Raw genomic sequence first — 50,632 nt, 5'->3', positions numbered from 1 at the left:
AATCTCGGCATGTTCGGCATCAAGGACTTTGCCGCCGTCATCAACCCGCCGCATGCGACGATCCTGGCGGTCGGCGCGGGCGAGGAGCGGGCGGTGGTCAAGAATGATGAGATCAGAATAGCGACCGTGATGTCGGTGACGCTGTCGACCGACCATCGTGCGGTTGACGGCGCGCTGGGGGCCGAACTGCTGGTCGCCTTCAAGAAGCTGATCGAGAATCCGATGGGCATGCTGGTCTAGGCTCCTGCAGTAAGCCGGCGCCAATGATGCGCCGGCTTATGATGAAACGACTTGTCAGGCTCCGAACCTTGACCCATGTTCTCTGGTGATCGCGACCAAGGGAGGCCAACATGCCTGCATTCGACCCGTCTGACGTCAAAACCTTGTTCGGCAGGGTCATGGGCGCGTCGCCTTCCGACATCAAGCTGGTGGCGCAGCGCCTGCACGATCATGCTTTCGAGCCACGCATGTCGGCGGAAGAGACAAGGCAGCTTGTCGTCAGCCTCGGTTATGACAGCCTCGATGCGTTCTGCAGTGATATCGGCCTGCCCGCGCATATCGCCGAGCGCTGGAGCCGTTTTGGCGTTTCGGGCGAGATGAAGCAGGTGTTCACCCTGCTGGCGGGGCAGCGCAGACGCGTGGCCGAAGCGATCGCCGAATTCGAATCCATGACCCATGTCGGCGTCGAGGATTTTTTGCGCGAGCGCGGGTTGATTTAAACCCAGGCATCTCAGCCGGCCTTGGCTAGCAGCGCCATAGCGGTGTCGCTGTCGGTGATCAGCACATTGGTGTTGACAGCCTTGAGCGCGGCGAGGATTGCCGCCACCTTGCGCTTTCCGCCGGCGGCCAGCACGACATTCGGCACATGGGCGACAACATCGAGGTCGATCGCCATGACGCGCCGGTTGACTTCGTGATCGACGAGCCTGCCGGCGGCATCGACGAAATAGCATAGCATGTTGGCGACCGCGCCTTTTGCCTTCAAGGGTGTAATCAGCGATGACGGCACGATGCCATGCCGGAAGATGGTGGCATCGGGCGACATGTCGCCGACGGTGAGCAATGCGATGTCGGCCGCCGCGGCGCGCCGGCGCACATCCTGCAGCGTCGGCTGCGCCCACAGGAGATCGCGCAGCGAGGGGTCGTCCACCATCACCGGCGCCGTGATCTGATAGCTGTCCACCTCGAACACATCGGCGACCTTGGCGGCCACGATCGACGGGTTGATCCATTGCGAATGCGGCAGGCTGCCGACAAGCGCCACCACCGAGGCGCGCTTCAAGTGCCGGCGGGCGAGGAAACCCAGGCTGGCGTGCAGCGTGGCGCCACCGCCGATCGCCAGCGTCATGCTATCCTGCATCTGCTCGCCGAGATAGGCCGCCACGGCGTGGCCGATGGCCTTCTCCAGATGGTCGTGAACCGAAGGTGTCGGGATGACGACGGCGGCGTTGAGGCCCCAGCGTTTTTCCAGTTCCCGCTCAAGCGCCACCTGTTCGGCTGTCGGCGCGTTGATCATGGTAACGACGATGCCCTCGGCGGTACAGGCGGCCAGCGTACGCATGACCTTCACCCTGGAGACATCGAGCTTTTCGGCGATCTGCTCCTGCGTGAAGCCCTCGACATAATAGAGCCATGCCGTCTTGACGCTGAGGTCCGACGAGACCATCGGCAGGCGAGCCGGTGCGGGCTTTTGCGTGGGCATGGATGTCGTCCCTCATGTGTCATGGCCGACGGTTGTCCTCATCCGGGCAAGGCCGCTCTTACGTCAATCGGATGCCGGGTTCGCGGCAGGCCGATTATCGCACAGCTGTGATCATTTGTAATTGACATCGTACATATGAACATATTTTGTTGGTTTCACGCGCTGTGTCATCCACCAGTCATATGCGCCGTGCAGGGAGGAAGAGACGGGGTGCTGGCCAGGGGCCAGACCGGTCATGCACAGACAAGACAGGAGGTCTCATGAAGACGCTATTCATCCAGCTGCTGGCCAGCCAGCTGGCGCTCGCGGCAACTTTGTTTGCCGGCGTGGCAAATGCCGAAACACTGACGCTCTACACATCCCAGCCCGAGGCAGACGCAGCCAAGACCGTGGATGCCTTCAAGAAGGCACAGCCCGGCATCGACGTCACCATCTATCGCTCCGGAACCAGCGACATCCTGACCAAGATGGCGGCCGAGTTCGCCGCAGGCAGCCCGCAGCCCGACGTGCTGCTGATCGCCGACGCGGTGTCGATGGAACTGCTGAAGAAGGACGACCGGCTGCTGGCCTATCCCGAGGCCAAGCTCGACGGCATCGAGGCGGATGCCTATGACGCCGACAAGACTTATTTCGGCAGCAAGCTGATCACTACCGGCATCGTCTACAACACCGCTGCCGCCGAAAAGCCGCAGCATTGGGCGGACCTCGCCAAGCCGGCCTATGCCGATGGCCTGGTCATGCCGAGCCCGCTCTATTCCGGTGCCGCCGCCTACCTGCTTTCGGGCTTCGCCGGCGACAGCAATTATGGCTGGGATTTCTTCCAGAAGCTGAAGACCAACAACACCGTCAGCGTCCGCGGCAATGGCGCGGTGCTGAAGTCGGTGGCGTCGGGCGAGAAGCCCTATGGCATCCTCGTCGATTTCATGGCGATGAACGCCAAGAAGAAGGGTTCGCCTGTCGAATTCGTGTTCCCCTCGGAGGGCGTGCCCGCCGTGACCGAACCGGTGGCCATCATGAAGACCGCCAAGAACGTCGACGGTGCGAAAAAATTCGTCGACTTCATTCTGTCCGATGAAGGCCAGAAGCTGGCGCTGTCGATGGGTTACCTGCCGGCACGCGCCTCGGTCGGTCGTCCCGACTGGCTGCCGGAAGGCGTCAAGGTCAAGGTGATGCCGTTCGACACCAAGGCGATCGTCGCCGAGACCGACGCCGACAAGGCGAAGTTCCAGGACCTGTTCGGCGGCTGAGCCGTCGATCCCCGCGAGATGCCGTCTCGACGGCATCTCGTCAGTTCCGGTGAGCCCGGCCGCCCCGCTGACCGATCCCAGGAAACGCAATCATGCCGACACGTATCAGGGAGAGCCGGGGCCAGGAAATGGTCCTGACGGCGGTGGTGGCCGTCGTCATCGTCCTGCTTTCGCTGCTGCCCATGCTGCGCCTCGTCAAGGAGATCGTGGCACCCGGCGGTGTCTTGTCGACGGTGGCCGTGGAGGCCGGGCTGAGAAGCCCGGCAACCTGGATCGCGACATGGCATACACTGGTCGTCGGCATCGGCGGCACTCTTCTGGCGGTGCTGTCGGGAACGCTGGTGGCCGTGCTTGTCTCGCTGACCGACATACGCGGCCGAAGCGCCCTGGTGCTCTGCTACGTCATGCCGCTGATGATCGCGCCGCAGGTGACGGCGCTGGCCTGGCTGCAACTGTTCGGCCCTGCCAGCCCATTCCTCAAGCTTTTCGGAGCGGCGCCGCCGCTCGGCACGAAAAACCCGCTCTACTCGACCTCGGGCATCATCCTGCTGCTTGGCGTCCAATACGGGCCGCTGGTCTTCCTGCTGGTGCGTGCAGGCCTGCGCAAGCTGCCGCGCGAACTGGTCGAGGCGGCGCGCGCCGGCGGTGCGAATTGGTTCACCGTGCTGATCACCATCGTGCTGCCCTTGATGACGCCGTCGATCATGGCGGCGGCCGCGCTTGCCTTCGTCTCCTGCGTCGGCAATTTCGGCATTCCGGCCTTTCTCGGCATCCCCGCCAACTACCTGGTGCTGCCGACGCTCATCTATCAGAAGCTGGCCGGCGGGGGGCCGGCGGTACTCGGCGAGACCGCGTTCCTGTCGGTGCTGATTGGCATCATCGCCATGGCCGGCATTCTTGCCCAGGAGGTGATGAGCCGCCGCCGCGACTACCGCATCTCCTTGACGTCGCTGCCGGCCCAACCTTATGAACTGGGCCGCTGGCGGCCGGTCGTCCAGGCCGGCATGTGGCTGCTCATCGTGCTGGTGCTGGTCCTGCCGCTGTTCGGGCTGGTGCTGACCTCGCTGGTGCCGGGCTACGGCATCGCGCTCACCGCCAAGACGGCGACGCTCGACAATTACCGTTTCGTGCTGTTCGAGCATGATGCCGCCAGCCGCGCCTTCTTCAACAGTTTCTGGCTGTCGATCGCTGCCGCTTTCTTCGCGGTCCTCGTCGCCGTGCCGATCGGCTATCTCATCGCTTGGGGCAAGCAGCGCTGGGTGCGGCTGCTCAATCTTTCAGTCGAACTGCCCTACGCCTTGCCTGGCGTGGTGCTGGCGATCGCCTCGCTGCTCTTGTTCCTGCGCCCCATCCCGCTGACCGGCGTCCAGCTCTACAACACCGTCTGGATCATCCTCTATGCCTATCTCGCCCGTTTCCTGGTGCTGGCCTTGCGGCCGACCATCAGCGGCTATCACCAGATCGACCGGGCACTCGAAGAAGCCGCACAGGTGGCGGGCGCCGGCCTGTTCACGCGCATGCGCACCATCGTCTTTCCGCTGGTCGCGCCGGCGGCGATCGCCGGCGGCCTGCTGATCTTCATGACGGCGCTCAGCGAACTCACCGTCTCGGCGCTGCTGTGGTCGTCGGGTTCCGAGACCATCGGCGTTGTCATGTTTTCCTTCGAGCAGGGCGGCGATTCCAACTATGCGGCGGCGATGTCGGTCATCACGGTCGCGGTCACCTTCGTGCTGATGCTGGTGACCAACCTGCTTGCCCCTCATCTTCCGAGCGGAGTTCTGCCATGGCGCGACTGACCCTGGACCATGTGACCAAAAGCTTCGCCGATTTCGACGCCGTGAAGGATGTCTCGATCGACGTCGCCGACGGCGAGTTTCTGGCGGTGCTCGGCCCTTCCGGCTGTGGCAAGACGACATTGCTGCGGCTGGTCGCCGGTTTCGAAAAGGTGACCTCGGGCGAAATCCGCATCGGCAGCGATGTCGTGTCGAACAGCGGCGGCAGCGTCGCGCCGGAAAAGCGGCGCGTCGGCATCGTCTTCCAGAATTATGCGCTGTGGCCGCATATGAGCGTCGCCGAGAATATCGGCTATGCGCTGAAGGTGGCCAAGCTCGACAAGGCGGTTGCGCGCCAAAAAGTGGAAGACGCGCTTGCCCTTGTCAATCTGCAGGGCCTGGGCGAGCGCCGGCCCGCCAATCTTTCCGGCGGCCAGCGCCAGCGGGTGGCCTTGGCGCGTTGCCTGGTGGCGACACCTTCGCTGGTGCTGTTCGACGAGCCACTCGCCAATCTCGACGTCCATCTCAGGGCCTCGATGGAGGACGAGTTCGCCGCCTTCCACAAGCGCACCGGCACGACCGTCGTCTACATAACCCATGACCAGGCCGAGGCGATGGCGCTGGCCGACCGCATCGCGGTGATGGACCATGGACGCTTGGCGCAGCTCGCCACCCCGCGTGAACTCTATCATAAGCCGGCAAATGAAATGGTGGCCTCCTTCATTTCGCAAGGCATTCTGCTTCCGGCGGACGTGTTGGCCAGCGAGGACAACGGCCATTGCAAGGTCCGGGTTCTCGGAACCGAGCTGGTGGTCCGTTGCCGGCCTGGCGAGCGGCCGCGCGCCGGCGCCAAGATCTGCTGCCGCTCCGCCGATATCGAGCTTTCGGCCGATGCCTCGGGCTTCGATGGTCTCGTCAAGCGGGCGATCTACCAGGGCGGCGCGGCGCGGATTGAATTCGCGCCGACCGCTGGTCCCGACCTCACCTTGCATTTCGAGCAACCCGATCCGGTTGTGCTGGAGAACGGGGCGCAAGCGCGCCTGCGCATAAAATCCGGCTGGCTGATCCCGGCGGCGGGGACAGCCTCGTGATGATACTGGACCTTGCCGGCGGCTTCGGAGAAAAGGGCCGCACCAGCCTCGCCGTCAACAGCGGCGACGATCGCATCCTGCTCGATGTCGGCATCAAGGTCGGCGCTTCCGGCGCGGAATACTATCCAGCGCTCAACGGGTCGAGCGACGACATCGATGCTGTTTTTGTTTCGCATGCCCATGAGGATCATGTCGGCGCGCTGAGCTGGCTGTTGTCGCGGGGCTATAGCGGCCCGATCTTCATGACGGCGGAGACCCGTGCCGAGGCGCCGGCCACGCTTGCCGCCTATGCCGAGCCGGAGGATTTCAGGCGATTTCCCTTGCCTGAAAACCGCATCGAACTCTTCGAACCAGGCGACACACTGACAAGCGGCAATTTCACGGTCAGGACCGGGCGGTCCGGTCATGTCGTCGGCGGTGTCTGGTTCACCGTCGACGACGGGACAAGCCGCATCGCCTATTCAGCCGATGTGGTGCCTGACAGCAATGTGTTTGTCATGGACACGATCCCGCACTGCGATCTCCTGGTCTTCGATGCCTCCTACGGGGCGGATCCCGTGCCGGGGGCTGCCCGGGCGCAAGAAATTTCCGAATGGGTGGCGCGGCATCCGCAGGGATGCCTGTTGCCGACGCCGCTGTCTGGCCGATCGCTGGAACTGATCGCGGCCTTGCCGGGGTCGTTCGCCGTCCATGCCGGCATGCGTTCGTCGCTGGAAGCGCAGATCGGCGCGACCGCGTCCCTGTTGCCGGGCATTTCCGAGCTTTTGCTTGCCCGCCTGCGAAGCGCGGCCGACTGGAGCGATGCCGACCCGCTGCCTTCGCTGCCCCTGCTGGCCAATGACGGCATGGGCGAGGCTGGCCCGTCGTCGCACCTTTTGCCTCGCGCCGACGATGCCGGGTTTCCGGTGTTGCTCACCGGGCATCTGCCTTTGGGCTCTCCGGCCGATCTCATGCACAAGGCCGGCCGGGCGGACTGGATACGCATGCCCACCCACCCGACACTGTCGGGCAATGTCGGCATCTGGGAGAAGGCGGGACGCCCCAGGGCGCTGGGCCATTCCTGCGCGCCCGATCTTCTGGGCGAGTTGAAAAGCCATATTCCGTCCTTGCTCACGCAATGCCGTACGGGTCAACGCATCACGGTGGGGCAAGGAAGCGCATCATGAGAATCCTGATCTGCAACGATGACGGCATCGAAGCGCCGGGTCTTGCCCGTCTGGTCAATGCCGCCCTCGGGTTGAGCGACGATGTCTGGGTGGTCGCGCCGGACGGCAAGCGCACCGCCGCCGGCTCGTCGCTGACCATCGCCAGGCCGCTGACGATGCGGCGCGTCAAGCCGAACTGGTATTCGTGCTCGGGCACGCCAGCCGATTGCGTGGTGAGCGCCATGACGTGGCTATTCGCTGATGAACCGAAGCCTGACCTCGTATTGTCGGGCATCAATGACGGCCGCAACGTCGCCGAGGATATCGCCTATTCCGGCACACTGGGTATTGCCCGCGAAGCGAGTTTCTGGGGCATACCCGCGATCGGCTTTTCGCGCGTGAAAAATCCTGACTTCGGCGCTGCCGACGACGAATGGCTTGGCAAGCTGATCGCCTCGCTCTGGCAAGCGCGTGCCGATTGGGCGACAGAGGGCCATTGGCTGAGCGTCAACTTGCCGACCGCGCTGCCGGCCGAAATTCGCCAGCCGCGCATCGGCCGCGACAAGATCGGCCGCACGGCCGAGGTGGTGGAAAGCGCCGGGGATCGCACGATCATCACGGTGCCGCGTGGCCGAGCCATGCAAGCGAACCGGGGGATGAAAACGCCGCGATCGATGCGGGTTTCGTCAGCATCAACCGGCTGAACTGGTTTGGGGAAACGCGGCTGGACGAGGGATTTCTGGACGGAATCCCACGCTGGCGGCAAAGCTAGCCGATCTCCCTGCGCGGCATCCCCCAGATCACCAAGCTGTCAGCGGCTAAATGGCGTCAATCCGGTGCTTATGCTTGAAGCCGCCGCTATTTCATTCCACATCGGAAGAGATGAAGGATGAGACACGCGAATGGCGCCGGAATCTGCTGTGGGCCTTGGCCGCATCGCTGGTCCTGCATGCGCTTGTCGCATCGTTCTTCATCTACGGCCTGTCAAAAGCCTCACAAGAGCCCCAGCAGGAGCAACCGATAAGCGTCGCGCTCGTGCCTCCGCCCGACAAGCCAAAACCGCAGCCGCTCAAAGCCGAGAAGCCGCCGGAACCTAAGGCTGATAAACCCCCCGAGCATAAGGTTGAAAAGCCACCCGAACAGCCGCGCAAACAACCTGACGACACCGCTTTGAAGCGCGTTTTTCAGTATGGCGACAAAGATACCGGACCGAAGAAATCCCTGGATGGGGGGGCGGCCAAGGACAATGCGCCGTCGCCTGCAAAGGATGAGGCCTCGAAGCCTCCGGTCGTGCCCAAGTCCGCCGAGAACAAGCCTGCAGCGACGGCAAACGCGGAGCAGCGGCCGGATGCGAGCAAAGCCGATGAGAATCCGCCAACCGAGCCGACCGTCACCAAGCCCACGCCGAGCGAGGAAAAGCAGGTCACGGAAGACGCTGATAAACAGCAGGCTGCGCCAAAAGCTTCCGATCAGCAAGCAGCCGTAGAGCCAAAGCCGTCGCCAGCCGAGAGCGACGCCAAGACCGGGGCCGCGACCGAAAAGCCCAAGGCCAAAGTCGTCAAGACGATGAAGTTCAAGTCTGAAAAAGCCCTGAAGTCCCGGGCCGGAAAAGCCACCGCCTCAAATTCCACGAACGACGCAGGTGCTGGATCACCAATGTATTCCGGTCTTCCGGGGGTTCGGAAACTCTACTCGCAGGGCGCTACCGGCGACGCGTTGGCCACGAGTTCCATGAGCGGCGTACCTCGCAGTCAGCGCGTTGCGACCCTTTGCGCCAACGTGCTGGACCAGGAGCTGCAGGGTGCCGACTATTCTCCCAAATGGCTGCCGACGATTCCGCTGAAAGCCGGCAATGTTCTCGACCGCCCCGAAGCGGCCTTCAGCACGACAACCACATGGTACCAACTGAGCTTCCGATGCGAGGTGGATACCGATGCGACCAGGGTCCTGTCGTTCGGCTTCCGTGTCGGCTCCGAGATTCCACGCAGCGAATGGCCGCCAAACCATCCTCTTTAGTCTCTGCCACTTAGGCTGGCACACCAAGTCCAGCCAATTGCCGGCTAACTTCATGCCAGTCGGCGCAGACGAGATCGGCACCGGCCGCCGTCAGCCGTGCGGCATGCTCGGCATAAGTATGACCGCCGCCGGTATAGCCGATCGCCGTCATGCCGGCGGCGACCGCGCCCTGGATGCCGAAAGGCGAATCCTCGATGACGATGCAGTCGGCTGGTTTGGCGCCCATCCTGGCAGCCGCGAAAAGGAAGATGTCCGGCGCCGGCTTGCCGTTCTTGACCATCGAGGAACTGTAGATCGCATCGCCGAAGAAGCGTGCCAATCCGGTCACCGCCAGGCTGTGGTTTATACGCTCGATGGAGGACGAGGAGGCAACGCAGCGGTCGCCGGCAAGCGTTTCCAGAAACGAGCCTATTCCAGGCGTTGGCTTCAACTCTTCGGTGAAAAGCACCTTGGTCTCGGCCCAGATATCGCCGTCGGCCGACGCGGGAAACTGATGGCCGGTCAACTCCTTGATCCTGACGATGATGTCGGCCTGTTTCATGCCGACGCACTGGGCGATGATGCCGCCGTGAACGCCCGGCATGCCATGCTTATCGTAGACACGTTCATAGGCCTTGGCGGCCAGTGGCTCGCTGTCGACGAGAACGCCGTCGCAATCGAAAATGATCAGTCTTGACGGCGCCACGCGTTTCTCCCGGCCTCTGTCAGAATTCGCACATCGCTATCGACAAAAAGTCAAATGTTCAATAGCGGGCGCGCTCGGCCTCGTGGATAGGGGGTAATAGAGGCCAATTCAAAGCTGGCGCAAGACGTCGCTGGCGCGGGAGGACCCCAGCGCCCGCTGCATGGCCTGCCGCGACTGTGCGCGATCGGGCGTGATCCAGTTCGGTTCCGCCCCCAGGAAGCGGTCGAGGAAAGCCACGGCATAGGCCGGCATTTCGGTGACGTTCTCGCGATAGGACCACCAGGTGCGCAGGTCGTCGGCGCATTTGTCGATACTGGGCGCCGAGCCAAACTCCTGCTCGTAGATCGCCGAAATCACCGAGACACAGTAGTTGGTGTAGAGAAAGCCTTCCGGCCAGAAACGGATGATGTCCAGCGTGCCGGCATTCTGATCCGTTTCGATGAGCTGGGTGAGGCCGGAGATTTCCCTTGCCGGCGCCTGTTTTATCAGTTCGCGCAGCACGAGGCCGGCGGCAAAGACGATGAAATCGGCGCGGTCGATCGCGGCAAAGCGCTTCTGCGCTTCCATGACCTCGACCCAGTCGAGAAAAGCCCGGGTCAGCTTCGCCTCGTCGATTTCGAAGCGTACGCCGAATGTGTCCGAGACCACCTTGGCGCTGCCGCGGAAGGTGGCGCGGAACCAGCGCAACTGCCGCAGCCGGTGGCGCAGGTCGGGCATGAGGGCCAGTTCATCCCTGAAGGGCAGTTCCATTTCCTGTATCCCGTTTCCCCCAGGTTAGCACAATCGTGCCCCCGCCGTAATCGCGCGGCGGCCCTGTGGATGACCGTGGTTGAGGTCAATATCATACATATTGACATTCGCGGAAACAAATGTTCTCACTTTGCTGTTGTCGCGCGCCGGTCCAAGGTGCGCCTCGACTGAGGCTTCGGGAGGAGAACCGAATGGCGATTTGGCAGTGGGGACTGCTTCTGCTGGTTATTGTGTGGGCGCTGCAGTCGCTCGGCGTCTGGCTGCAGATGCGGCACTATTCGGATGTCTTCCGGGGCGTCACCGACCAGTACAAGGACGGCTTCGTCGGAGCCGGCAATTTTCGCGGCCGATTTGCCAAGGGAACGATCGCGCTGGTCGTGGTTACGCCCGACTTGATCGTGCGCCGCATGATGGTGATGAGCGGCCGTTCCGTGTTCACCAAATTCAAGCGACATGAAGAATTCGAGGGCGTTCCCCTCGATCGACTCCGGTCCAACCCTGCGATCATGGGGGAGGGGGAACCCGGTGTGGCCGAGGCCGTGAAGCGGGCGATCGAACAGATCGACAAAGCACGGTCGGAGCCGGGGAAGAAGCCGGGTTTGGCCGGCTTGAATGTAGCAAGGGCATAGAGGAGGCCGTGCGCCGACTGGGATCAACCGGCGGGCCGGCATAAGGAGGAGAAATGTCTGTATTTTCGTTGTTGGCGCAGCATGCCGACATGGCCGTGCACAATTTGCATGTCGCGGGTGCCATGGTCTCGGATGCTGCATTGCATGGCAGGCTCGCCGTCGAGCATGCTTCCGATCATCTCGTGGTCCTGGCGCAGGCGCAGACCCACAGCGGGCCGGTCACCGCCGATCAGCTGAAGGAGCAGCTGAAAAACGTGCAGCAGGAAGAGCAGCTTGGCTGGCTGACTGCCATCGGCAAGTACTTCATCGGCATTTTCCAGAAGGGCGGCGAGGTTTTCGCCGGCTTTGTCACCGGCATCATCCCGACGCTTGTGGTGCTGATGACCGCCTTTTACGCCGTCACCGAACTGGTCGGCGAAGAGCGGGTCCACGGTCTGGCGCGTGGCGCTGGCCGCATCGCGCTGACCCGCTACACCGTGCTGCCGCTGCTGGCGGTGTTCTTCCTCACCAACCCGATGGCTTACACCTTCGGCTCGTTCCTGGAAGAAAAGCACAAGCCGGCCTTCTATGACGCGGCCGTGTCCTACGTGCATCCGCCGCTCGGCCTCTTTCCGCACATCAACCCTGGCGAATATTTCGTCTGGGGAGGCATGCTCGTGGCCTTGCTCGATCTCGAGAAGCGCGGCGTCATCGCCGCCGGCTACCATGTCAAGGTTGCCATCTGGTACGCCATCGTCGGCCTCGTCGTCATCCTGCTCAAGGGCATGCTGACCGAGCGCATCACCGCCATCATGGCACGCCGCCAGGGCGTCGAGCTGTAAGGGCGGGGAGGACATCATGGCCAAGACATACAAAGCCGTACGGATCACCCGCGGCAAAACAGGGTGGGGCGGTCCGCTTGTGATCGAGCCGACCGAACAGCGCAGCAAGGTTGTTTCCGTCACCGGTGGTGGTATTCATCCGGTGGCGCAGCTCATCGCCGATATGACCGGCGCTGAAGCCGTCGACGGCTTCAAGGCGCCGCCGATCGAAAGCGAAATGGCGGTTGTCGTCGTCGACTGCGGCGGCACCGCACGATGCGGCGTCTATCCGCGCAAGCGTATCCCGACCGTCAACCTGACGCCGGTCGGACAGTCCGGGCCGCTCGCCCAGTTCATCACCGAGGATATCTACGTTTCGGGCGTCAAGCCGGCCGACGTCACAATGGCGGACGGGTCCGAGGCGGTCACGACTGCAGGGGGAGCAGCATCGATGGGTTCGACCAACAACACAGCGACGCCGACGGCGCTGCCCAGCGAGGGTGGCCTGATCGGTTTCATCAGCACGATCGGCCGCGTCATGGGTCGTGTCGTCGGCATCTTCTTCAATGCCGGCCGCCGCACCATCGATCAGGTCATCCGCAACGTGCTGCCGTTCATGGCCTTCGTGACCATGCTCATCGGCCTGATCCTGTATACCGGCGTCGGTGACGTGCTGGCGCAGCCGATGGGTCCGCTGGCCAACAATATCGTCGGCCTGCTGATCATCTCGGCCATTTGCGGCCTGCCGTTCCTGTCGCCCATCCTGGGCCCAGGCGCTGTCATCGCGCAGGTTATCGGCGTCGCCATCATCGGCCCGCAGATTGCCAACGGCACGATCTCTCCGGCGATGGCGCTGCCGGCTCTGTTTGCCTACAACACCCAGGTGGGCTGCGACTTCGTTCCCGTCGGCCTCGCACTGGGTGAAGCCAAGCCGAAAACCATCGAAATCGGCGTGCCGGCGGTGCTCATCAGCCGCCAGATCATGGGTCCGGTCTCGGTGCTGATCGCCTGGGTCGTCTCCCTGATCGTTTTCTAAACACCAGAAATAACGAGGTTCGCCATATGTCGGTTCTTCTCAAGACACGGATCACGGCAATAGGACCCGAAGTGGCGGACCTCGCCGAGGGCGGCGTGGTCATCCTGTTCGCGGATGGCTCGCCACCGGAGCTTGCCGAGGTCTCGGTGCTCCACAAGACGGAGATCGGACCCAGCGACGGCGCGCCTGAAAAGGGCGCGTCGATCACCCTTGGCCCGGTTTCGGCTGTCATAACCGCCGTCGGCTCCAGCGCCTGGAGCAAGGTGCTCGAGATGGGCCACGTCGTCATCTCGTTCAACGGCGCCACCGAGGCCGAAAGGCCGGGCGAGATCTGCGCATCGCAGGTCGATACGCAAGCCCTCGTGGCTGCGCTGAAGACAGGCGCGATCATCACCATCGCCGCCTGAAAGCATTCGCGCCCAGCCAGTCTGGCTTTGGCGCCCAAAAAAGCAGAGTATTTGCCATGGAACGCTCGACCATCGTCAGAGTGCATGAAGGTTTGCACGCCCGTCCCGCCACGCGCTTCGTCAAGCTCGCCAAGGCTTTCGAATCCGACGTCGAACTGGTCAAGGACGGCAAGGCGGTCAGTGCCAAGAGCTCGGTCAAGCTGATGCTGCTGGCGGTCAAGGAAAACCAGGAAGTCACTGTGCGGGCGAACGGCGCCGACGCCATTGAGGCGATCGAGGCTCTGATCGGCTATCTCGAGAACCCAAAGGCGGGTCTCGACGACGAAGACTCCCACGCTCCAGCCAATGACCAGGGCAAGGAAGCGGCGCCTGCGCCAGCGCCCCGGTCCGCGCCAGCTGCATCAGGCGAAGCAAGCAGTGGTTTGCGCGGTGTCGCCGCAAGCGAGGGCGTCGCCATCGGGCCGGCTTTTGCACATTTCCCGCCTGACATCGCCGGGCAGGGCCGCATGCTGCAGGCCGATGAGATCGCCGGCGAGATCGACAGGTTTCGCGCCGCCGTCGCCGCCGTCCAGGCCCGCATGGACCGGGCTTTGGCACAGGATGGTCTGTCGGCCGGTGACCGCGGCATCGTCGCGGCGCTGAGAGATATCGCCGCCGACGACAGCCTGACCGGCGAGGCCGAGAAGGCAATCAAGGGCGGCAACGACGCGGTCTCGGCCACGATAACCGCCGCCTCCACCATCGCCGCCGATTTCAGCGCCGTCGACGATCATTATCTCAATGCGCGGGCGGACGATGTCCATGCGGTCGGACGGCAGATCAGCCTGGTGCTGCTTGGCCAGGACGACGTCAGCCTCGAGAACATCCCGCAAGGTGCGATCCTGATCGCCGATGATATCGGGGCCTGGGATCTGGCGCGGGCGCCGCTGAAACGCATCGGCGGCGTGGTGTGCGGCCATGGCGGCGCCACCTCGCACATCGCCATCATCGCCCGCTCGCATGGCATTCCGGCGGTGATCGGCCTTGGCGACCGGATCCACCTCTTGCGCACGGCACAAGAGGTGGCGCTCGACGGCAACAGCGGCCAGGTGATCATCGACCCCGATGCGGCGACGCGCGCCGATTTCGCCGGTCGTGTCCAAGCGGCGGCGAAGGAGCGTGCCGGCCTGGCGGCTTTCAAGACGGTGACGCCGAAGCTGGCGGACGGCAGGGTCATCGAGGTCGCGGCCAATATCGGCTCGCTGGAAGAGATCGAGGCAGCGCAAGAGGCCGGCGCCATGGGTGTCGGCCTGTTCCGCACCGAGCTCCTGTTCATGCGCCATATGCACCTTCCGTCGGAGGACATGCAGGCCGAGACCTATGCGGCGCTGGCCAAGGCCTTCGCACCCTATCCGGTCATCGTGCGCACGCTCGACATCGGCGGCGACAAGCCGATTGCCGGCATCGAGTTCCCCGACGAGGAGAACCCCTTCCTCGGGTGGCGCGGCATCCGCATGTGCCTCGACCGGCCCGATATCTTCAAGCGCCAGCTCAGGGCGCTGCTGAGGGCCGCCGTGCACGGCAACATCAAGGTGATGCTGCCGATGGTCTCCGATCTTGGCGAGGTGCGGCAGACGCGCGTTCTTGTCGCCGAATGCGCCGCCGAACTCAAGGCCGAAGGCGTGCCGCATGCGACGTTCGATCTCGGCGTGATGATCGAAACCCCGGCCGCCGTGCTGATCGCCCCGGCACTGGCCAAGGAAGTAGCTTTCTTCTCGATCGGCACCAACGACCTGACCCAGTACATCATGGCGGCCGATCGGCTCAACCCGACCGTTGCGAAGCTCAACGACGTCACCAATCCGGCGGTCATGTCGGCGATCGGGCTGACGGCCAAGGCCGGCGTCGCCGCCGGCATCATGGTCGGCATGTGCGGCGAAGCGGCGGGCCGGCCGGATCTCATTCCGGCCTTCCTGGAGATGGGCCTGACCGAGCTGTCGATGAGCCCGGCCTCGATCCAGCGCGCCAAGAAGACGATCACGGCGATGGCAGCCGGGGAGTAGTCCCGCAATCGCCGCTGGAGCTTACGGCAGATGCGCAAGCAAGGTGGCGAACACAGGTGCCAATTCATCGACCGGGCTCGCCTTGGCGCAGGCTTGGGCAATGCGCTCATGACGTATGTCGGCCGCCAGAATCGCGATTTCCAGCATGTCGGGCTCCGGCGCGCCGTCACGACCGGTGGTCGCCAGGCCGCAGGCCAGGACGACCGGCGCCAGGCAGCTTATGTCGAGCGCCTGGCCGCCAGCAGCGCTCGCTTCCGGCGCGGCTTCGCCAAAGCGGACCGGACGCTGGTTGCGCAACTCGACCAGCAGTGCCGCGCAGATGGCCGCGATGGCCTGCAGTCCGGCACCCGGCGCCGCCAGCGCAGCCAACAATTCGCCATGGCGCTTGCGCATGGCCGCGTGGACGGCGGCGAAACCGGCTTCATGGATACGGGCGTGGTCGATCTTCAGCCCGGCAAGCACTGCCTTGGTCAGATAGTACATGTCGCGCCGGAACAGGCGCTCGGCGCTCAATTGCTGGTCTTCGTCACCGGCCGGGAAATAGGTGGCGAGGCCTTTTACGGTCGTTCCGTCCACTCTTATCGGGCGCTCGTGCGGAACGAAGGATTCGGCGATCGACAGCGCTTCGTCGACGGCACTCGCGGCATGGCTGAGCAGGCCTTCGATGCCTTTGCCCGGAAATGGCGGCAGATGGCTGGTTGCTTCGCGCAGCAGGCTGGCCTCGCTGGCGCCGTCATGGCGGCTCTGGCGGATGATGTCGCGGACTTCCCGCAGCCGGTCCTTGAGGTTGACGCGGACATCTTCGGAGATTTGTCGGAGCATCGCGGTTAGCCTCGAATGTGCCGTGCGGCGCCACCTGCGACGGGCACCACCGACTCTACATTGTTCCTATCGATTGGTAGATCAATAGGCGATACTAGACCAGCATGCAGAATCGGCGACGGCGCACTCGTCCGCCGCGGGGGAGGGATGATTGGCCAGGGGACGACAAATCGTGGAAAGACGGCCCGAGGAAAGGCGGACCGACGAAAGGCGGGCAGGAGCGGAAGCGACCGAGCAGATCGTCAGCGAGAGCCGCACGGACCGCCTCAGGATCCGCGCCGCCTGGATGTATTTCGTCGAGCAGATGACGCAGAACGAGATCGCCGATGTGCTCGGCGTCGGCCGCGTCACCATCGTGCGCATGCTGGCGGAGGCGCGGTCGCGCAACGAGGTCAAGATCACCATCGAGAGCGAGCTTCTAGAGATCGTGCGGCTGGAGCGCGCGCTGGAAAAGACCTTCGGCCTCCAGCAGGCGCTGGTGGCGCCGCTGACGGCGGCCAGTGCCGATCCGATCCCGGCAATAGCCGCCAAGACCGGCATGTTCCTGTCCGACGCTATGAAATCCGGCATGCAGGTCGGTGTCGGCTGGGGCAATACGCTGTTCCACACCTTGCCGTTCATCAGCGCCAAATCGCTGACCGATTTCAAGGTGATTTCGCTGCTTGGCGGCGTCGGCGTCGCGCGCCGGGTCAACCCGGCCGAGTTCGCCTGGCGCTTCGCCCAGATCTTCCAGGGCGACGGCTATCTGATGCCGACGCCAGCCGTCGTCGACAGCGTCGAGACCAAGATCGCGCTGATCGAACGCTGCGGCCTGCAGGAGGTTTTTGAAATGGCCGACGCGCTCGACGCCGTTCTGCTGAGTGTCGGCGGGATCGCTTCGGCCACCACCTTCTCGCGCGGCGGCTTCCTCAGGGAAGCGGACCGGGAGGCGCTGCTGGCGCGCGGCGCCGTCGGGGACCTCCTGTTCCACTTCTACGACCGCAATGGCGATCTGGTCGACCATCCCGTCAACAACCATGTGATGTCGGTGGATGTCGACCGGCTGCGCAAGGCGCCAATCCGCATTCTGACCTCCGGCGGCGCGGAGAAGACCGACGCCCTGCTCGGCGCAATGAACCTGATTGCGCCCACAATCCTGATCACCGACGAGGAGAGTGCAAGGCGGATTTTGGCGGCGGTCAGCGAAAGCTGAAGGACCCCATCGTATAGTCCGGCCAGGCCTTATGCTCATCGAAGACAGCGGCGAGGTCAGGCGTGTCGGCCAATATCCCACCCATCACCAGTGCCGTCGCGATGCCGACGCCATTGCCGCCTGCAATATCGTGTTCGACGCTGTCGCCGACGCAGACCACGCTGCCGCGCTTTGGTTCGCCGGCGAGCGCGAGCGCCGCTTCGAAGATCGCCGGGCCGGGCTTGCCGATGCGGGTGACGCTGCCGCCCAGGCTCTCGTAAAGATCGGCGATCTCGCCGGCGCCGAAGCGGGGCCCGACCGCCGTCAGCATGATCTTGTCGGGATTGGTGCAGAAGCATGGCACTTTTCGCGCCGCCGCCGGGGCCAGCAAGCGGCGATAATGCTCGAGGTCGTAGCGGTCGCCCTCGCTGGCCGCGATCAGTACCAGGTTGGCGGTATCGCCGGTTCCGGTCAATACAAAAGGCAGGCCCTCGATCGCTGTGCGGTCATTATCGCGGCTGATCAACAGGCAGTTCGTGCCGGGGCGCAACGCTCCGGTCGCCGCCATTTCGTGGAAGGATCGCCACGCCACCTCGCCGGAGGAAACGAAATGATCCCAGCTTCCGGGCTCGAAGCCGAGCCTCAGCAAACGGTCTTCGTTGGGCTTGGCGCGCCTGCCGGAGTTGGAGACCAGCACCACGGTCTTTCCGGCGCGCTTCAGTGCCGCCAAGGCCACCACCGCACCGGGATAGGGGGCCGAGCCGTCATGCAGCACGCCGAACTGGTCGACCAGGAAGACCTGGTAGCGCTCCTCCAGCGGTCCGATGCCGTCGAGGCGTTCAGCCAGTTTCCCGCTCATAGCAGCCCCGCCTCGTTCGCACCCTTCAACGCCAGGCGCGCCGCTCCGGCAGCGGCCTCGTCCGACAAAGCCGGCAAGAACGCAACGCCGAGCTTACGCTGCCGGATCGCGCTCCACGCCGGATTTGCCGCGCCGCCGCCGACGCTGCGCACCGAAGTCAGCGCCGGCGCGCCGAGCTCGCCAAGCCGGCGATAGCCGAGCGCTTCGATCGCGGCCATGCCTTCGAACATCGCCTTGAGATAGTCGGCATCATCCGCCGGGCGCGGGACGAGGCGCGGGGGGAGCGCCGGATCGGCGATCGGGAAGCGTTCGCCCGATGTGGCGAGCGGATAATAGTCGAGGCCGGTCTCGGTCGCGGGGTCGATCATGGTGCTGAGCTCGATGATCCGCGCGAGCGGAAAATGCCGCGCCAGCACCTTGCCACCGGAATTCGATGCGCCGCCGGCCAGCCAGGTGTCGCCAAGACGATGGCTGTAGATGCCGAAGCGCGGCGCCGAGATCGGCCGGTCGGACAGGATCTTGATGGTCAGCGAGGAACCCAATGCGGTGACGCCGTCGCCGGCTGCCGTAGCGCCCGTCGCCAGGAATGAGGCGCAGCCGTCCGTGGTGCCGGCAACCACAACCACATCGCGCGGCAAGCCGAAAAGCGCGGCGGCGGCCGTGGTAAGCGTGCCGCTGACCTCGCCCGGCTCGACGACATCAGGCAGTAAATTCATGCGCATGCCGGTGGCCGCGATCCAATCCGGCCAGCGGCGAGCCTCGACGTCATAGCCGGTCTTGAGCGCATTGTTCTCGTCGCTGACGTCGAAGCGTCCGGACAGGTTGCCGGCGATCCAGTCGGCCTGGTGGAGCACGGCCGCCGCGCCAGGCAGACGCTGGAATCGGAGCGCCTTGGCGAGGCCTGAAGTCGGCCCGTGGGCGGCGCTCGTTTCCGGCGCCTCGCGGGCGACGATGGCCAGGATGTCTCCGTCATCGACCTTGTCGTTGTACATCAGCGGCTCGGCCAGGGGCCGCCCATCAGTGTCGACCGGCAGCAGCGTGCCCGATGTGCCGTCGACGGCGATGGCGCGGACCGTGGCACGGTCTATGCTTGAAAGCAGCCCGGCCAGCGCCGCCTGGACCGCTTGCCACCATGTCCGGGGATCGCGGGGGTTCGGGCCGAACCTGTCGAGAGGCACGGCGGATTGGGCGGCAATGAAAAAATCCCGGCGCATGGCGACCGCGCGGGCGCCGGAGGTGCCGATGTCGATGCCGACGACAAGTGGCGTCATGTCGTCCGTTCCTTGTCAGGCCGTGCCGGCGGCGTTGAGCTTCTGGCGATACTGCTCGGCGTCCCAGTTGACCAGTTCGTCATTCTCGGCGGCCGTGAGATAGTTCAGCCGCGCCTTGCCATCGACGCGCGCGGTCACGTCGGCCAGGCAACGCTGCATGGCGTCGGCACCGGCGCTGGCGTCGCCGCGCATCAGCACGCCGGCGCCGGGAAACAGGATCGCCGGTGGCGCCGCGCCGAGCCGCGCGACGACGCCGGCCACGTCCTCGCCCGGCCTCGCCAGGACCGAGCCCTGGCCAAGGAATATGACATGGTCCGGATAGAGGCTGCCGGCCTCGGCCATGTGCAGGCTTTCCGCATCGATCGCGACAGCATGCGCTTCGATATCCGCCGGTAACCGGTAGTCGCCGGCTAGCGTCGTCAGGGCGGCGATGTCGGGTGCGGCGGTCGCGCGCGCCGGCCGCGCCAGCAGCGACCGGACGCGGTGCAGCAAGGCCTGTGCGTCGGGGACGGTTTCCGCGGCGACCACCAGTCCGTGATTGCCAAGGATCAGTACGTCGACGCCGGGTCGCAATCTCTCGGCAATGCCACGGGCGAGCGGCAGGCCCGGCCGGAAATAGGGCACCCAGGCCCATTCGATGCCGCCCAGCCGCTTGGCGACCTCGGCCTCGCCATCGGCTTGCACGGCCAGCGAAATCGTGTCGACGCAGTGGACGTGCAGAACCACGCGTTGCGGCATCAAGGCATGCACCGTGGTCTCGATCGACGGACGCAGGCCACGCGGATTGAGGTCTTCGATGGCGAAAGCCTGTGGCTTGTCGGCGGCCGGGTCGCGCCGGTCGACGGCCTCCAGCAACGGCGCCATCGCCACCGGCACCATGATGTCGTCGCTGAGCGCGTCCTTCAGCCAGGTGCCCGAAGCCTTGATCCACAGCGTGTCGCCGGCCTTCAGCGAGGTGTTTCCGCCCGCCGCCTGCGTCATATGCGGGTTCAGCCCGATGCTGGCCGAAAGCGCCCGCAAGGCGGCCAGTTCCTGTGCATCAGCTTGGGTTGCCATGGCCCTTTTCTCCAACGCTTGCACAAAATCCCGTCGTCGGGACCGGTGTTGGCGTTGGTATCGCAGATGTGAGTGATCTGCGTCAATAGTGATCTACTATCGTCAAAAGCAGCTTGCAATCCAACTAATGTTGAGTAAGTTGCACCAATTGCCATAGAAATGGCGTCAGGGAGGAAAGGTTGAGCGACCTCGGCCGCCAGCGTCAGATCGTCGAATTGCTGCGGGATCGCCCGTTTGCCTCCGTGCGCGAGTTGCAGGAGCGGCTCGGCGTTTCGGCGGCGACGGTCAGGCGCGATATCGACCGGATCGACGAGGCCGGTGAGGCCCGCAAGGTCTATGGCGGCATTTCGGCGCTCGATGGCGCCTCGCATGCGGGCGTCGCCTATGCCCGGCCCTATGACGAGAACCGCGACCTTGCCGTCGAAGCCAAACGGCAGATCGCGGCGGTCGCCGCGACCATGGTGCGCGATGGCGACGCGGTCATCGTCCATGGCGGCTCGACCTGCTTCCATCTCGGCGTCAAGCTCGCCGACCGCAACATCCGGCTCTACACCAATTCGATGCCGCTCGCGGCCTATCTCAGCGACCATGGCCATTGCAGCCTGACGGTTGCCGGCGGCGACCTGCACCGTGAACCCGGCATCATCCATTCGCCGACCCAGGCGACGTCCTTCTATGCCTCGAAATTCTTTCTCGGCACACAGGGGCTCAACCAGGAAGGGCTGCTGGAATCGCATCCGCTGCTGGTGCGGTCCATCGTCGAGCTCAGCCTGTGCGCCGACCAGATCGTGGTGCTGGCCGACAGCCGCAAGCTGTCGATCCACGCGCGCAACGTCGCGCTGCCGCTGTCGCGCATCGGCACGCTGGTGACCGATGACGGGCTCTCCGATGCCGATGCGCGCATGCTGGAGGATGCCGGCGTCATGGTGCGGATCGCTTCAACCTCGGGAGCCCTCGCGTGAACCTGGCGGTGCTCGACTTCGGCAAGACCAATTCGAAGCTGTTCGTCTTCGGCCAGGACGGACGCATTCTCGACGAGCGCCGGACGCAACCGAAATGGGCGCGCCAAGGCGGCTTCAGCGTGCTCGACGAGGCCGCCCTCCATAACTGGGCGTTCGGTGCCGTCGCCGACGCGGTCGAAAACCATGGTGTCGAAGGGGTGATGGTGTCGGGCCATGGCTGTACCTTCGCTCTTGTCGACGACAAGGCGCTGACCCATCCGATCCTCGACTACGAACAGGAGCCACCGGCCGAAATTGCCGCGCGGATCGACCGCCGCATCCCGGATTTCGGCGAGACGTTCTCTCCCCGCCTGCCGCTCGGCTTCAACTATGGCCGTCACATGCTATGGCTGCAGGAAGTCGATCCCGACGCGTTCGCGGCGGCGAAATGGATCCTCGGCTATCCCCAATACTGGAGCTGGCGCCTTGGCGGCCGGCCGGTCTGCGAGGTTTCCTATCTCGGCTGCCATTCGCATTTGTGGGCCCCGCGCAAACGTGATTTCTCCTCGCTGGTCGACGCCGAGGGCTGGCGTGGCCAGATGCCGGCTTTCGAACGTGCCGGCGCCGTCATCGGCGAGCAGCGCTTCGGTGGTGCCGGGCGCCCGGTCGCCATCCACAACGGCGTTCACGACTCCAATGCGGCGCTGCATGCCTATCGACGCCAGGAGCTCGGCCCGCTGACTGTCGTGTCGACCGGCACCTGGGTCGTCGTGCTCAACCCCGACTGTCCGCTCGAAGCGCTCGACCGTGAGCGCGACATGCTGGTCAATGTCGATGTCGACGGTGGTCCAGTGCCGACCATCCGCTTCATGGGCGGGCGCGAATTCGCCGTCATAAGCTGCGACTGGCAAGGCGCGATCCCGCATCGCTCGATCCAACAGGCGATCGATGCCGGCCTCATGGCGCTTCCGAGCTTCGCGGCGGGCGGGCCGATGCCGGATCGCCCCGGCCGGTTGGCCGGGCGCACGCCCGATGCCGGTGAACGCGCTGCCGTGGCGCTGCTCTATGTGGCGCTGATGATCGATCTCTGCCTCGACCTCATCCATTCCGACAATACCGTCATCGTCGATGGCGGGCTGAACACTGGCGGCTTGCTCGCCGGGCTCCTGGCGCAGCTGCGTCCCGGCCAGGGTTTCCTGCAAGGTGCTTCGCTCGAAGGCAGCGCCACGGGTGCCGCCGCGCTCGCCTTCGAGAGCGTGGGGCGCGACTTCGCCGCCGAGCTGCCGGAGCCGGTGCAGGCGACACGATTCGGCGGGCTTGCCGGCTATCGCGACGCTTGGCGCGATCTCATTGCCCGGCATGGTGCCGCCGCCAAGGCGGCGGGTGGTGAACGATGAGCGCGGCGGTGCGGACGCTAGCGGCGCGCCAGCCGGTGCTGGAGATGCGCCACATCTCGAAGACCTTCGGCGCGATCCGTGCCCTGCAGGACGTCTCGCTCAGCGTCCACGCCGGCGAACTGCATGCGCTGATGGGCGAGAACGGCGCCGGCAAGTCGACGCTGATGAAGGTGCTGTCCGGCGCCTATCGGCCGGATCCCGGCGGCGAGATCCTGATCGATGGCGCGCCCGCCGCGACGGGCGATCCGATCAAGGCGCGTGCTGCCGGCATCGCGGTGATCTATCAGGAACTGTCGTTGGCGCCCAATCTGACCGTGGCGCAGAACATCTTCCTCGGCAACGAGCCGCGCCGTTTCGGCATCGTCGACCGCGACCAGTGCAACCGGCGCGCCGCAGAGATCGTCGATCGGCTCGGTGTCTCCTTCTCGGCGCGCGCTTTGGTCTCCGGCCTGTCGCTCGGCGAGCGCCAGCTGGTCGAGATCGCCCGGGCGCTGTCGACCAATGCGCGCATCATCGTCATGGACGAGCCGACCACATCGCTCACCTCGCGCGAGACCGACCGCCTGTTCGAGGTGATCGCGACGCTGAAGGCGCAAGGCATCGCCATCATCTACATCAGCCACCGCATGGAGGAAGTCTACCAACTTGCCGACCGCGTCAGCGTGCTGCGCGACAGCGGCTATGTCGGTACGCTCGATCGCGCCGACCTCAACGCCTCGCGCCTGGTGTCGATGATGGTCGGCCGCGATCTCTCCGCCTTCTACAAGAAGGATCATCGCCCTCCAGACGGAAAACGCGCCATCGCGCTCTCGGTGCGCGGCATGTCCGACGCGCACCTGCTGAAGAACTGTTCGTTCGATCTTCATCACGGCGAGGTGCTGGCATTGGCGGGCCTCGTCGGCTCGGGCCGCACGGAGCTTGCCCGGCTGATCTTCGGTGCCGACAAACGCAGCGCCGGCACGATGGAGCTCGACGGCAAGCCCATAACCATCGGCTCGCCGCGCGAGGCGCTCGATGCCGGCATCGCCTACCTCACCGAGGACCGCAAGGAACTCGGCCTGTTCCTCGATATGTCCATTTCGGACAACATCAGCATGGGCGTACTTGTCAGGGACGCGCGAGCCGGCGGCCTTCGCGATTTCACGGCCGCCGACAGGCGTGCGGCAAAGGCCATTGCCGACCTGTCGATCCGCACCAACTCGGCGCAGGCCAATGCCGGCTCGCTGTCGGGCGGCAACCAGCAGAAAGTGCTGCTCGCGCGCCTTCTGGAGACCGAGCCGAAGGTCGTCATCCTCGACGAGCCGACCCGCGGCGTCGATGTCGGGGCCAAATCGGAAATCTATCGGCTGATCGACAATCTCGCCAACCGGGGCATCGCCATCCTGATGATATCAAGCGAATTGCCCGAGGTGATCGGCGTCGCCGACCGCGTGCTGGTGATGCGCGACGGCGCCATATCAGGCGAGGTGACGGCATCCGGAGGCGAGCCGCTTCGTCAGGAAGCGATCATGGAACTTGCGACGGGAGCGTCTCAGCGATGACAGACAGGACGACCGCGACGAAGAGTGTGGATCAGGCGGCGGTCAGGAGCCGGCGGCTGCGCACCACATTTGCCGCCCTTGGCATGCTGCCCGTGCTGGTGCTGCTGGCGGCCGGCTTCCAGTTCATCAATCCGCGCTTCCTCACCGGCACCAACCTGCTCATCGTCACGCAGCAATCGTCGATCAACATCGTGCTTGCCGCCGGCATGACATTCGTCATCCTGACCGGCGGCATCGACCTGTCGGTCGGCTCTATCCTCGCAGCGGCCGCGATGGTGGCGGTGCTGGTGTCGCTGGTGCCGGACTGGGGCCTGCTCGGCGTGCCGGCGGCCATCCTGGCGGGGCTCGGCTTCGGGCTCATCAACGGGCTGCTCATCGCCTATATCAGGTTGCCGCCGTTCATCGTCACGCTGGGTTCGCTGACAGCCGTGCGCGGCATTGCCCGCCTGCTCGGGCAGGACACGACGGTGTTCAACTCCGACCTGCCGTTCGACTTCATCGGCAACGGCTCGGTGCTCGGCATTCCCTGGCTCGTCGTCATCGCCCTGTCGGTGGTGGTGCTGTCCTGGCTGGTGCTGAAGCGCACGGTGCTCGGCACCTGGATTTATGCCGTCGGCGGCAATGCCGAGGCAGCTCGACTGACCGGCATCAAGGTGCCGCTGGTGCTGCTCTTCGTCTATGGCGTTTCCGGCCTGCTTGCCGGCCTTGGCGGCGCCATGTCGGCGGCAAGGCTCTACGCCGCCAACGGCCTGCAGCTCGGGCAAAGCTACGAACTCGACGCCATCGCCGCCGTCATTCTCGGCGGCACCAGTTTCGTCGGCGGCGTCGGCTCGATCTGGGGCACGCTGATCGGCGGCCTGATCATCGCGGTGCTCTCCAACGGCCTCATCTTGGCCGGTGTCTCTGACATCTGGCAGTACATCATCAAGGGATTGGTCATCATCGTGGCGGTCGCCCTCGACCGCTACCGGCTCCAGGCAGGAGCAAGAACGTGAGTGACCTAGTCGCCGGCATCAACGACCGGCTTGTGTAACGCACCGTGAGAGGCGCGGGGCATCAGGAGGAAGTAAGCGTAATGAAGACCATCGCCAAACTGCTCTGCGGCGCCGCCCTTGCGGCCGTCGTCATCGCGCCGGCATCGGCCAAGGACCTCAACAAGGTCGGCATCTCGGTCGGCCTGCTCGGCAACCCCTTCTTCGTCGCCACCATCAAGGGCATCGAGGACGCGGCCAGGAAGATCAATCCGAAGGTCGAGGTGACGTCGGTATCGGCCGACTACGACCTCAACAAGCAGGTCTCGCAGGTCGATTCCTTCATCGCCGCCGGCGTTGACGTGATCATGCTGAACGCGGTCGATGCCAAGGCGATCGCTCCGGCGGTGAAGAAGGCGCAGGCAGCCGGCATCATCGTCGCGGCCTTCGACGTTTCGGCGCCCGGTGCCGACGTCACGGTGATGACCAACAACGTCAAGGCCGGCGAGGAAGCCTGCCAATACCTGGTCGACCACACCGGCGGCAAGGGCGACTACGTCATCCTCAACGGGCCGGCGTCGTCGTCGATCCTGGAACGGGTGAAAGGCTGCAAGAACGTGCTTGCCCAGCATCCCGACATCAAGATCCTGTCCGACGACCAGAACGCCGAAGGCTCCCGCGATGGCGGCTTGAAAGTGTTCCAGTCGCTGCTCACCCGTTTCGACAAGATCGACGCGGTGTTCGCCATCAACGATCCGACGGCGATCGGCGCGGAGCTCGCCGCCAAGCAGCTCAACCGTTCGGAGTTCATCTTCACTGCGGTCGACGGGGCGCCGGATATCGAGAAGGAACTTTCTTCCGGCAAATCGATGATCAAGGCCTCGGCCTCGCAGGATCCCTATGTGATGGCCGGCCAGTCGCTCACCATGGCGGCCGACCTGCTCGCCGGCAAGAAGCCGGCCGAGGCCACCGTACTGCTCGACCCGAAGCTGATCACGGCCGAGAACCTGAAGGACTACAAGGGCTGGACCGCGGCCCGCTAAGCCTCCCAAGGCCGGTGCGGCCGGAGCGATCCGGCCGCACCATTCTCCTCGCCGCTTAACTCTTTGTTTTACGCAATTCCGGACGGAGAATTGCTTTAACCGGAGACGATCATGTCGCGCATCGGAATCCATTCCTTCGTCTGGTCGGCAAGCTCGGCGCAGGGCGAACTCGAACGCACGCTGGCCAATACCAGGGAGGCCGGTTTCGACCTGATCGAATTCTCTTATCTCGACCCCGCCAATGTCGATATTGACGGGCTTGCCAAACGCATCGCCGATCTTGGTCTCGGCGTCGCGATCAGCATCGGATTGCCTGGTGACGGCGATATTTCGAGCGCCGACAAGGCGATCGCCGCGCGCGGCGTCGAGATCCTCAGCGACACCGTCGCGCTGACGCGCGACCTTGGCGGCAGCAAGGTCGCCGGCATTCTTTCGACCAGCCATGGCCTGCAGATCGAGGCACCGACACGCGATCAATGGAACCGCAGCGCGGCAACGCTGGCAAAGGTCGCCGAGACGGCGAAGGCAGCCGGCGTCACGCTCAACCTCGAAATCGTCAACCGCTTCGAAAGCAACCTGCTCAACACCGCCGCGCAAGGGTTGGCCTTCATCGAGGACACGGGGTCGGACAACATCTTCCTGCATCTCGACACGTTCCACATGAACATCGAGGAAGCCGATGTCGGGCTCGCCATCCGCCACGCCGCCGCCAAGATCGGCTATGTCCATATCGGCGAGAGCCATCGCGGCTTCCTCGGCACCGGCAACATCGATTTCGCGGGGATTTTCGATGCGCTGACCGCAATCGGCTATGCCGACGATCTCAGCTTCGAATCCTTCTCCTCGGAGATTGTCGACGAGAACCTGTCGAAGAAGACGGCGATCTGGCGCAATCTGTGGACCGACAACATGGCGCTCGCCAAGCACGCGCGTGCCTTCATCGGCCTTGGGCTGGAAACGGCGCAACGCAAGGCAGAGCTGGTCTCGGCACGGCACAAGCCATAACCACTCCAGCTCGCGCCGGTCAGCCCGAATGTGCGGCCGTGCCTGTTTCGCATGGCACGGCATTGCCCCCGTCATGTGCATCGGCTATCCGACCCGCAGCACACATGAAGCAAACGGAGCCCGGCATGACGAACAAGACCATCCTGAAATTCGGCGCGGTCGAGCACGCGGAAGCTGGCGATCTGCCTGGCTGGATCGCGGTCGAGGGCCAACCGACCATGCAGACCGCCGTCCAGCACACGACTTCGGATGGCAAGGTGATATCGGGAACCTGGCGTGCGTCGCCAGGCACCTATCATGCGACCTACACCGATTATGAGTTCGTGCACATGATCGCCGGCCGCATCATCATCACGCCCGACGGCGGCACCCCAGTCGAGGTCGGCCCCGGCGACGCCTTCGTGGTGGAAGCCGATTTCAAGGGCACCTGGAAGATCATCGAGCCGGTGACCAAGCATTTTGTCGTGCGGGTCGGCTGAGCCGGCCCGATCACAGCCGAAGCAAGCCCGCCATGATTCGCCATGGGGGTAAGCACGGATTGCTTTGCGCCTATTGCGGCAAGCTATCCGCCCACGACTTCACTCAACCAGCTCCGCCACCTGACCGGTTTGTTCCCGCGCGCCTTTCCGCTTCGGAGCTCTGCCGCTTTGGGTTGTGGAACATTCAGCTGCAGCCGGCGTTTTACGTCACACTGTCTTTCAGAGATGCACCGCAGTCGCGCGCGACTGCCTTTGGAGGCATTACCTTGGCCCGCAACCCGCAAAGCACGGCAAGCATTGCCGGCCACCCGATCCATCCCATGCTGATCCCTTTCCCGATCGCTTTCTTCGTCGCCACCTTCGTTTGCGACCTGATCTTCTGGCGAACAGGCAATCCGGGATGGGTGAGCGCCAGTCTCTGGCTGCTTGGGGCGGGCCTGATAATGGCCGCCTTGGCAGCTCTTGCCGGGCTGACCGATGTCCTTGGCGATGTTCAAGTCCGCAATTTGCGTGACGCGTGGCTCCACGCCGGCGGCAATGTGCTCGTCGTCCTGATCGAACTCTACAACTGGTACTCTCGCTATGCCCATGGCGAGACGGCGGTGGTACCCACCGGCCTGGTCCTCTCGCTGATCGTGGTTCTCATTCTTCTGTTCACGGGCTGGAAGGGCTGGGAAATGGTCTACCGTCATCGCGTGGGCGTCGCCGATGGTCCAGGCGAAGTGAGCCGACACTGAGCGCGGACGAATAGGGCCCTCTGGCCTATGCGCCATGCCCAGCCTGCCGAGCCGTCCCAGGAAGGGCTATCGGCGACGGGTCGCCATTGCCGGACCGTGCCCGAGACCTATATCCCTAGCGAATTTGTGATCGGCCAACCCCGGAATTGTCCGCCGCACCAGCTGTCTTCCCGGTACCGTCGCGCCTCCGCGGCCAGAGGATACCCGCATGACAAGGTTCAATTCCACCAGGCTGTTGGCCACAACGACTTTGGTGCTGCTCCATCAGGGGCTGGCAATGGCGCAGATGCCGGCGCAGCAGCCGGATGCCAGGTCATTCAAGCTTGGCACACTCGACATCGTCGCCCTGCACGACGCCCAGTTCGTCAAGCCCAACGACGGCAAGACCTTCGGCCTCGATCACAGCCCCGCGGAAGTCGGCGAGCTGCTCAAGGCGGCGGGAGCGCCGACCGATACCATCACGCTGAGCGTCGACGCCGTACTGGTCAAATCGAAGACCAGTGTCGTATTGATCGACACGGGTGTCGGGGGCGCGCTGCAGGACAGCCTGGCCAAGGCCGGCATCAAACCCGCTGACATCGGCGAGATATTGATCACCCATTCTCATCCCGACCACATAGGAGGGCTGGTCAAGGATGGCAAACTGGCTTTTCCCAACGCCACGATAAGGATGTCTGACGTGGAGTGGGATTTTGCCAAGTCCAACAAGGATGCGGCCGACATCGTCAAGGTCATCGCCGACCATGTGAAACCGTTCAAGGCCGGCGCCCAGGTCGCGCCTGGCATCACCTCGGTAACGCTCAAGGGACACACACCCGGCCATGTCGGCTATCAGATAAAGTCCGGAAAAGAACGGCTGTTCGATATTGGCGACACGGTGCACAGCTCAATCATCTCGCTCGCCAAGCCGGACTGGGCCGTGGCCTTCGACGGCGACAAGCCGGAAGGTGAGCAGAACAGGGCCAAGACCTTGGCCACGCTGGCCAAGGACCACGAGATGATCTTCGCACCGCACTTTCCGTTCCCCGGTATTGGGCAGATCGAGAAAGACGGCGACCACTTCAAATGGACGCCGAGCGACAAGCCCAAGTAGGATTGATTCCAGCCATAGAACTACCAGCTGCTTGAGGCTGAGCGCGAATGCGGTTGGCCTCAGACCGATGCTGCAAGCTCAGTCGCGAAGTTGCGATAGGAGTGCAGCGGGCGGCCCAGGATCCCTGTCAAACGCTCGACGTCGCCGGCCCCAGGAAGCATGCCGTCGGCGACATAGCGCTCGGCCATCAGGCGCATTTCATAGGCCATCCACTTGGGCATGATGTTCGCCAGATTCTGCTCGAACCCGGTAGGATCATCGCCGCCATAGGCAATCGGGCGGCCCAGGACATCCGACCAAATCGCCGCTACATCCGAGCCAGTCAGCGTATCGGGGCCGACCAGATTGATGATTTCGATCGGCAGCTTGCCCGGGGCCTGGTCACGACGGACCAGCTCGACGGCTGCGACCTCGGCAATGTCGCGGGCGTCGACCATGGCGATGCCCTTGGCTCCGATCGGCATCGGATAGATCCCATGGTTGAAGATGACATCCTTGATCATGAGTTCATTGTCGATGAAGTAGGCCGGGCGCAGGATAGTGGCGCTGAAGCCCATCTGTTCGATCATCCGCTCCGCGCCGGACTTCACGGCGAAATGCGGCACGTTGACGAAACCATCGCTGTGGATCACCGACAGGTAGACAACCCGCTCGACGCCTGACTCGCGGGCAATGTTCAGGGTGATGAGCGCCTGGGTGAATTCGTCCCCCGACACCGCGTTGAGCAGGAACAGTGTGTTGACGCCAGCAAACGCTTTGCGCAGCGAGTCGATATCGAGCAGTTCGCCTTGCACGACCTCTACAACGGCCGGAAAGTCAGCCTTCGAGATGTCGCGAACGAGGACGCGCACATCGGCGCCGCGCTTGACGAGCTGCTGGACGACTTGGCGGCCGACACGGCCAGTGGCGCCGGTAACGAGGATAGTCATGATTGTTTCTCCGAGTTGGGTTGCTTGACGACCCCAATATGAGTGGTTCACACATGGGCCAATAGGTGTGATATTTGAACGCAGCGTATCACTGGTGGAACACATCGATCTGGTTGCTCTCGCTGATTTCGTCATCGTGGCGCGCCACGGCGGCTTCGGGCGTGCCGCCCGCGCTGCCGCTCGTCCTAAGGCGACGCTGTCGCGTCGGGTCGCGGAGCTTGAGGCCAGCCTTGGTCTGCGCCTGTTCGAACGCGGCGCACGCATGCTCAAGCTGACGGAGGAAGGGCGCGCGCTATACGAACGTGCGGGCCGGCTGCTTACCGAACTCGACGAGACAGCCGCAGCGATCTCCTCGGGAGGTGAAAGGCCGCGAGGCAGGTTGCGGATCAGCGCGCCACTGGTTTTTTCGCAGACCGCGATGGGAAAGATCGCCGCCGGATTCGCGCTGAGGTATCCGGAAGTCAGGCTCGATGTGTCGACGGAAGACCGCTCCGTCGACATGATCGAGGAGGGATTTGATCTGGTGATCAGGGTCAATCCCGATCCGGATGACAGCCTCGTCGGACGAGTCTTCCTGCGCGATCGGCTGGTGGTCGTGGCAAGCCCTGACCTCGCGCGGCCGCCCGGACACCACCCCGCTCCCGCGGTCGTGCGCACGGCCGGCGATCGACCGATCTGGGCCGTGAAGACGCCCACTGGCCGGGCAACTATCGCGATCCAGCCAGTCCTGACCCTGTCATCGCTGATCATGGTCCGGGGTGCGGTGCGAGCGGGGGTCGGTGCGGGCCGCCTCCCCGTGTCGCTTGTCAGCCACGACATAGCCGACGGCTCGCTGATACATTGGGGTGATGTCGAGGGAGGCGACATCACCTTGTGGGCGCTCTACCCGTCCAGGCGGCTGCTAAGCGCTCGGGTGTCCGCGTTTCTCGACTACCTCAAGCAGGCATTCCCGATGGGGACGCCCGATGAATTGGCCGCCTATGTCGGCAAGTGACGTGTAGAAAGCGGGTCGCCAACCGGGCAGCTTACTGCACGCAGCCATCGTAAAATTGAAAGCATGGTGATCCCGACAGGAATCGAACCTGTGACCTACAGATTAGGAATCTGCCGCTCTATCCTACTGAGCTACGGGACCACGCGGCCCGACACATAGCCGCTTCGGATCGTTTCGCCAAGAGGGCCGGCCGAACGCAATTCGGCCGGCGCTTTATAAGACCGGCCTCAGGCGGCTAGCGCCGTCTCCGCCAGTTTCACCCAATAGCTCATGCCGTGCGGGATGGCTTCGTCGTTGAAGTCGTAGGCCGGATTGTGGAGACCGGCGGTCTCGCCATTGCCGATGAAGATGAAGGCTCCAGGCCGGGCTTCCAGCATGTAGGAGAAATCCTCGCCGCCCATCACCGGCTGGATCTCGCGGTGCACCTGGGCATCGCCCGCCACGTCGGCGGCCACATCGCTGGCGAAGACCGTCTCATCCGCATGATTGAACGTCACCGGGTAGTTCGCGTCGTAGTCGACCTCGATCGTCGCGCCGTAGGCGGTGGCAAGTCCCGCGCAGATGGCGCGGATCCGCTCTTCCGATTTCCTGGCCACTTCCTTCTTCAGCGTGCGCACGGTGCCGGCGATCTCGGCCGATTCCGGGATGATGTTGTAGGCGTCGCCGGCGTGGAACTTGGTCACCGACACCACCACCGCCTCGACCGGATCGGTGCTGCGCGAGGCGATCGTCTGCAAGGCGCCGACCAACTGGCTGGTGATGACGATCGGATCAATCGTGCCGTGCGGCATCGCCGCATGGCCGCCCCGGCCTTTCACGGTGATAGTGAATTCGGCCGTCGCCGCCATGATCGGGCCCGGACGGATGGCGAACTGGCCGACCGGCAGGCCGGGCATGTTGTGCATGCCGAACACTTTAGCGATGTCGAAACGCTCCATCATGCCGTCCTTGACCATCTCGTTTCCGCCGCCGCCGCCTTCTTCCGCCGGCTGGAAAATCACCGCCACGCAGCCCGTGAAGTTGCGCGTCTCGGCGAGATATTTCGCCGCGCCGAGCAGCATCGCGGTGTGGCCGTCATGGCCGCAGGCATGCATCTTGCCCGGAACGGTCGAGGCGTAGGGCTTGCCGGTGATCTCCTTGAGCGGCAGTGCATCCATGTCGGCGCGCAACCCGATTGTGGGGCCTTCCCCCTGACGGCCGCGAATGATGCCGACGACGCCCGTCTTGCCGAGGCCGGTCACCACATCGTCGCAGCCGAACTCTTTCAGCTTTTCGGTGACGAAGGCCGCCGTCTTGAAGACATCGAAGTTCAGTTCTGGCGTCTGGTGCAAATGCCGTCGCCAGCCGGCGACTTCGTCCTGCATTTCGGCGGCGCGGTTGAGGATTGGCATGATGGTTCCATTTCGTTGTTGGTGCAGCCGGCTTCAGCCTGGTGGTTTGCAATTGGGCCCGGGGTGCCTTGCAATTGTGATTGTCAGGCGCTTTGCCATGTTGGCGTCACATAGGGTAAATAGCACCGCAATAATGCGGTCCGGTTTTTGAGGGTCGGATCCTTATGCTGGCGGTCACGTAATGAAATCTTACGGAGCCAGGGGCAATCAGGGCAAGAGGCGATTTCGGATTCGATCATGCGGTACAGGCATTTCCTCAAACTATTCCCGGCTGGCGCAATCATGCTGTCCGTCCTGGCTGGGCCAGCGCTGGCCAATCCGGTGGTGGTCTTCGACCTGAAGAGCGGCCAGATCCTGCAGCACCAGGATGCCTTCAAGCGCTGGTATCCGGCCTCGCTCAGCAAGCTGATGACCGCCTATGTGACCTTCCGGGCGATCGCGGCCGGAGAAGTCCAGCTCGATTCGCCGATCAAAGTGACCAAACATTCCGCCGGCGAACCGCCAAGCAAGATGGGTTTCAAGCCCGGCTCGGTGATGCGGCTCGACAATGCGCTGAAGATGATGCTGGTCAAGTCGGCCAACGACATCGCCATGGCGGTCGGCGAGAATGTCGGCGGCTCGCAGGCCGCCTTCGCTGAAAGGATGAATGCCGAGGCGGCTAGGCTCGGCATGAACGGCACCCATTTCGTCAACCCGAACGGCCTTTACTCGCCCGACCAGTACACGACGGCACGCGACCTTTCGATCCTGGTGATGGCGATCCGCCGCGAGTTCCCGCGATATGCGCCGTGGTTCTCGATCGAGGGGCTCGCGGTCGGCAATAGGGCCATTCCGAACTACAATCTCCTGATCGGCCGGTATCCCGGCGCCGACGGCATGAAGACCGGCTTTGTCTGCCCGTCGGGCTTCAACATGATCGGGTCGGCGACCCGCAACGGACGTACGCTGGTGGCGGTCGTGCTTGGCGAGAAGTCGGCGGTCAGCCGCGCCGAAGCCGCGGCCAAATTGCTCGATCAGGGCTTTGACGCACCTGCCGCCGGGTCCACCACCGTCACCACGCTCGCTCCCTACGGTGATCTGATCTCGCCCAACGACATGCATGACGAAGTCTGCAAGAAGAAGAGGAAGGCGGAGCAGTCCGAGGCGCCGCCGCCGGCCGCCGCCAAGGACCAGCCTAAATCGCCCTATCGGGAGAAGCTCGACCATGTGCCGACACTGGTTGCCGTCGGCCTTGGCGGCGCCACCGGTCCGGCGCCGAAGGCGATGCTTGACGAGGGCGCGCAGGAATATGCCGACGTGCCAATCCCGACCTGGCGGCCCGACAAGCCGGTACCCGCCGGCACGGGCCCGAAAGTCGTGGGTGCCGCCGCCCAAGGCGACCAGCCGGCCAAGGTCGCGAATTAGAGCACGATCCAAAAAGTGAAATCCGGCTTTCGCGAGAGATCATGCCCAAATTAGAAGGCAGAACCAGATGAGCGGTTTCCCGATCCCAGTCTCGGTGCTAACCGGCTTTCTCGGCGCCGGCAAGACGACATTGCTCAACCGGCTCCTGAAGGATCCGGCGCTCGTCGACACCGCGGTCATCATCAACGAGCTCGGTGAGGTGGCGATCGACCACCTGCTGGTCGAGCAGGCCTCCGACGGCATCATCCAGCTTTCCGACGGTTGCCTGTGCTGCACGGTGCGCGGCGAACTTGTCGACACGCTGGCCGACCTGGTCGACCGGCTGCAGACCGGCCGTATCGCCCGGCTTGGCCGCGTCATCGTCGAGACCACGGGATTGGCCGACCCGGCGCCGGTGCTGCAGTCGATCATGGCCCATCCGGCGCTGGTCCAGGCCTTTCGGCTCGACGGCGTCATCACCATGGTGGATGCGGTCAACGGCAATGCTACGCTCGATGCGCATGTCGAGGCGGTCAAGCAGGTCGCCGTGGCCGACCGCATCGTCATCTCCAAGGCCGATCTGGCCACCGATCACGGCGACCTCGACACGCTGCGCGCGCGCTTGCGGCAGATCAATCCCGGGGCACGACTGCTCGATGCCGGGGAGGCGAAAACCGGGGTGGCCGCATTGTTCGACTGCGGTCTCTACAATCCTGCGACCAAGTCCGCCGACGTGCGGCGCTGGCTCGGCGAAGAGGCCACGCATGATCATCACCACCATGACCATCATGACCATGACCATGCCCATCGCCACGATCAGCGCGTAAAAACCCATTCGCTGGTGCATGACGGGCCGGTGCCGTTTTCAGCCATCGAGATGTTCCTCGATCTCCTGCGTTCCACACATGGCGAGCACCTGCTGCGGATGAAGGGCGTCATCGAATTGCAGGAGGATCCGTCGCGGCCCTTGGTCGTGCATGGCGTCCAGAAGATCCTGCATCCGCCGGTGCGATTGCCGTTCTGGCCGGACAGCCAGCGCGGCACGCGGCTGGTGCTGATTACGCTCGACATGCCGGAAGACTATGTGCGCCGGCTGTTCGCCGCCTTCACCAACCGGCCGTCGGTCGACACGCCCGACCGCGCGGCGCTGGAAAACAATCCGCTGGCGATCGCCGGACGTTAGCCTCCTACGATTGGTATTCGCCGCGTTCGACCAGAAAGCGATGGCCACCGGACATCGCCGCCGTCTCGATCAATTGATGTCCGCTGTCGGCGCAGAAGGCAGGAATATCGATAACAGCCAGAGGGTCGGTGGTTTCGAGCCAGAGCCTGCTGCCGGGCTGCATCCCGGCCAGGCGCTTTTTCGCCTTGAGGACCGGCAAAGGGCAGTTCAGCCCCTTGAGGTCGTAGATAGCTATCAGTTCGGCCAAGGTGAAAACCTCAGCCGCCGAACATGCCGAGCAGCTTGTTCTTCAGCTTCGTAACCCGGCTTTCGTCGGCGCTCGTAGCCTGCGTCTCGGCTGCCGGCGCGGCCTCCGCCGGAGCCGCGATGGTCGCGGTGGCAACCGGAGCTTCCTTGGCGGCCTTGGCCGCTTCCTTCGCAGCCACGGCTTGCGCCTTGGCAGCTTCCTTTTCGGCCAACGCTTGCGCCTTGGCGGCTTCCTTCGCCGCTTTTGCCGCTTCTATGGCCGCCACCCGCTCTCGCTCGGCCTTCTCCTTGGCAGCCTTTTCGGCGTCGAGCGCGGCCATCTTGCGACCGGCGGGCGAATCGATGCGGCCCATGCGCGCCGTCTCGGTGACCGAACCGTCGGTGTTGAGCGACGGCGGATCGATCGGCACGCGCTCGCCACGCGCCCGGCGCTTGGACCAGTCGGAGACGATGCTGGCTTCCTTGATGCCGGCAATCGTCGGCTTGGGTGGCGGCACGCTGGCCTTGAGCGCGCTATTGAAGGCCGCGTCATAGGTGCTTTGATAGGCGTTATAGGCGCTCTTAAGCGAATCCGGCTGCGTGGTCGCCGGGCAGGGGCCGGTCGGATTGAAGGTCTGCCCATCGGGAGCGACCTGGTTGAAGACGTAGCGCTTCTCGCAGACGTCGACTTTCGGTGGCACCTTGGTGACCTCGAAATTGTCGTAGCCGACCTTGAGCATCTTCCAGAATTCGTAATTCGGGTCGTTGCGGTAGCGCGCCATGTTGGCGGCCGTCATGCGGAACGGAAAAGCCTGGATCTGGAACTCGGTCTGACCACCCTGGAAGGCGTCGCGGCCGAAGGCGTAGATCTGCTCGATCTGGGCGTCGGTCATCGAATAGCACCCCGACGACGAGCAGGCGCCATGGACCATCAGGTTCTGGCCGGTGCGGCCATTGGCACGATCATAGGCGTTGGGAAAGCCGATGTTGAACGACAGATGGTAATTCGAGCGCGGATTCATCTGCGACGGGCGAACCGTGTAAAAACCTTCCGGCGCCTGGCGGTCGCCTTCGGTATATTTCGGCCCGAGCTTGCCCGACCATTTGCAGATGTCGTAGCTCGCCACCATGTCGTAGCGACCGTTGGTCTTGGCCTTCCAGATCTCGAGCTTGCCTTCTTCCTTGAAGATGCGCGCCATTACCGAAGAGGTGCGGACCATGCCCTTGGCTCTCATATCGGCAAGGATCTTGTCGGGCAGCGGCTTGTTGGCTTCGGGGGCAAAGTCCTTCATCGACGAATCATTACAGCCCGCGACGGCAATCGAGGCGGCAAGAACTCCAGTACGAGCAAGCTTGGCAAACATGGATAAGGCTATGTCTTTTCTTTCGGGCCAATGGCTTCGAAACGGCCACACCCGCATGCTGAACACTGACGAACCGTAAGCCCGTTAACCTTGAAAATTCCTTACCGCAAGGCTCGGCCAATCTCCCGCGGTGATTTCATTGAACCGAATGGGGCGGCATTTTTGTGGCGAAACTGCTCATCGCCGCCACATTTGGGGTGGACAGACAGCTTCCGTCAGCCCTGTTCCGCCGCCCAAGCGGCGTCAGAGGCTGCGGCCCATCGCCAGGTATTTCTCGCGGCGCTGTTCGCGGAAATCGATGTTGGCGCCGGCGAATTCCTTCATCGTCTTGGCGATGAGATCGCCGGTCGCGGCAATCACCGTTTCGGGCGCGCGCTGGGCGCCGCCCATCGGCTCGGGGATGATGGCGTCGATGACCTTCAGTTCCAAAAGATCCTGCGCGGTGATCTTCATGTTGGTCGCCGCGTCCTTGGAGCGCGTCGTGTCGCGCCACAGGATGGAGGCGGCACCCTCGGGCGAAATCACCGAATAGATGGCGTGTTCGAGCATGTAGACGCGGTTGGCGGTGGCAATCGCGATGGCGCCGCCCGAACCGCCTTCGCCGATAACCACCGAGATCGACGGTACTTTCAGGCCAAGGCAGGCCGAGGTCGATCGCGCAATCGCTTCGGCCTGGCCGCGCTCCTCGGCGCCAACGCCGGGATAGGCGCCGGCCGTGTCGACCAGTGTCAAAAGCGGGATCTTGAAACGGTCGGCCAGTTCCATCAGCCGCACCGCCTTGCGATAGCCTTCGGGGCGCACCGAGCCGAAATTGTGCTTCAGGCGGCTCGCCGTGTCCCAACCCTTTTCCTGGCCGAGAATCGCGATGGGCTCGCCGCGGAAACGGGCAAAGCCGCCGACGATCGCCTGGTCCTCGCCGAAATTGCGGTCGCCGGCGAGTGGCGTGAAGTCGCTGAACAGGCCCTTGATGTAGTCGATGCAGTGCGGCCGGTCGGAGTGGCGCGCCACCTGCACCTTCTGCCACGGCGTCAGCGCCTTGTAGAGTTCGCGCAGCGCGTCGCGCGAGCGCTTCTCGAGCCTGGTGATCTCATCGGCGACATCGACCGCCTCGCCGTTCTCGGCAAGCTTCTTGAGCTCGAGGATCTTGAGCTCAAGATCCTGCACCGGCTTTTCGAAATCGAGGTAATTGTACATGCTTGGGCGGACCGATACGTCGGAAGGCAATGACCGCGGAACCGTTGAAACCAAGGCTCCGGGCGGTGAAATGTCGTCCTCACATAGCGATATGAGGCCTAGTCGGCAAGCGGATGATGATCGTTGACCAACCGCACCAGCCGCTCTTCCAGCACGTGGGTGTAAATCTGTGTCGTCGATATGTCGGCATGGCCAAGCAGTTGCTGAACGGCTCTCAGGTCGGCGCCGTTCTGCAGGAGATGGCTGGCGAAAGCATGGCGCAGCACGTGCGGCGAGATCTTGGCCGAGGCGATGCCGGCGCGCCCCGCCAATCCTTTCAGGTCACGGGCAAAGACCTGGCGCGAGAGATAGCCGCTGTCGGATGCCGCCGGAAACAGGAACGGGCTGTTGGCGAAGGCGGGCAGCTTGGCCCGGGCGTCAAGCCAACTCCGCATCGCCGCGCGCGCCTTGGCCGACAGAGGCACCATGCGTTCCTTGTCGCCCTTGCCGCGTACCATGAAGAAACGGTCATCGCGCTGCGCCACCGTCACCGGCAGGCCGACCAGCTCGGAAACGCGCAGTCCGGTGGCGTAGAGCACTTCGACCAGCGCATGCAGGCGCAAAGCCGCCAGCCTGTCGGCGTGGCCGAGTCCGTCATCACCGGCTTCCTGCGCGGCGCGATCGATCAGCCGGCCGGTTTCGGCCTCGCTCATCGTCTTGGGCAGCGGACGGCCCTTTTTCGGGCTGTCCAGCGTGCCGGTGGGGTCATCCGCGCGCAGGCCCTCGGCGTAGAGGAACTTGAAGAACTGGCGGATCGCCGACAGTTTGCGTGCCTGTGAGGTCGGCGCGAAGCCGCGCGCGGCGATATCGTCAAGATAGGCCCTGATGTCGGCGGCGCCGGCGCGGGCAAGTCCGCCATCGATCCCGCCGGAAGCATCCTCGAGATCGCGGCGATAGGAGGAAAGTGTGTTCTCCGCCGCTCCCCGCTCGACGCTCATCATTTCCAGGAAGGCCTCGATGCGAGCGGCGCTGTTCATGTCCTTGAGGCGGTCCCGAGTCGGTCTTCTTGGTTCAGTTTTTCTTCGGATTGAGCTTTTCCGGCGGAATACGCACGCTCATCTCGGCTTTTTTCGGCTCGACGAACATCACCAGCGCGAACATCGTACCATAGGCAATGCCGGCCAGAATCGCGAGGGTCACGACAAAGCGAAACAGTGTCGGCATTCAGTTCTCGCCCGTCTTCTTGTTCTGCGTTTCCAAACCCTGTGCCCTTATGGGACGCCTATCCGGCCAATTCAAGGAAGAAGCGGACCCCTGTTAGCAACTTCCGATGCAAGGGTCGCTCTGTCCATATCGGCCCATGGCACTTGGCACGCTTGACGCAAACCGGCTTTTCATGTCGATACGCCGGCAAAGAGGGCCGAAGAAACAGCCGATGAACGCGCTACAGGCAAATCCCCCAGGCGAGACCCATGCCGCGCTGCTTGGCCGGCTGGGCAGCCGGTCCATCGTCTTTGTCGGGCTGATGGGCGCCGGCAAGACGGCGATCGGCCGCAAGGTGGCGACCATGCTTTCGCTGCCCTTCATCGACAGCGACCAGGAGATCGAAAGCGTGTCGCGGATGACGGTTCCAGAGCTGTTCGAGCGCTATGGCGAAACCGAGTTCAGGGCCCTGGAACAGCGTGTCATCCTGCGCGTGCTGGAAAACGGCCCGCAGGTTCTGTCGACCGGCGGCGGTGCCTTCATGAACGCGCAGACGCGCGAGGCCATCGCCGCCCATGGCGTCTCGGTTTGGCTGAAGGCCGAGCTCGACCTTCTGATGGACCGCGTTTCCAAGAAGCAGAACCGGCCGCTCTTGAAAAGCGCCGATCCCCGCGCCGTGCTGGAGCGGCTGATGGCGGAACGCTATCCGGTCTATGCCACCTCTGACGTCACCGTGCCGACCCGCGACGATCGCAAGGAGGTCATCGCGGCCGAGGTGATCGAGGCGCTGTGCCGGCATTTCGGCATCGATGCGATAGCCGCGACGGGCGAGGTCGAATCATGAGCGCGGATCAGCCAGTCACAGTCGAAGTCGGTCTGGGCGACCGCGCCTACGACATAGTGATCGGCTCCGGCCTGCTGTCGCGCGCCGGCGCTGAGATTTCGCGCCGGCTGCCGGGCACGCGCGCCGCTGTGGTGACCGACGAGAACGTCGCCGCCGCGCATCTCGATACGCTGAGGGCCGGGCTCGAGAAGAGCGGCATCCAGCCCGCGATCATTACGATGCCGCCCGGCGAAAAGACCAAGAGCTTTGCCCATCTCGAGGCGGTGGTCGACGGCGTCCTGGCCGCCAGGCTGGAGCGCGGCGACGTCGTCATCGCGCTTGGCGGCGGCGTCATCGGCGATCTCACCGGTTTTGCCGCCGGGATCGTGCGGCGTGGCATGAATTTCGTGCAGGTTCCGACATCGCTTCTGGCGCAGGTCGATTCCTCGGTCGGCGGCAAGACCGGCATCAACAGCCCGCGCGGCAAGAACCTCGTCGGCGTCTTCCTCCAGCCCAAGCTGGTGCTGGCCGATACCGAAGCGCTCGACACGCTGCCGATCCGCGAATTTCGCGCCGGCTATGCCGAGCTTGCCAAATACGGGCTGATCGACCGGCCGGATTTCTTCGCCTGGCTGGAAACGAATTGGGAAAAGGTGTTCGCCGGCGGACCGGAGCGGGTCGAGGCCATTGCCGAAGCCTGCCGTGCCAAGGCCGATGTCGTTGCCCGCGACGAGTTCGAGACCGGCGACCGCGCTCTGCTCAACCTCGGCCATACGTTCGGGCACGCGCTCGAAGCCGCCACGCACTATGACGGGACGCGCCTCGTCCACGGCGAGGGGGTCGCCATCGGCATGGCGCTGGCGTACCGGTTCTCCTCTCGGCTCAATCTCGCCAGCCCCGACGACGCGGCCCGCGTCGAGGCGCATCTGCGTGCCGTCGGGCTGCCGTGGCGGATGGCCGACATTCCGGGCGACTTGCCCGATGCGGATGCGCTGCTTTCATTCATCACGCAGGACAAGAAAGTGTCGCGCGGCGCGCTGACCTTCATTCTGACGCGCGGCATCGGCGAGGCCTTCATCGCCAAGGATGTGCCGGCCTCGGAAGTGCTGGCGTTCCTCAGGGAAAACCATCCAGGCAACGGGAAAGCCGGCTGAGATGGACACTGGCTGGGTCGTCTTCGCCGTTCTTGCCATCCTCGTCATCCTGGTCGTTGCCGTGCGCACCCGCCTGCTTGCCATGTTCGGCTATGAACTGTCGCGCATCGAGCCGCAGCGGTCGAGCCAGGACGAATTGCGCGGCGCGGTCGACGATTTTCGCCGCGACGGCCAGGTGGTGCGTGAGGATCGCGACCGCATCGGCGGCCTGTTCGACCTCGAAGAGCTCGAAGTTTCCGACGTCATGGTCCACCGCACGAATATGCGCTCGGTCAATGCCGACAATGCGCCGGAAGCGGTGGTGCGCGAGATCCTGCAGAGCCCGCACACCCGCATGCCGCTCTGGAAAGGTTCACTCGACAACATCGTCGGCGTGCTGCACGCCAAGGATCTGCTGCGCGCGCTGAACGAAGTCGGCAATGATTTCTCGCGGATCGACGTGATGAAGATCGCGTCAAAACCGTGGTTCGTGCCCGACACCACGACCTTGCAGGAACAGCTCAACGCCTTCCTGCGCCGCAAGACGCATTTTGCCGTCGTCGTCGACGAATATGGGGAGGTCGAAGGGCTGGTGACGCTGGAGGACATTATCGAGGAGATCGTCGGCGAGATCGCCGACGAGCACGATGTCGACATCCAAGGCGTCAAGCAGGAAGCGGACGGCTCCGTCGTCGTCGAAGGCACGGTGCCGATCCGCGACCTCAACCGGGCGCTCGACTGGAACCTGCCGGACGAAGAGGCGACGACCATCGCCGGCCTCGTCATCCACGAGGCGCAATCGATCCCCGAGGAGAAGCAGGCTTTTACCTTCCATGGCAAGCGCTTCGTCGTCATGAAACGCGACAAGAACCGGATTGCCAGGGTCAGGATCCGGCCGGCCGGCGACAGTTAAAGCGCGCCAGCGGCACCGAGGTGACGCTGTTCGACGGCACCGCCTATACGCACATGTCGATCAACCGCGATTTCGGCGAGGACGGCGACGCGCTGACCGCTGCCGCGCTGGCGTTCCTGAAATCGACGGTCGGTTGAGCGCACCGGCTGTCCGTGGCGTGTTCCACTCGTTGTGCCTGGCAGCCGCCGATGCCGCCGGGCGGAAATTCAAAAGTCGTTGCTTGACCGTTCGCTGAGCGTCGCACCGGTTTCGGCGTCGACCGAAGCGAGGCTGACCTCATAGCCCCAGAGGCTTCGGACATGGCGCAGGGTCGCGTCGCGGCTGCCACTGTCGAGCAGTACGCCCTCCTTCACCTTGTGCTGCAGCCGCAAATGCCGGTTACCGAGCAGGTCGACATCCACCACCTGGATATCCGGCCGGCTCGCGCCGATGTCGTAGCTCTGGGCCAGCGCGGCACGTATCTTTTGGTAGCCGCGCTCATTGTGGATCGAGGCCACCTCGTAATGTGCGTCGTCGGCCTGATCGGCGAGGACAAACATCCGCCATTTCCGTATCAGGGCTGGGCTGAGGTGCTGGCGGATGAAGGATTCGTCGCGGTGGTTGGCCCAGGCGTCCAGGAGCACATCGCGCCAGTCACCGCGGCCCGCGATGTCGGGAAACCAGTCGCGGTCCTCCGCCGTCGGCGCGGTCGAAATGCGTTGTATGTCCTGCATCATGTCGAGGCCGAGCGCGTATGGGTTGATACCGGAGAACCGGGGGTCGTCGAAGGCCGGCTGGAAGATCACATTGGAATGGTTGCGCAGGACCTCGAGCATGGCGCCCTCGCTGATCTGGCCGCGGTCGAACAATGCGTTCATGAGGGTGTAGTGCACGAAGGTGGCGCAGCCTTCGTTCATCACCTGCGTTTGCCGCTGCGGATAGAAATACTGCGCGACGATACGCACGATGCGGATGATCTCGCGCTGCCAGGGCTCCAGGACAAGGCTGTTCTTCTCGAGGAAATAGAGCAGATTTTCCTCGGGCAGGTTGAGCGATTTCTTCCGCTCCGCCAAGCCTTCATCCTTCTTCTCGTTCTTGCTGCTGTCCTGCGAGGGAGGCAGCGTGCGCCACAAGTCGTTGTAGGAGCGTTCTTCATATTCCAGGCGCTCGCGCAGCCCTTCACGCTGCCGCTCCGACGACAGCTTTGGCGGCCTGTGGTATCGGAACACGCCTTGTTCCATCAGCGCGTGGGCGCAGTCGAGAATGCTTTCCACGGCCGACAGTCCGTGCCGCTCCTCGCATCGGGCAATGTAGCCCTTGGCGAACTCCAGATAGCTCAGAATCCCCCCGGCGTCGGTCCACTGCCGGAACAGATGATTGTTCTTGAAGAAATGATTGTGTCCGAGCGCAGCATGCGCCGTCACCAGGGCCTGCAAGGCCATGGTGTTTTCCTCCATCAGATAGACGATGCAGGGATTGGAGTTGATGACCAGTTCGTAAGCCAGGCCCCGTCCACCCTTGCGATAGAGAAAATCCTGGTACAGGAAATGCTTGCCGAACGACCAATGACGATACATCAGCGGCATGCCGACCGATGAATAGGCGTCGAGCATCTGTTGCGAGGAAATGATTTCCATCTGCACCGGGTAGGTGTCCAGCTTGAGTTCCTCGATGGCGATTGCCGCAATCGCGTCGTAGGCGTGCGACAATTTCTGGAAGTCCCAGTCGGATCCGGAAAAGAGCAAACCCGGTTTGCTGGCTGTCCTGGCCATGGTTTCCCCTCAGGCGCTCTTCCGGAGCGCGGGCTGTTTGGCGAAGAGCTGACGAAAGACAGGATAGATATCGGCGGCCGTGGCTATGCGGCTCATCTGGAAGTTCGGCCAGTTCGATTCGATGGCGCTGTAGGCTCGCCAGAGCGACGTCCCGTTTTCAGTCGCGCCGAAGATGTGACTCTCGCGTTCGTCGATGATCTCGACATAGGCGAAATACTGGCACAGGCGCATGAGCTTGCCGTTCAGCAGGGCGATGCAGCGCTCGGAATCGGTGGCGAAATTGTCGCCGTCCGAGGCCTGGGCGGCGTAGATGTTCCACTCGCTCGCGGGGTAACGCTGCTCGATGACGCGATGCATCTCCTCGAGCGCGGTGGAAACGACGGTGCCACCGCTTTGCGTGCAGTAGAAGAAGGTTTCCTCATCCACCTCCTGCGCCTCGTGCGTGTGGCGGATGAAGACGATTTCGGTGCGTTCATAACGTCGCTTCAGGAATAGGTGCAGCAGCACGAAGAAGCGCTTGGCCAGGTCCTTCTCGCGCTCGCCCATCGAGCCCGACACATCCATCAGGCAGAACATGACCGCTTTCGCATTCGGCACCGGGCGCTGGTCGAAGCGGTTGAACCGGATGTCGACCGGGTCGACGAAGGCAATCCGCCGGCGCCGGCGCTCCAGCCGCTCGATCTCTTCTTTGAGCGCCACGACGCGCTCGCGCGTTTGAGCATCAGGCGGAGCGGCCTCCAGCAAGGCGAGTTCCTGCATGATCGCGTCGACCGCCGCTTGCTTGGGGCGCCTGAGCGCAATGCGGCGGCCGTGGCTGTTGCGCATCGTGCGGCCGACATTGATGTTGGTTGGCGAACCGGTGGCGGCGAAACCCGCCCGGCGCGGCTTGAAGGCAAGGATCTCCTTGAGGTTGAGCTTGACCAGGTCGGGCAGTTCGAGATCCTCGAAGAAGAGATCCAGCACCTCCTCGCGCGAAAGCACGAAACGGAAGTCGTCCTCGGACGCGGTTTTTCCCGGTGACGAACCGCCCATGCCTCCGCCCTGGCCGGGCTTGGGGATCAGGTCGCCTTGGGAGAATTGCCTGTTGCCCGGCAGGATGTGCCGGCGCCGGCCGGTGTCCCTGGCGTCGTTGAAGGTCGGCTCGCCAGTGCCTCTTTCGGGCATCGGCACGACGTGCTCCGCGTCCACGTCGGCGATCCGCCCAGCGCGGATCTGGTCGCGAATGCTGCGCTTGAGCTCCTCGCGGGCACGCCTGAGAAAGCGCTGGCGGTTGCCAAGGCTTTTGTCCTTCGGATTCAAGCGGCGGTCGATAAAGATCGGCATGCAACCATTCGGACTTGCTCTCAGCCCGCCTTGTTCACCCGCATGTACCAATCGACCAGCCGGCGCACCTGCCGTTCCGTATAGCCGCGCTCCACCATCCGCTGGACGAATTCATTGTGCCGCTTTTCGGTGACGCTATCCTGCTTGGAGCCGAAGCTGATCACCGGCAGGAGATCCTCGACCTGGCCGAACATGCGCTTTTCGATGACCTCGCGCAGCTTCTCGTAGCTCGTCCATGAAGGGTTGCGGCCATGGTTGCGCGCCCGGGCACGCAGCGTGAACTTCACCACTTCGTTGCGGAAGTCCTTCGGATTGGCGATGCCTGCCGGCTTTTCGACCTGCGACAGTTCGTTGTCCAACACCTCGCGGTTGAGGATCTGGCCGGTGTCGGGGTCCTTGTAGTCCTGGTCCTCGATCCAGGCATCGGCATAGGCGATGTAGCGGTCGAACAGGTTCTGGCCATATTCGCTATAGGATTCCAGATAGGCCTTCTGGATCTCGTGGCCGATGAACTCGGCGTAACGGGCGGCCAGTTCCGACTTGATGAATTCGAGATAGGCGGCTTCCGTCTCCTTCGGAAACTGCTCCCGTTTGATCGCTTCTTCCAGGATGTACATAAGATGCACGGGGTCCGCCGCGACCTCGTTGGTATCGTAGTTGAACGTCTGCGACAGGATCTTGAAGGCGAAGCGCGTGCTGACGCCGGTCATGCCTTCGTCGACGCCGGCGGCGTCGCGATATTCCTGGACTGACTTCGCCCTCGGGTCGACTTCCTTGAGGTTCTCACCATCATAGGCGCGCATTTTGGTGTGCAGCGGCGAATTGTCGTGCTCGGCAAGGCGGGTCGAGACGCTGAACCGGCTGAGGATGTCCAACACCTCGGGCGCGCAAGGGCTGGCGGCCAATTCACTCTCGCGCAGCAGCTTCTCGTAGATTTGCCTCTCTTCGGTGATGCGCAGGCAATACGGCACCTTGACCACGAGGATGCGATCGAGAAACGCCTCATTGTTCTTGTTGTTCTTGAACTGTTGCCACTCGGATTCGTTGGAATGGGCAACGATGATGCCCTGGTAGGGAAAGGCACCAAAATTCTCGGTGCCGTTGTAACTGCCTTCCTGGGTCGCCGTCAGCAATGGATGCAGCACCTTGATGGGCGCCTTGAACATCTCGACGAATTCGAGCAGGCCTTGCGTCGTTCGGTTCAGTCCGCCGCTGTAGGAATAGGCGTCGGGGTCGGACTGGCTGAAATTTTCCAATTGCCTGATGTCGACCTTGCCAACTAGGGCCGAGACGTCCTGGTTGTTCTCGTCGCCAGGCTCGGTCTTGGCGATGCCGATCTGGCGCAGCCGCGACGGCATCAGTTTGACCACGCTGAATTTGGAAATGTCGCCGGACAGTTCGTCGAGGCGCTTGGCCGCCCATGGCGAGATAAGTCCGTTCAGGCGGCGCCGGGCTATCCCGTATTTGTCCTCCAGGAGATCGCTCATGCGATCGGGGTGGAACAGGCCAAGCGGCGATTCGAAAACCGGACTGATCTGGTTGCCGACCTTCAGCGTGTAGATCGGGCGCTCCTCCATCAATTTCTTCAACCGTTCGGCCAAGGAGGATTTGCCGCCGCCGACCGGACCCAGGAGGTAGAGGATCTGCTTGCGCTCCTCGAGGCCCTGCGAGGCATAGCGGAAATATCCGGCGATGCGCTCGATCGTATCCTCCATCCCGTAAAAGTCGGAGAAGGAGGGATATATCTTGACGGTCCGGTTCGAGAAGATACGGCCTAGCCGCTCGTCCTTGCTGGTGTCGACCAGGTTTGGCTCGCCGATCGCCTCGACCATTCGTTCCGGCGCCGAGGCATACATCGATTTGTCCTCGCGGCAGGCGAGCAGATATTGCTGGAGACTTATCTCTTCCTGGGCGGCGTTCGCATAAATTTCCGAAAAGAGATGGAAGACGTCGGATTGGTTCTCACGCATGATCGTTGCCTTCGGAGCCATTCTGATGGGGCTCGCATATTCAACTGCGGGAAGGCATTGTTTGTTCCGTCGCTCCGGCCCGAATGGCCGTCCATCAACCGCGATTTCGGCGGAGATGGCAATGCGCCGAACGCCGCCGCGCCAGCGTTCCTGAAATCGACGGTCGCCTGATCCTGCCGACCGTCGCTCGCCCATTCCGTGGCTGGATCATGCCAAAAACGGCGGCGGGATATTGCCGTGCCGATATCCGCGGGTGCAATTGCTCTTCGTGAATGGGAGAAAATTCGCATGAATGGCGCCGATGTTCTGTGCGACGTGCTGTTGGCCAATGACGTGAATGTCTGCTTCGCCAATCCCGGCACATCCGAAATGCATTTCGTCGCGGCCCTCGACCGCAAGCCGGCGATGCGCTGCGTGCTCGGCCTGTTCGAGGGGGTGGTGACGGGTGCGGCCGACGGCTATGCGCGCATGACCGATCGTCCCGCCGCGACGCTGCTGCACACCGGCCCGGGCCTCGCCAATGGGCTGGCCAACATGCACAATGCAAGGCGCGCCTTCAGCCCGATGATCAATATCGTCGGGGACCATGCCTCCTACCATCTGCCGCTCGACGCGCCGCTCACCAGCGATATCGAGGGGCTGGCGGCGCCGATGTCGAAGTGGGTGCGCCGCATCGGAGGGCCCGCCGATGTCCAACCGGCCACGGAGGCGGCCTTTCGCGCCTCGCTGACACCGCCGGGTGTCACCACGCTGATCCTGCCGGCGGACGCGGCCTGGGGCGACGCCGACCCGGTTTCGCCCGGCAAGGTGGAACTCGCATCGCCGCCAGCCGTCGACATCGACGCCGTGCGAGCGGTGGCTACCGCGATCCGTGCCGCTCCCGGGCGCGCCGGCATGATCGTTCGGGGACGGGCGGCGCGGGCCGATGCCCTCGAGATCGCCGGCCAGATTTCAGCGGCCTGCGATGTCAGGCTGTTCAGCGAGGTTTTGATCGCGCGTATGCAGCGCGGGCGCGGGCGCGTCGCGCCGACGCGCATTCCCTATCCGGTCGACGCGGCGACGGCAGCGCTCAGGGATATCGATGTCCTTGTGCTGGTCGGCGGCAAGGAGCCGGTCGCCTTCTTCGCCTATCCGGGAAAACCGGGAAGGCTTGTTCGTGACGATTGCCAGGTGCTGACGCTCGCCGCCCATGGTCAGGATCTGCATGCGGCACTGGAGGCGCTTGGCGACGAACTGGGCGTCAGGCAATCGCAGCCGGCGTTGGTTGCAAGCGCCTTTCCCGAGGAAGCAACGCCAACCGGCAGCTTGACGGAAGATGCCATTGCACTCTCCGTCGCCAAAAAGCTGCCGGGCGACGCGATCGTCTGCGACGAGGCCGTCACCTCGGCGCGACGTTTCTTCGCGCTGTCGGCCTTTGCCGCGCCGCACGACTACATGATGGGCACGGGCGGGTCGATCGGCGGCGGCATTCCGCTGGCGACAGGCGCGGCGATCGCCTGTCCCGGCCGCAAGGTGATCAATCTGGAGGCCGACGGCAGCGGCATGTATACGGTGCAGGGCCTGTGGACGCAGGCGCGGGAAAATCTCGACGTGGTGACGATCGTCTTTTCCAACCGCACCTATGCGATCCTGCATGGCGAGATGCGCAATGTCGGCGTGAACGCGATCGGCGAAAATGCCAGGCGCATGCTCGACCTCGACCATCCGGCGCTGGACTGGGTGTCGCTGGCCAAAGGCATGGGCGTGGAGGCGGCGCGTGCCGACACCTGCGAGCGGTTCGACGCGCTGCTCGATGCTGCCTTGTCGCGGCGCGGGCCATTCCTGATCGAAGCGATAATCTGAGCAGCGCGAGACGAGCTACAGAGCCAGCTCGGAGACTTGGCTTACCAGCGGGTCTGTTCGCCAGGCGCCGCGGGCTCGATAGCCAGCGCGTGAACCCCCGCCTTCAACTCGTCGGCCAGCAGTTCGTTGACGGCGCGGTGGCGCTCAACGCGGCTCATGCCAACGAAATTCGCCGAGACGATGCGGACACGGAAATGTGTCTCGCCGGTACCATCGAACTCAGCGTGGTGACCGGATTCCACATGATGATGGCCGGCGTGGAGATGGCTTTCGTTGAGGATGACCAGCCGCTCGGGCGAAAATGCCTTGTTGAGCTTGTCTTCCATGGTCGCCTGTATGGACATCGTCTTCTCCCTTCACCACATATGGTTGGCGCGCCGCCGTGAAAACCCGAAATAGGTTTCGCCGGGCCGTTGGCGCGCAACAAAATCGGTCATCCGCCTGCTTTAAGCCGCGATTCAGCGGTTAGGGCGATCATCGCGAAAATGTCAATTCTTGTTTCGCATCTGCGAACGCCCCATAAATGGGTGAGATGAAGCCGTATCCCAAATATTTCGAGAAGATTCGCGTCCGCCCCGACAAGGACGCGGAGGTGAAGGCGCACGCGCCGATCTGCCAGTGGGATGGCTGCAAGGAGGCTGGGACGCATCGCGCGCCGGTCGGGCGCATGAAGGAGGGCGAGTATTTCCGCTTCTGCTTCGACCATGTGCGTGAGTACAACAAGGGCTTCAACTACTTCTCCGGCGTGCCGGACACCGAGGTGGCGCGCTTCCAAAAGGAAGCGATGACCGGCCACCGGCCGACCTGGAAAATGGGCGTCAACGGCGCCTCGACGCGTTCCTCGCCCGACATGGCGCAGATGCGCTCCGGCCGCGCAGGCTATTACAACCGCATGCGCGACCCATTCGACCTGTTCAAGGGACCGAAGGATCCGCGCGAGGCGCGCGAGCGCAAGGCCAAGCCGCTTGAGGCCAAGGCGCTGGAAACGCTTGGCCTTGATACAAAGGCGACTGGCAAGGACATCAAGGCGCGCTATAAGGAACTGGTGAAGCGTCACCATCCGGATGCGAATGGCGGCGACAGAGGTTCGGAAGACCGGTTCCGCGATGTGCTTCAGGCCTATCGCGTGCTCAAACAGGCGGGCCTGTGCTGAGCGACCCTATGGTTCGTGTCGTTTTCCAACTTTCATAAGGTTGGAAAAGGCTCTAAGACCGCCCCCGAACAAAATGGATTGCCGGCGAAACGCGACGTTTCGCCCGTGGAGACGTTGAGAGATATGAACAAGGTCGATCGCGACATCGCCAACCTGCCCGACACGATGGTG

General features: G+C 63.7%; 49 protein-coding genes, 1 tRNA gene and 2 pseudogenes (1 of these 52 cut by a window edge). 33 read left to right on the top strand and 19 right to left on the bottom strand.

What is annotated here, in order from left to right:
* On the top strand, window positions 1-240 hold a 240-nt coding region (locus tag FJ527_RS20950), incomplete at its 5' end, for a 2-oxo acid dehydrogenase subunit E2 (protein ID WP_181166419.1).
* Window positions 241-350: 110 nt separating this feature from the next.
* Entirely contained in the window at window positions 351-719 is a 369-nt protein-coding gene (locus FJ527_RS20945) for a hypothetical protein (RefSeq protein WP_015315457.1), read from the top strand.
* A gap of 11 nt (window positions 720-730) precedes the next feature.
* Here FJ527_RS20945 and FJ527_RS20940 read toward each other — a convergent pair whose 3' ends face one another.
* Window positions 731-1,702, bottom strand: a complete 972-nt coding sequence (locus FJ527_RS20940; protein WP_140662913.1) for a sugar-binding domain-containing protein — start codon at window positions 1,700-1,702, stop codon at window positions 731-733.
* 260 nt (window positions 1,703-1,962) lie between these two features.
* Here FJ527_RS20940 and FJ527_RS20935 point away from each other — a divergent pair, with 260 nt between their 5' ends.
* The 6 genes and pseudogenes from FJ527_RS20935 to FJ527_RS20910 all read left to right on the top strand — a co-directional run bounded on the left by FJ527_RS20935 (window position 1,963) and on the right by FJ527_RS20910 (window position 8,973).
* The gene (locus FJ527_RS20935; RefSeq protein WP_015315459.1) at window positions 1,963-2,949 is read left to right on the top strand and encodes an ABC transporter substrate-binding protein; all 987 of its coding nucleotides are present in this window, start codon (window positions 1,963-1,965) and stop codon (window positions 2,947-2,949) included.
* 92 nt (window positions 2,950-3,041) lie between these two features.
* A complete protein-coding gene (locus tag FJ527_RS20930; protein WP_140824005.1) occupies window positions 3,042-4,745 on the top strand; it encodes an iron ABC transporter permease in 1,704 nt (567 codons plus the stop codon).
* Window positions 4,733-5,812 carry an ABC transporter ATP-binding protein gene (locus FJ527_RS20925; RefSeq protein WP_140824004.1) on the top strand — a complete coding sequence of 360 codons (1,080 nt, stop codon included), beginning with the start codon at window positions 4,733-4,735 and terminating at the stop codon, window positions 5,810-5,812. Before FJ527_RS20930 ends, FJ527_RS20925 begins: the two co-directional genes overlap by 13 nt.
* Window positions 5,812-6,978 carry an MBL fold metallo-hydrolase gene (locus FJ527_RS20920; RefSeq protein ID WP_140713276.1) on the top strand — a complete coding sequence of 389 codons (1,167 nt, stop codon included), beginning with the start codon at window positions 5,812-5,814 and terminating at the stop codon, window positions 6,976-6,978. Before FJ527_RS20925 ends, FJ527_RS20920 begins: the two co-directional genes overlap by 1 nt.
* Window positions 6,975-7,729 (top strand): annotated as a pseudogene (locus tag FJ527_RS20915) (5'/3'-nucleotidase SurE). The gene FJ527_RS20920 and the pseudogene FJ527_RS20915 overlap by 4 nt, the downstream one beginning before the upstream one ends.
* A 110-nt stretch (window positions 7,730-7,839) precedes the next feature.
* Entirely contained in the window at window positions 7,840-8,973 is a 1,134-nt protein-coding gene (locus FJ527_RS20910; protein ID WP_140616898.1) for a DUF930 domain-containing protein, read from the top strand.
* Between the two features lie 10 nt (window positions 8,974-8,983).
* Here the strand turns inward: FJ527_RS20910 and FJ527_RS20905 are convergent, their stop codons facing one another.
* Window positions 8,984-9,658 (bottom strand): HAD family phosphatase, encoded by a 675-nt coding sequence (locus FJ527_RS20905; protein WP_140616779.1) that lies wholly within the window; start codon window positions 9,656-9,658, stop codon window positions 8,984-8,986.
* Between the two features lie 108 nt (window positions 9,659-9,766).
* Complete coding sequence (locus FJ527_RS20900; protein ID WP_140616780.1) at window positions 9,767-10,408, bottom strand: hypothetical protein; 642 nt, start codon at window positions 10,406-10,408, stop codon at window positions 9,767-9,769.
* A 191-nt stretch (window positions 10,409-10,599) separates the two neighbouring features.
* On the opposite strand from FJ527_RS20900, the gene FJ527_RS20895 reads away from it, so the two are divergent.
* Genes FJ527_RS20895 through ptsP form a run of 5 tightly spaced genes read left to right on the top strand, consistent with a single transcriptional unit; the run spans window position 10,600 to window position 15,322 of the window.
* On the top strand, window positions 10,600-11,037 hold the full coding sequence (locus FJ527_RS20895) for a transcriptional regulator GutM (RefSeq protein ID WP_015315467.1): 438 nt from the start codon (window positions 10,600-10,602) through the stop codon (window positions 11,035-11,037).
* Window positions 11,038-11,090: 53 nt separating this feature from the next.
* Window positions 11,091-11,858: a PTS glucitol/sorbitol transporter subunit IIC gene (locus FJ527_RS20890; RefSeq protein WP_140824003.1), complete on the top strand. Its 768-nt coding sequence runs from the start codon at window positions 11,091-11,093 to the stop codon at window positions 11,856-11,858.
* 16 nt (window positions 11,859-11,874) lie between these two features.
* Window positions 11,875-12,873, top strand: coding sequence for a PTS glucitol/sorbitol transporter subunit IIB (locus tag FJ527_RS20885; RefSeq protein WP_015315469.1), 999 nt, complete (start codon window positions 11,875-11,877; stop codon window positions 12,871-12,873).
* A 26-nt stretch (window positions 12,874-12,899) separates the two neighbouring features.
* Complete coding sequence (locus FJ527_RS20880) at window positions 12,900-13,280, top strand: PTS glucitol/sorbitol transporter subunit IIA (RefSeq protein ID WP_140824002.1); 381 nt, start codon at window positions 12,900-12,902, stop codon at window positions 13,278-13,280.
* Between the two features lie 56 nt (window positions 13,281-13,336).
* Window positions 13,337-15,322, top strand: coding sequence for a phosphoenolpyruvate--protein phosphotransferase (ptsP, locus tag FJ527_RS20875; protein WP_140824001.1), 1,986 nt, complete (start codon window positions 13,337-13,339; stop codon window positions 15,320-15,322).
* A 21-nt stretch (window positions 15,323-15,343) separates the two neighbouring features.
* Here the strand turns inward: ptsP and FJ527_RS20870 are convergent, their stop codons facing one another.
* The gene (locus tag FJ527_RS20870; RefSeq protein WP_140824000.1) at window positions 15,344-16,144 is read right to left on the bottom strand and encodes a hypothetical protein; all 801 of its coding nucleotides are present in this window, start codon (window positions 16,142-16,144) and stop codon (window positions 15,344-15,346) included.
* Between the two features lie 172 nt (window positions 16,145-16,316).
* Here FJ527_RS20870 and FJ527_RS20865 point away from each other — a divergent pair, with 172 nt between their 5' ends.
* On the top strand, window positions 16,317-17,336 hold the full coding sequence (locus tag FJ527_RS20865) for a sugar-binding transcriptional regulator (protein WP_051041246.1): 1,020 nt from the start codon (window positions 16,317-16,319) through the stop codon (window positions 17,334-17,336).
* Here the strand turns inward: FJ527_RS20865 and FJ527_RS20860 are convergent.
* From FJ527_RS20860 to FJ527_RS20850, 3 genes are read right to left on the bottom strand one after another with little or no spacing between them, the layout of a single operon-like run.
* A complete protein-coding gene (locus FJ527_RS20860) occupies window positions 17,323-18,174 on the bottom strand; it encodes a TIGR01459 family HAD-type hydrolase (RefSeq protein ID WP_015315474.1) in 852 nt (283 codons plus the stop codon). The genes FJ527_RS20865 and FJ527_RS20860 overlap by 14 nt on opposite strands.
* Complete coding sequence (locus tag FJ527_RS20855) at window positions 18,171-19,445, bottom strand: FGGY-family carbohydrate kinase (protein ID WP_140823999.1); 1,275 nt, start codon at window positions 19,443-19,445, stop codon at window positions 18,171-18,173. Before FJ527_RS20855 ends, FJ527_RS20860 begins: the two co-directional genes overlap by 4 nt.
* A 15-nt stretch (window positions 19,446-19,460) precedes the next feature.
* Window positions 19,461-20,501, bottom strand: a complete 1,041-nt coding sequence (locus FJ527_RS20850) for a class II aldolase/adducin family protein (RefSeq protein ID WP_015315476.1) — start codon at window positions 20,499-20,501, stop codon at window positions 19,461-19,463.
* A gap of 179 nt (window positions 20,502-20,680) precedes the next feature.
* On the opposite strand from FJ527_RS20850, the gene FJ527_RS20845 reads away from it, so the two are divergent.
* The 9 genes from FJ527_RS20845 to FJ527_RS20805 all read left to right on the top strand — a co-directional run bounded on the left by FJ527_RS20845 (window position 20,681) and on the right by FJ527_RS20805 (window position 29,708).
* Complete coding sequence (locus tag FJ527_RS20845) at window positions 20,681-21,463, top strand: DeoR/GlpR family DNA-binding transcription regulator (RefSeq protein WP_015315477.1); 783 nt, start codon at window positions 20,681-20,683, stop codon at window positions 21,461-21,463.
* A complete protein-coding gene (locus FJ527_RS20840; protein ID WP_140823998.1) occupies window positions 21,460-22,839 on the top strand; it encodes a carbohydrate kinase in 1,380 nt (459 codons plus the stop codon). The genes FJ527_RS20845 and FJ527_RS20840 overlap by 4 nt, the downstream gene beginning before the upstream one ends.
* Window positions 22,836-24,380 (top strand): sugar ABC transporter ATP-binding protein, encoded by a 1,545-nt coding sequence (locus FJ527_RS20835; RefSeq protein WP_140823997.1) that lies wholly within the window; start codon window positions 22,836-22,838, stop codon window positions 24,378-24,380. Before FJ527_RS20840 ends, FJ527_RS20835 begins: the two co-directional genes overlap by 4 nt.
* Window positions 24,377-25,375 (top strand): ribose ABC transporter permease, encoded by a 999-nt coding sequence (locus FJ527_RS20830; RefSeq protein ID WP_140720180.1) that lies wholly within the window; start codon window positions 24,377-24,379, stop codon window positions 25,373-25,375. The genes FJ527_RS20835 and FJ527_RS20830 overlap by 4 nt, the downstream gene beginning before the upstream one ends.
* Window positions 25,376-25,455: 80 nt before the next feature.
* Window positions 25,456-26,394 carry an ABC transporter substrate-binding protein gene (locus tag FJ527_RS20825; RefSeq protein ID WP_140720182.1) on the top strand — a complete coding sequence of 313 codons (939 nt, stop codon included), beginning with the start codon at window positions 25,456-25,458 and terminating at the stop codon, window positions 26,392-26,394.
* Between the two features lie 111 nt (window positions 26,395-26,505).
* Window positions 26,506-27,399 (top strand): sugar phosphate isomerase/epimerase, encoded by an 894-nt coding sequence (locus tag FJ527_RS20820; protein ID WP_140712809.1) that lies wholly within the window; start codon window positions 26,506-26,508, stop codon window positions 27,397-27,399.
* Between the two features lie 125 nt (window positions 27,400-27,524).
* Window positions 27,525-27,878, top strand: coding sequence for a cupin domain-containing protein (locus FJ527_RS20815; RefSeq protein WP_015315483.1), 354 nt, complete (start codon window positions 27,525-27,527; stop codon window positions 27,876-27,878).
* A gap of 266 nt (window positions 27,879-28,144) precedes the next feature.
* Entirely contained in the window at window positions 28,145-28,615 is a 471-nt protein-coding gene (locus FJ527_RS20810; protein ID WP_140824016.1) for a DUF2231 domain-containing protein, read from the top strand.
* 208 nt (window positions 28,616-28,823) lie between these two features.
* Window positions 28,824-29,708 carry an MBL fold metallo-hydrolase gene (locus FJ527_RS20805; protein WP_140823996.1) on the top strand — a complete coding sequence of 295 codons (885 nt, stop codon included), beginning with the start codon at window positions 28,824-28,826 and terminating at the stop codon, window positions 29,706-29,708.
* Between the two features lie 59 nt (window positions 29,709-29,767).
* Here FJ527_RS20805 and FJ527_RS20800 read toward each other — a convergent pair whose 3' ends face one another.
* Entirely contained in the window at window positions 29,768-30,637 is an 870-nt protein-coding gene (locus FJ527_RS20800; protein WP_140824015.1) for an NmrA/HSCARG family protein, read from the bottom strand.
* A 103-nt stretch (window positions 30,638-30,740) separates the two neighbouring features.
* Between FJ527_RS20800 and FJ527_RS20795 the strand changes: the two genes are divergently transcribed.
* On the top strand, window positions 30,741-31,631 hold the full coding sequence (locus FJ527_RS20795; RefSeq protein ID WP_140824014.1) for a LysR family transcriptional regulator: 891 nt from the start codon (window positions 30,741-30,743) through the stop codon (window positions 31,629-31,631).
* Between the two features lie 64 nt (window positions 31,632-31,695).
* Here FJ527_RS20795 and FJ527_RS20790 read toward each other — a convergent pair.
* Window positions 31,696-31,772: transfer RNA gene (locus tag FJ527_RS20790), tRNA-Arg, on the bottom strand.
* An 86-nt stretch (window positions 31,773-31,858) separates the two neighbouring features.
* Window positions 31,859-33,022, bottom strand: coding sequence for a M20 aminoacylase family protein (locus tag FJ527_RS20785; protein WP_140823995.1), 1,164 nt, complete (start codon window positions 33,020-33,022; stop codon window positions 31,859-31,861).
* 237 nt (window positions 33,023-33,259) lie between these two features.
* Here FJ527_RS20785 and FJ527_RS20780 point away from each other — a divergent pair, with 237 nt between their 5' ends.
* Both FJ527_RS20780 and FJ527_RS20775 read left to right on the top strand, forming a co-directional pair.
* A complete protein-coding gene (locus FJ527_RS20780) occupies window positions 33,260-34,426 on the top strand; it encodes a D-alanyl-D-alanine carboxypeptidase family protein (protein WP_140823994.1) in 1,167 nt (388 codons plus the stop codon).
* A gap of 67 nt (window positions 34,427-34,493) precedes the next feature.
* Window positions 34,494-35,588: a GTP-binding protein gene (locus tag FJ527_RS20775; protein WP_140823993.1), complete on the top strand. Its 1,095-nt coding sequence runs from the start codon at window positions 34,494-34,496 to the stop codon at window positions 35,586-35,588.
* Between the two features lie 4 nt (window positions 35,589-35,592).
* Here FJ527_RS20775 and FJ527_RS20770 read toward each other — a convergent pair whose 3' ends face one another.
* From FJ527_RS20770 to FJ527_RS20750, 5 genes are all read right to left on the bottom strand, one after another.
* Window positions 35,593-35,835 (bottom strand): sulfurtransferase TusA family protein, encoded by a 243-nt coding sequence (locus tag FJ527_RS20770; RefSeq protein WP_015315491.1) that lies wholly within the window; start codon window positions 35,833-35,835, stop codon window positions 35,593-35,595.
* Window positions 35,836-35,845: 10 nt separating this feature from the next.
* Window positions 35,846-37,177 carry a murein L,D-transpeptidase family protein gene (locus tag FJ527_RS20765; protein ID WP_140823992.1) on the bottom strand — a complete coding sequence of 444 codons (1,332 nt, stop codon included), beginning with the start codon at window positions 37,175-37,177 and terminating at the stop codon, window positions 35,846-35,848.
* A gap of 243 nt (window positions 37,178-37,420) precedes the next feature.
* Window positions 37,421-38,371, bottom strand: a complete 951-nt coding sequence (locus tag FJ527_RS20760; RefSeq protein WP_140823991.1) for an acetyl-CoA carboxylase carboxyltransferase subunit alpha — start codon at window positions 38,369-38,371, stop codon at window positions 37,421-37,423.
* 98 nt (window positions 38,372-38,469) lie between these two features.
* Window positions 38,470-39,387, bottom strand: a complete 918-nt coding sequence (locus tag FJ527_RS20755; protein ID WP_140823990.1) for a site-specific tyrosine recombinase XerD — start codon at window positions 39,385-39,387, stop codon at window positions 38,470-38,472.
* Between the two features lie 34 nt (window positions 39,388-39,421).
* Window positions 39,422-39,574, bottom strand: a complete 153-nt coding sequence (locus FJ527_RS20750) for a hypothetical protein (RefSeq protein ID WP_015315495.1) — start codon at window positions 39,572-39,574, stop codon at window positions 39,422-39,424.
* 211 nt (window positions 39,575-39,785) lie between these two features.
* On the opposite strand from FJ527_RS20750, the gene FJ527_RS20745 reads away from it, so the two are divergent.
* The 4 genes and pseudogenes from FJ527_RS20745 to FJ527_RS29915 form a co-directional block, all read left to right on the top strand.
* Complete coding sequence (locus FJ527_RS20745) at window positions 39,786-40,397, top strand: shikimate kinase (RefSeq protein ID WP_140823989.1); 612 nt, start codon at window positions 39,786-39,788, stop codon at window positions 40,395-40,397.
* Window positions 40,394-41,530 (top strand): 3-dehydroquinate synthase, encoded by a 1,137-nt coding sequence (aroB, locus tag FJ527_RS20740; RefSeq protein WP_140823988.1) that lies wholly within the window; start codon window positions 40,394-40,396, stop codon window positions 41,528-41,530. Before FJ527_RS20745 ends, aroB begins: the two co-directional genes overlap by 4 nt.
* A gap of 1 nt (window position 41,531) precedes the next feature.
* Window positions 41,532-42,422, top strand: a complete 891-nt coding sequence (locus tag FJ527_RS20735) for an HlyC/CorC family transporter (RefSeq protein WP_015315498.1) — start codon at window positions 41,532-41,534, stop codon at window positions 42,420-42,422.
* A gap of 2 nt (window positions 42,423-42,424) precedes the next feature.
* A pseudogene (locus FJ527_RS29915) lies at window positions 42,425-42,559 on the top strand (alpha/beta hydrolase); the annotation flags it as partial.
* A gap of 69 nt (window positions 42,560-42,628) precedes the next feature.
* Here the strand turns inward: FJ527_RS29915 and FJ527_RS20725 are convergent.
* Genes FJ527_RS20725 through FJ527_RS20715 form a run of 3 tightly spaced genes read right to left on the bottom strand, consistent with a single transcriptional unit; the run spans window position 42,629 to window position 47,466 of the window.
* Window positions 42,629-44,173 (bottom strand): SpoVR family protein, encoded by a 1,545-nt coding sequence (locus FJ527_RS20725; RefSeq protein WP_140823987.1) that lies wholly within the window; start codon window positions 44,171-44,173, stop codon window positions 42,629-42,631.
* A 9-nt stretch (window positions 44,174-44,182) separates the two neighbouring features.
* Entirely contained in the window at window positions 44,183-45,496 is a 1,314-nt protein-coding gene (locus FJ527_RS20720) for a YeaH/YhbH family protein (protein ID WP_015315501.1), read from the bottom strand.
* Between the two features lie 20 nt (window positions 45,497-45,516).
* Window positions 45,517-47,466 (bottom strand): PrkA family serine protein kinase, encoded by a 1,950-nt coding sequence (locus tag FJ527_RS20715; RefSeq protein WP_140616802.1) that lies wholly within the window; start codon window positions 47,464-47,466, stop codon window positions 45,517-45,519.
* Between the two features lie 288 nt (window positions 47,467-47,754).
* On the opposite strand from FJ527_RS20715, the gene FJ527_RS20710 reads away from it, so the two are divergent.
* Window positions 47,755-49,308, top strand: coding sequence for an acetolactate synthase large subunit (locus FJ527_RS20710; protein ID WP_140823986.1), 1,554 nt, complete (start codon window positions 47,755-47,757; stop codon window positions 49,306-49,308).
* A gap of 41 nt (window positions 49,309-49,349) precedes the next feature.
* On the opposite strand, the gene FJ527_RS20705 is transcribed toward FJ527_RS20710, so the two are convergent.
* The gene (locus FJ527_RS20705; protein ID WP_015315504.1) at window positions 49,350-49,652 is read right to left on the bottom strand and encodes a BolA family protein; all 303 of its coding nucleotides are present in this window, start codon (window positions 49,650-49,652) and stop codon (window positions 49,350-49,352) included.
* Window positions 49,653-49,831: 179 nt separating this feature from the next.
* Between FJ527_RS20705 and FJ527_RS20700 the strand changes: the two genes are divergently transcribed.
* Together FJ527_RS20700 and cobS are read left to right on the top strand one after the other, a co-directional pair.
* Entirely contained in the window at window positions 49,832-50,461 is a 630-nt protein-coding gene (locus FJ527_RS20700) for a J domain-containing protein (RefSeq protein WP_032922426.1), read from the top strand.
* Between the two features lie 123 nt (window positions 50,462-50,584).
* A protein-coding gene (gene cobS / locus FJ527_RS20695) for a cobaltochelatase subunit CobS (protein WP_140823985.1) crosses the window boundary here: on the top strand, window positions 50,585-50,632 show its start. 939 nt of this gene lie beyond the right edge of the window; the window shows 48 of its 987 coding nt (coding positions 1-48); it begins with the start codon at window positions 50,585-50,587; its stop codon lies off the right edge, out of view.

This window comes from Mesorhizobium sp. B2-4-18 (assembly GCF_006441385.1).
GTDB lineage: Bacteria > Pseudomonadota > Alphaproteobacteria > Rhizobiales > Rhizobiaceae > Mesorhizobium > Mesorhizobium australicum.
The sequence above is the reverse complement of the archived record's forward strand: the minus strand, read 5'-3'. Positions and strand labels throughout refer to the sequence as shown.

Excerpts from the sequence above, each read along its gene's own strand:
- FJ527_RS20945 (WP_015315457.1), top strand. The coding sequence starts at position 351 with ATGCCTGCATTCGACCCGTCTGACGTCAAAACCTTGTTCGGCAGGGTC.
- FJ527_RS20940 (WP_140662913.1), bottom strand. The coding sequence starts at position 1,702 with ATGCCCACGCAAAAGCCCGCACCGGCTCGCCTGCCGATGGTCTCGTCG.
- FJ527_RS20935 (WP_015315459.1), top strand. The coding sequence starts at position 1,963 with ATGAAGACGCTATTCATCCAGCTGCTGGCCAGCCAGCTGGCGCTCGCG.
- FJ527_RS20930 (WP_140824005.1), top strand. The coding sequence starts at position 3,042 with ATGCCGACACGTATCAGGGAGAGCCGGGGCCAGGAAATGGTCCTGACG.
- FJ527_RS20925 (WP_140824004.1), top strand. The coding sequence starts at position 4,733 with ATGGCGCGACTGACCCTGGACCATGTGACCAAAAGCTTCGCCGATTTC.
- FJ527_RS20920 (WP_140713276.1), top strand. The coding sequence starts at position 5,812 with ATGATACTGGACCTTGCCGGCGGCTTCGGAGAAAAGGGCCGCACCAGC.
- FJ527_RS20910 (WP_140616898.1), top strand. The coding sequence starts at position 7,840 with ATGAAGGATGAGACACGCGAATGGCGCCGGAATCTGCTGTGGGCCTTG.
- FJ527_RS20900 (WP_140616780.1), bottom strand. The coding sequence starts at position 10,408 with ATGGAACTGCCCTTCAGGGATGAACTGGCCCTCATGCCCGACCTGCGC.
- FJ527_RS20895 (WP_015315467.1), top strand. The coding sequence starts at position 10,600 with ATGGCGATTTGGCAGTGGGGACTGCTTCTGCTGGTTATTGTGTGGGCG.
- FJ527_RS20890 (WP_140824003.1), top strand. The coding sequence starts at position 11,091 with ATGTCTGTATTTTCGTTGTTGGCGCAGCATGCCGACATGGCCGTGCAC.
- FJ527_RS20885 (WP_015315469.1), top strand. The coding sequence starts at position 11,875 with ATGGCCAAGACATACAAAGCCGTACGGATCACCCGCGGCAAAACAGGG.
- FJ527_RS20880 (WP_140824002.1), top strand. The coding sequence starts at position 12,900 with ATGTCGGTTCTTCTCAAGACACGGATCACGGCAATAGGACCCGAAGTG.
- ptsP (WP_140824001.1), top strand. The coding sequence starts at position 13,337 with ATGGAACGCTCGACCATCGTCAGAGTGCATGAAGGTTTGCACGCCCGT.
- FJ527_RS20870 (WP_140824000.1), bottom strand. The coding sequence starts at position 16,144 with ATGCTCCGACAAATCTCCGAAGATGTCCGCGTCAACCTCAAGGACCGG.
- FJ527_RS20860 (WP_015315474.1), bottom strand. The coding sequence starts at position 18,174 with ATGAGCGGGAAACTGGCTGAACGCCTCGACGGCATCGGACCGCTGGAG.
- FJ527_RS20855 (WP_140823999.1), bottom strand. The coding sequence starts at position 19,445 with ATGACGCCACTTGTCGTCGGCATCGACATCGGCACCTCCGGCGCCCGC.
- FJ527_RS20850 (WP_015315476.1), bottom strand. The coding sequence starts at position 20,501 with ATGGCAACCCAAGCTGATGCACAGGAACTGGCCGCCTTGCGGGCGCTT.
- FJ527_RS20835 (WP_140823997.1), top strand. The coding sequence starts at position 22,836 with ATGAGCGCGGCGGTGCGGACGCTAGCGGCGCGCCAGCCGGTGCTGGAG.
- FJ527_RS20830 (WP_140720180.1), top strand. The coding sequence starts at position 24,377 with ATGACAGACAGGACGACCGCGACGAAGAGTGTGGATCAGGCGGCGGTC.
- FJ527_RS20825 (WP_140720182.1), top strand. The coding sequence starts at position 25,456 with ATGAAGACCATCGCCAAACTGCTCTGCGGCGCCGCCCTTGCGGCCGTC.
- FJ527_RS20820 (WP_140712809.1), top strand. The coding sequence starts at position 26,506 with ATGTCGCGCATCGGAATCCATTCCTTCGTCTGGTCGGCAAGCTCGGCG.
- FJ527_RS20815 (WP_015315483.1), top strand. The coding sequence starts at position 27,525 with ATGACGAACAAGACCATCCTGAAATTCGGCGCGGTCGAGCACGCGGAA.
- FJ527_RS20805 (WP_140823996.1), top strand. The coding sequence starts at position 28,824 with ATGACAAGGTTCAATTCCACCAGGCTGTTGGCCACAACGACTTTGGTG.
- FJ527_RS20800 (WP_140824015.1), bottom strand. The coding sequence starts at position 30,637 with ATGACTATCCTCGTTACCGGCGCCACTGGCCGTGTCGGCCGCCAAGTC.
- FJ527_RS20785 (WP_140823995.1), bottom strand. The coding sequence starts at position 33,022 with ATGCCAATCCTCAACCGCGCCGCCGAAATGCAGGACGAAGTCGCCGGC.
- FJ527_RS20780 (WP_140823994.1), top strand. The coding sequence starts at position 33,260 with ATGCGGTACAGGCATTTCCTCAAACTATTCCCGGCTGGCGCAATCATG.
- FJ527_RS20775 (WP_140823993.1), top strand. The coding sequence starts at position 34,494 with ATGAGCGGTTTCCCGATCCCAGTCTCGGTGCTAACCGGCTTTCTCGGC.
- FJ527_RS20765 (WP_140823992.1), bottom strand. The coding sequence starts at position 37,177 with ATGTTTGCCAAGCTTGCTCGTACTGGAGTTCTTGCCGCCTCGATTGCC.
- FJ527_RS20760 (WP_140823991.1), bottom strand. The coding sequence starts at position 38,371 with ATGTACAATTACCTCGATTTCGAAAAGCCGGTGCAGGATCTTGAGCTC.
- FJ527_RS20755 (WP_140823990.1), bottom strand. The coding sequence starts at position 39,387 with ATGAACAGCGCCGCTCGCATCGAGGCCTTCCTGGAAATGATGAGCGTC.
- FJ527_RS20750 (WP_015315495.1), bottom strand. The coding sequence starts at position 39,574 with ATGCCGACACTGTTTCGCTTTGTCGTGACCCTCGCGATTCTGGCCGGC.
- FJ527_RS20745 (WP_140823989.1), top strand. The coding sequence starts at position 39,786 with ATGAACGCGCTACAGGCAAATCCCCCAGGCGAGACCCATGCCGCGCTG.
- aroB (WP_140823988.1), top strand. The coding sequence starts at position 40,394 with ATGAGCGCGGATCAGCCAGTCACAGTCGAAGTCGGTCTGGGCGACCGC.
- FJ527_RS20735 (WP_015315498.1), top strand. The coding sequence starts at position 41,532 with ATGGACACTGGCTGGGTCGTCTTCGCCGTTCTTGCCATCCTCGTCATC.
- FJ527_RS20725 (WP_140823987.1), bottom strand. The coding sequence starts at position 44,173 with ATGGCCAGGACAGCCAGCAAACCGGGTTTGCTCTTTTCCGGATCCGAC.
- FJ527_RS20720 (WP_015315501.1), bottom strand. The coding sequence starts at position 45,496 with ATGCCGATCTTTATCGACCGCCGCTTGAATCCGAAGGACAAAAGCCTT.
- FJ527_RS20715 (WP_140616802.1), bottom strand. The coding sequence starts at position 47,466 with ATGCGTGAGAACCAATCCGACGTCTTCCATCTCTTTTCGGAAATTTAT.
- FJ527_RS20710 (WP_140823986.1), top strand. The coding sequence starts at position 47,755 with ATGAATGGCGCCGATGTTCTGTGCGACGTGCTGTTGGCCAATGACGTG.
- FJ527_RS20705 (WP_015315504.1), bottom strand. The coding sequence starts at position 49,652 with ATGTCCATACAGGCGACCATGGAAGACAAGCTCAACAAGGCATTTTCG.
- FJ527_RS20700 (WP_032922426.1), top strand. The coding sequence starts at position 49,832 with ATGGGTGAGATGAAGCCGTATCCCAAATATTTCGAGAAGATTCGCGTC.